Origin of the sequence: Altererythrobacter sp. (assembly GCF_050299635.1) — a bacterium.
Classification (GTDB): Bacteria; Pseudomonadota; Alphaproteobacteria; order Sphingomonadales; family Sphingomonadaceae; genus Erythrobacter.
On record NZ_JBNKWF010000010.1, the window covers coordinates 1 to 56,490 of the forward strand.

At 60.9% G+C, this 56,490-nt stretch carries 54 protein-coding genes and 1 tRNA gene (1 of these 55 only partly in view); 35 read left to right on the forward strand and 20 right to left on the reverse strand.

The window, feature by feature from the left end; all coding sequences use genetic code 11:
- The 11 genes from ACQY6C_RS07035 to ACQY6C_RS07085 form a co-directional block, all read left to right on the forward strand.
- On the forward strand, window positions 1-878 hold an 878-nt coding region (locus ACQY6C_RS07035; protein ID WP_427966715.1), incomplete at its 5' end, for a complex I subunit 1/NuoH family protein.
- The gene (nuoI, locus tag ACQY6C_RS07040; RefSeq protein ID WP_427966718.1) at window positions 875-1,360 is read left to right on the forward strand and encodes an NADH-quinone oxidoreductase subunit NuoI; all 486 of its coding nucleotides are present in this window, start codon (window positions 875-877) and stop codon (window positions 1,358-1,360) included. The genes ACQY6C_RS07035 and nuoI, both read left to right, overlap by 4 nt.
- A 12-nt stretch (window positions 1,361-1,372) precedes the next feature.
- Window positions 1,373-1,996, forward strand: coding sequence for an NADH-quinone oxidoreductase subunit J (locus tag ACQY6C_RS07045; protein WP_427966720.1), 624 nt, complete (start codon window positions 1,373-1,375; stop codon window positions 1,994-1,996).
- Window positions 1,993-2,298, forward strand: a complete 306-nt coding sequence (gene nuoK, locus ACQY6C_RS07050) for an NADH-quinone oxidoreductase subunit NuoK (RefSeq protein WP_427966723.1) — start codon at window positions 1,993-1,995, stop codon at window positions 2,296-2,298. Before ACQY6C_RS07045 ends, nuoK begins: the two co-directional genes overlap by 4 nt.
- A gap of 6 nt (window positions 2,299-2,304) precedes the next feature.
- A complete protein-coding gene (nuoL, locus tag ACQY6C_RS07055) occupies window positions 2,305-4,296 on the forward strand; it encodes an NADH-quinone oxidoreductase subunit L (protein WP_427966726.1) in 1,992 nt (663 codons plus the stop codon).
- The gene (locus ACQY6C_RS07060) at window positions 4,296-5,882 is read left to right on the forward strand and encodes an NADH-quinone oxidoreductase subunit M (RefSeq protein WP_427966985.1); all 1,587 of its coding nucleotides are present in this window, start codon (window positions 4,296-4,298) and stop codon (window positions 5,880-5,882) included. Before nuoL ends, ACQY6C_RS07060 begins: the two co-directional genes overlap by 1 nt.
- On the forward strand, window positions 5,882-7,345 hold the full coding sequence (gene nuoN, locus ACQY6C_RS07065; protein WP_427966729.1) for an NADH-quinone oxidoreductase subunit NuoN: 1,464 nt from the start codon (window positions 5,882-5,884) through the stop codon (window positions 7,343-7,345). The genes ACQY6C_RS07060 and nuoN overlap by 1 nt, the downstream gene beginning before the upstream one ends.
- 25 nt (window positions 7,346-7,370) lie before the next feature.
- The gene (locus ACQY6C_RS07070) at window positions 7,371-8,081 is read left to right on the forward strand and encodes a biotin--[acetyl-CoA-carboxylase] ligase (protein ID WP_427966731.1); all 711 of its coding nucleotides are present in this window, start codon (window positions 7,371-7,373) and stop codon (window positions 8,079-8,081) included.
- 10 nt (window positions 8,082-8,091) lie between these two features.
- Entirely contained in the window at window positions 8,092-8,868 is a 777-nt protein-coding gene (locus ACQY6C_RS07075; RefSeq protein WP_427966733.1) for a type III pantothenate kinase, read from the forward strand.
- Between the two features lie 14 nt (window positions 8,869-8,882).
- Entirely contained in the window at window positions 8,883-10,538 is a 1,656-nt protein-coding gene (locus ACQY6C_RS07080) for a ribonuclease J (protein ID WP_427966736.1), read from the forward strand.
- Complete coding sequence (locus ACQY6C_RS07085; RefSeq protein WP_427966739.1) at window positions 10,538-10,822, forward strand: DUF1467 family protein; 285 nt, start codon at window positions 10,538-10,540, stop codon at window positions 10,820-10,822. The genes ACQY6C_RS07080 and ACQY6C_RS07085 overlap by 1 nt, the downstream gene beginning before the upstream one ends.
- Here the strand turns inward: ACQY6C_RS07085 and ACQY6C_RS07090 are convergent.
- Window positions 10,819-13,440 carry an ATPase gene (locus ACQY6C_RS07090; protein WP_427966742.1) on the reverse strand — a complete coding sequence of 874 codons (2,622 nt, stop codon included), beginning with the start codon at window positions 13,438-13,440 and terminating at the stop codon, window positions 10,819-10,821. The two genes, ACQY6C_RS07085 and ACQY6C_RS07090, sit on opposite strands and share 4 nt — an antisense overlap.
- A 70-nt stretch (window positions 13,441-13,510) precedes the next feature.
- On the opposite strand from ACQY6C_RS07090, the gene ACQY6C_RS07095 reads away from it, so the two are divergent.
- The 4 genes from ACQY6C_RS07095 to ACQY6C_RS07110 all read left to right on the forward strand — a co-directional run bounded on the left by ACQY6C_RS07095 (window position 13,511) and on the right by ACQY6C_RS07110 (window position 17,456).
- Complete coding sequence (locus ACQY6C_RS07095; protein WP_427966745.1) at window positions 13,511-13,813, forward strand: Hpt domain-containing protein; 303 nt, start codon at window positions 13,511-13,513, stop codon at window positions 13,811-13,813.
- Between the two features lie 93 nt (window positions 13,814-13,906).
- Entirely contained in the window at window positions 13,907-15,079 is a 1,173-nt protein-coding gene (locus ACQY6C_RS07100) for a hypothetical protein (RefSeq protein WP_427966748.1), read from the forward strand.
- Window positions 15,080-15,102: 23 nt separating this feature from the next.
- Window positions 15,103-16,065: a hypothetical protein gene (locus ACQY6C_RS07105; RefSeq protein ID WP_427966751.1), complete on the forward strand. Its 963-nt coding sequence runs from the start codon at window positions 15,103-15,105 to the stop codon at window positions 16,063-16,065.
- A gap of 5 nt (window positions 16,066-16,070) precedes the next feature.
- Entirely contained in the window at window positions 16,071-17,456 is a 1,386-nt protein-coding gene (locus ACQY6C_RS07110) for a sensor histidine kinase (RefSeq protein WP_427966754.1), read from the forward strand.
- A gap of 29 nt (window positions 17,457-17,485) precedes the next feature.
- Here ACQY6C_RS07110 and ACQY6C_RS07115 read toward each other — a convergent pair whose 3' ends face one another.
- The 3 genes from ACQY6C_RS07115 to gltX are packed head-to-tail and all read right to left on the reverse strand — an operon-like array spanning window position 17,486 to window position 20,461.
- Window positions 17,486-17,695, reverse strand: coding sequence for a hypothetical protein (locus tag ACQY6C_RS07115; RefSeq protein WP_427966757.1), 210 nt, complete (start codon window positions 17,693-17,695; stop codon window positions 17,486-17,488).
- 15 nt (window positions 17,696-17,710) lie between these two features.
- Window positions 17,711-18,997, reverse strand: a complete 1,287-nt coding sequence (locus tag ACQY6C_RS07120; protein WP_427966760.1) for a citrate synthase — start codon at window positions 18,995-18,997, stop codon at window positions 17,711-17,713.
- A gap of 30 nt (window positions 18,998-19,027) precedes the next feature.
- Window positions 19,028-20,461: a glutamate--tRNA ligase gene (gltX, locus tag ACQY6C_RS07125; RefSeq protein ID WP_427966763.1), complete on the reverse strand. Its 1,434-nt coding sequence runs from the start codon at window positions 20,459-20,461 to the stop codon at window positions 19,028-19,030.
- 28 nt (window positions 20,462-20,489) lie between these two features.
- On the opposite strand from gltX, the gene ACQY6C_RS07130 reads away from it, so the two are divergent.
- On the forward strand, window positions 20,490-22,670 hold the full coding sequence (locus tag ACQY6C_RS07130; protein ID WP_427966766.1) for a ComEC/Rec2 family competence protein: 2,181 nt from the start codon (window positions 20,490-20,492) through the stop codon (window positions 22,668-22,670).
- Between the two features lie 19 nt (window positions 22,671-22,689).
- Here the strand turns inward: ACQY6C_RS07130 and lexA are convergent, their stop codons facing one another.
- The 8 genes from lexA to ACQY6C_RS07170 all read right to left on the reverse strand — a co-directional run bounded on the left by lexA (window position 22,690) and on the right by ACQY6C_RS07170 (window position 30,888).
- On the reverse strand, window positions 22,690-23,376 hold the full coding sequence (gene lexA / locus ACQY6C_RS07135) for a transcriptional repressor LexA (protein WP_427966988.1): 687 nt from the start codon (window positions 23,374-23,376) through the stop codon (window positions 22,690-22,692).
- Between the two features lie 176 nt (window positions 23,377-23,552).
- Window positions 23,553-24,041: a cyclic pyranopterin monophosphate synthase MoaC gene (moaC, locus tag ACQY6C_RS07140; RefSeq protein ID WP_427966769.1), complete on the reverse strand. Its 489-nt coding sequence runs from the start codon at window positions 24,039-24,041 to the stop codon at window positions 23,553-23,555.
- A 172-nt stretch (window positions 24,042-24,213) separates the two neighbouring features.
- Entirely contained in the window at window positions 24,214-24,999 is a 786-nt protein-coding gene (gene trpC / locus ACQY6C_RS07145; RefSeq protein ID WP_427966772.1) for an indole-3-glycerol phosphate synthase TrpC, read from the reverse strand.
- A gap of 10 nt (window positions 25,000-25,009) precedes the next feature.
- Window positions 25,010-26,002: an anthranilate phosphoribosyltransferase gene (gene trpD, locus ACQY6C_RS07150; protein WP_427966775.1), complete on the reverse strand. Its 993-nt coding sequence runs from the start codon at window positions 26,000-26,002 to the stop codon at window positions 25,010-25,012.
- The gene (locus ACQY6C_RS07155; protein ID WP_427966778.1) at window positions 25,999-26,583 is read right to left on the reverse strand and encodes an anthranilate synthase component II; all 585 of its coding nucleotides are present in this window, start codon (window positions 26,581-26,583) and stop codon (window positions 25,999-26,001) included. Before ACQY6C_RS07155 ends, trpD begins: the two co-directional genes overlap by 4 nt.
- Window positions 26,580-27,404 carry a phosphodiester glycosidase family protein gene (locus ACQY6C_RS07160; RefSeq protein WP_427966781.1) on the reverse strand — a complete coding sequence of 275 codons (825 nt, stop codon included), beginning with the start codon at window positions 27,402-27,404 and terminating at the stop codon, window positions 26,580-26,582. The genes ACQY6C_RS07155 and ACQY6C_RS07160 overlap by 4 nt, the downstream gene beginning before the upstream one ends.
- The gene (gene trpE / locus ACQY6C_RS07165) at window positions 27,401-28,930 is read right to left on the reverse strand and encodes an anthranilate synthase component I (protein WP_427966991.1); all 1,530 of its coding nucleotides are present in this window, start codon (window positions 28,928-28,930) and stop codon (window positions 27,401-27,403) included. Before trpE ends, ACQY6C_RS07160 begins: the two co-directional genes overlap by 4 nt.
- An 11-nt stretch (window positions 28,931-28,941) precedes the next feature.
- Entirely contained in the window at window positions 28,942-30,888 is a 1,947-nt protein-coding gene (locus ACQY6C_RS07170; protein WP_427966784.1) for a SurA N-terminal domain-containing protein, read from the reverse strand.
- 195 nt (window positions 30,889-31,083) lie between these two features.
- Between ACQY6C_RS07170 and tpiA the strand changes: the two genes are divergently transcribed.
- From tpiA to ACQY6C_RS07185, 3 genes are all read left to right on the forward strand, one after another.
- Entirely contained in the window at window positions 31,084-31,845 is a 762-nt protein-coding gene (gene tpiA / locus ACQY6C_RS07175; protein ID WP_427966786.1) for a triose-phosphate isomerase, read from the forward strand.
- Window positions 31,846-31,933: 88 nt separating this feature from the next.
- Entirely contained in the window at window positions 31,934-32,317 is a 384-nt protein-coding gene (gene secG, locus ACQY6C_RS07180) for a preprotein translocase subunit SecG (protein WP_427966789.1), read from the forward strand.
- A 91-nt stretch (window positions 32,318-32,408) separates the two neighbouring features.
- Window positions 32,409-34,043 carry a CTP synthase gene (locus ACQY6C_RS07185; RefSeq protein WP_427966792.1) on the forward strand — a complete coding sequence of 545 codons (1,635 nt, stop codon included), beginning with the start codon at window positions 32,409-32,411 and terminating at the stop codon, window positions 34,041-34,043.
- 443 nt (window positions 34,044-34,486) lie between these two features.
- Here ACQY6C_RS07185 and ACQY6C_RS07190 read toward each other — a convergent pair whose 3' ends face one another.
- Window positions 34,487-34,963 (reverse strand): Hsp20 family protein, encoded by a 477-nt coding sequence (locus ACQY6C_RS07190; protein WP_427966795.1) that lies wholly within the window; start codon window positions 34,961-34,963, stop codon window positions 34,487-34,489.
- Between the two features lie 183 nt (window positions 34,964-35,146).
- On the opposite strand from ACQY6C_RS07190, the gene grxC reads away from it, so the two are divergent.
- From grxC to ACQY6C_RS07210, 4 genes are all read left to right on the forward strand, one after another.
- The gene (gene grxC / locus ACQY6C_RS07195; RefSeq protein ID WP_427966798.1) at window positions 35,147-35,410 is read left to right on the forward strand and encodes a glutaredoxin 3; all 264 of its coding nucleotides are present in this window, start codon (window positions 35,147-35,149) and stop codon (window positions 35,408-35,410) included.
- A 9-nt stretch (window positions 35,411-35,419) separates the two neighbouring features.
- Window positions 35,420-36,238, forward strand: a complete 819-nt coding sequence (locus ACQY6C_RS07200; RefSeq protein ID WP_427966801.1) for a carbon-nitrogen hydrolase family protein — start codon at window positions 35,420-35,422, stop codon at window positions 36,236-36,238.
- Window positions 36,239-36,247: 9 nt separating this feature from the next.
- Window positions 36,248-36,724, forward strand: a complete 477-nt coding sequence (locus tag ACQY6C_RS07205) for a DUF1178 family protein (protein ID WP_427966804.1) — start codon at window positions 36,248-36,250, stop codon at window positions 36,722-36,724.
- A 210-nt stretch (window positions 36,725-36,934) separates the two neighbouring features.
- Window positions 36,935-37,011, forward strand: a tRNA-Arg gene (locus ACQY6C_RS07210).
- A gap of 78 nt (window positions 37,012-37,089) precedes the next feature.
- Here the strand turns inward: ACQY6C_RS07210 and ACQY6C_RS07215 are convergent.
- Window positions 37,090-37,941: a mechanosensitive ion channel family protein gene (locus tag ACQY6C_RS07215; RefSeq protein ID WP_427966807.1), complete on the reverse strand. Its 852-nt coding sequence runs from the start codon at window positions 37,939-37,941 to the stop codon at window positions 37,090-37,092.
- A 237-nt stretch (window positions 37,942-38,178) separates the two neighbouring features.
- Here ACQY6C_RS07215 and ACQY6C_RS07220 point away from each other — a divergent pair, with 237 nt between their 5' ends.
- The 5 genes from ACQY6C_RS07220 (at window position 38,179) to ACQY6C_RS07240 (ending at window position 42,199) form a co-directional block, all read left to right on the forward strand.
- Complete coding sequence (locus ACQY6C_RS07220; RefSeq protein ID WP_427966809.1) at window positions 38,179-38,454, forward strand: FtsB family cell division protein; 276 nt, start codon at window positions 38,179-38,181, stop codon at window positions 38,452-38,454.
- Window positions 38,455-38,586: 132 nt separating this feature from the next.
- Window positions 38,587-39,666: a pyruvate dehydrogenase (acetyl-transferring) E1 component subunit alpha gene (gene pdhA / locus ACQY6C_RS07225; protein WP_427966812.1), complete on the forward strand. Its 1,080-nt coding sequence runs from the start codon at window positions 38,587-38,589 to the stop codon at window positions 39,664-39,666.
- Window positions 39,666-41,048 carry a pyruvate dehydrogenase complex E1 component subunit beta gene (locus ACQY6C_RS07230; protein ID WP_427966815.1) on the forward strand — a complete coding sequence of 461 codons (1,383 nt, stop codon included), beginning with the start codon at window positions 39,666-39,668 and terminating at the stop codon, window positions 41,046-41,048. Before pdhA ends, ACQY6C_RS07230 begins: the two co-directional genes overlap by 1 nt.
- Before the next feature lies 1 nt (window position 41,049).
- A complete protein-coding gene (locus ACQY6C_RS07235) occupies window positions 41,050-41,703 on the forward strand; it encodes a squalene/phytoene synthase family protein (RefSeq protein ID WP_427966818.1) in 654 nt (217 codons plus the stop codon).
- Between the two features lie 37 nt (window positions 41,704-41,740).
- Window positions 41,741-42,199: a hypothetical protein gene (locus tag ACQY6C_RS07240; RefSeq protein WP_427966821.1), complete on the forward strand. Its 459-nt coding sequence runs from the start codon at window positions 41,741-41,743 to the stop codon at window positions 42,197-42,199.
- Between the two features lie 3 nt (window positions 42,200-42,202).
- Here the strand turns inward: ACQY6C_RS07240 and trmFO are convergent, their stop codons facing one another.
- Window positions 42,203-43,570, reverse strand: a complete 1,368-nt coding sequence (gene trmFO / locus ACQY6C_RS07245) for a methylenetetrahydrofolate--tRNA-(uracil(54)-C(5))-methyltransferase (FADH(2)-oxidizing) TrmFO (RefSeq protein ID WP_427966823.1) — start codon at window positions 43,568-43,570, stop codon at window positions 42,203-42,205.
- Window positions 43,571-43,636: 66 nt separating this feature from the next.
- Between trmFO and ACQY6C_RS07250 the strand changes: the two genes are divergently transcribed.
- Complete coding sequence (locus ACQY6C_RS07250) at window positions 43,637-44,293, forward strand: lysoplasmalogenase family protein (protein WP_427966826.1); 657 nt, start codon at window positions 43,637-43,639, stop codon at window positions 44,291-44,293.
- Window positions 44,294-44,323: 30 nt separating this feature from the next.
- On the opposite strand, the gene gyrA is transcribed toward ACQY6C_RS07250, so the two are convergent.
- Window positions 44,324-47,158 carry a DNA gyrase subunit A gene (gene gyrA, locus ACQY6C_RS07255; RefSeq protein WP_427966829.1) on the reverse strand — a complete coding sequence of 945 codons (2,835 nt, stop codon included), beginning with the start codon at window positions 47,156-47,158 and terminating at the stop codon, window positions 44,324-44,326.
- 297 nt (window positions 47,159-47,455) lie between these two features.
- Here gyrA and ACQY6C_RS07260 point away from each other — a divergent pair, with 297 nt between their 5' ends.
- A complete protein-coding gene (locus tag ACQY6C_RS07260) occupies window positions 47,456-48,793 on the forward strand; it encodes a hypothetical protein (RefSeq protein ID WP_427966832.1) in 1,338 nt (445 codons plus the stop codon).
- An 89-nt stretch (window positions 48,794-48,882) separates the two neighbouring features.
- Here ACQY6C_RS07260 and ACQY6C_RS07265 read toward each other — a convergent pair whose 3' ends face one another.
- Window positions 48,883-49,590: an NYN domain-containing protein gene (locus ACQY6C_RS07265; protein WP_427966835.1), complete on the reverse strand. Its 708-nt coding sequence runs from the start codon at window positions 49,588-49,590 to the stop codon at window positions 48,883-48,885.
- Window positions 49,591-49,629: 39 nt separating this feature from the next.
- Window positions 49,630-50,268, reverse strand: coding sequence for a carbonic anhydrase (locus ACQY6C_RS07270; protein ID WP_427966838.1), 639 nt, complete (start codon window positions 50,266-50,268; stop codon window positions 49,630-49,632).
- A 97-nt stretch (window positions 50,269-50,365) separates the two neighbouring features.
- On the opposite strand from ACQY6C_RS07270, the gene lipA reads away from it, so the two are divergent.
- Together lipA and ACQY6C_RS07280 are read left to right on the forward strand one after the other, a co-directional pair.
- Window positions 50,366-51,310 carry a lipoyl synthase gene (lipA, locus tag ACQY6C_RS07275; protein WP_427966844.1) on the forward strand — a complete coding sequence of 315 codons (945 nt, stop codon included), beginning with the start codon at window positions 50,366-50,368 and terminating at the stop codon, window positions 51,308-51,310.
- Window positions 51,310-51,771, forward strand: a complete 462-nt coding sequence (locus tag ACQY6C_RS07280; protein ID WP_427966847.1) for a type II toxin-antitoxin system RatA family toxin — start codon at window positions 51,310-51,312, stop codon at window positions 51,769-51,771. The genes lipA and ACQY6C_RS07280 overlap by 1 nt, the downstream gene beginning before the upstream one ends.
- Here the strand turns inward: ACQY6C_RS07280 and ACQY6C_RS07285 are convergent.
- Both ACQY6C_RS07285 and ACQY6C_RS07290 read right to left on the reverse strand, forming a co-directional pair.
- Complete coding sequence (locus ACQY6C_RS07285; RefSeq protein WP_427966850.1) at window positions 51,732-52,235, reverse strand: CinA family protein; 504 nt, start codon at window positions 52,233-52,235, stop codon at window positions 51,732-51,734. The genes ACQY6C_RS07280 and ACQY6C_RS07285 overlap by 40 nt on opposite strands.
- Before the next feature lie 14 nt (window positions 52,236-52,249).
- Window positions 52,250-53,398, reverse strand: coding sequence for a bifunctional 2-C-methyl-D-erythritol 4-phosphate cytidylyltransferase/2-C-methyl-D-erythritol 2,4-cyclodiphosphate synthase (locus tag ACQY6C_RS07290; RefSeq protein WP_427966853.1), 1,149 nt, complete (start codon window positions 53,396-53,398; stop codon window positions 52,250-52,252).
- Between the two features lie 92 nt (window positions 53,399-53,490).
- Here ACQY6C_RS07290 and dusB point away from each other — a divergent pair, with 92 nt between their 5' ends.
- The 3 genes in view from dusB to ACQY6C_RS07305 are tightly spaced (at most 10 nt apart) and all read left to right on the forward strand, a layout consistent with a single transcriptional unit that may run on beyond the window.
- Entirely contained in the window at window positions 53,491-54,507 is a 1,017-nt protein-coding gene (gene dusB, locus ACQY6C_RS07295) for a tRNA dihydrouridine synthase DusB (RefSeq protein WP_427966856.1), read from the forward strand.
- Window positions 54,504-55,580: a two-component system sensor histidine kinase NtrB gene (locus ACQY6C_RS07300; RefSeq protein WP_427966859.1), complete on the forward strand. Its 1,077-nt coding sequence runs from the start codon at window positions 54,504-54,506 to the stop codon at window positions 55,578-55,580. Before dusB ends, ACQY6C_RS07300 begins: the two co-directional genes overlap by 4 nt.
- A 10-nt stretch (window positions 55,581-55,590) precedes the next feature.
- Window positions 55,591-56,490, forward strand: the 5' portion of a protein-coding gene (locus tag ACQY6C_RS07305) for a sigma-54-dependent transcriptional regulator (protein ID WP_427966862.1). Its footprint extends 513 nt past the window's final position; only the first 900 of its 1,413 coding nucleotides appear in the window; its start codon is at window positions 55,591-55,593; its stop codon lies beyond the right edge, outside the window.

The window sequence follows — 56,490 nt, forward strand, 5'->3', positions numbered from 1 at the left end:
CGTTCGGCCTGCTGCAGAGCTTTGCGGACGGTCTCAAGGTCTTCCTGCAGGAAACCATCATTCCCAGCGCGGCAAACAAGGGCATCTTCCTGCTTGCGCCGATCGTGACCTTCACCGTGGCGCTGGCTGCGTGGGCGGTGATCCCCTTCGATGCGGGCGTGGTGCTGGCGGATATCAATGTTGGCCTGCTCTACATCCTCGCGATCAGCTCGCTCTCGGTTTACGGCGTGGTGATGAGCGGGTGGGCGAGTAACTCGAAATACCCGTTCTTCTCCGCCATGCGCGCCGCCGCGCAGATGATCAGCTACGAAGTCTCGATCGGCTTCATCCTGATCTGCGTGGTGCTGTGGGCGGGGACGTTCAACCTCTCAGACATCGTCGAGGCGCAGCGCGGCCATGGGCTGGGCGTAGTCAACGGATACTGGTTCAATGTGCTGCTGTTCCCGATGTGGGTGGTGTTCTTCATCAGCTCGCTGGCGGAGACGCAGCGCGTCCCGTTCGACCTGACCGAGGCTGAAAGCGAACTCGTTGCCGGCTACCAGACCGAATATAGCTCGATGAGCTTCGCGCTGTTCTGGCTCGGCGAATATGCCAACATCCTGCTGATGTGCACGCTCAACGCGCTGCTGTTCTGGGGTGGCTGGCTGCCGCCCGTGGATTGGGCGCCGCTTTACTACGTGCCGGGCATCATCTGGCTCTTCGCCAAGATCGTGTTCTTCTTCTTCATGTTCAGCTGGGTCATGGCGACCGTGCCGCGCTATCGCTACGACCAGCTGATGCGGCTCGGCTGGAAGGTGTTCCTGCCGATGAGCCTGATCTTCGTCTGCGTCATTTCCGGCTACCTGATGGCCACCGGACACTTTGGAGCGACCGCATGACCGTCGCGCACCTGATCAAATCGTTCACCCTGTGGGAGTTCGTGAAGGCGCATGCCCTCACGCTGAAGTATTTCTTCAAGCCCAAGGTGACGATCAACTATCCGTTCGAGAAGAACCCGCTCAGCCCGCGTTTCCGCGGCGAACATGCCTTGCGCCGCTATCCCAATGGCGAGGAGCGCTGCATCGCCTGCAAGCTGTGCGAGGCGGTCTGCCCGGCGCAGGCAATCACCATCGAGGCGGAACCGCGCGAGGACGGCAGCCGCCGCACCACGCGCTATGACATAGACATGACCAAATGCATCTATTGCGGCTTCTGCCAGGAAGCCTGCCCGGTGGATGCAATCGTCGAAGGGCCGAACTTCGAATATGCGACCGAAACGCGCGAAGAACTGCTTTACGACAAGGCGAAGCTACTGGCGAACGGGGACAAGTGGGAGCGGGCAATCGCTGCGAACCTTGAAGCCGATGCGCCGTATCGATAGGGGGCCGCGACAATGATCCAGGCAATCGCCTTCTATCTGTTTGCAATTCTGCTGATCGCCAGCGCCGTGATGGTCATCATGTCGCGCAATCCGGTGCATTCGGTGCTGTGGCTGATCCTCGCTTTTTTCAACGCAGCGGGGTTGATGGTGCTACTCGGCGCAGAGTTCATTGCGATGCTGCTGGTGATCGTTTACGTCGGCGCAGTCGCGGTGCTGTTCCTGTTCGTGGTGATGATGCTGGACATCGATTTCGCAGAACTGCGCGCCGGATTCGTGAAGAACTTCCCGCTCGGCCTGGCGGTTGCGCTGGTGCTGCTGGCGGAAATGCTGATGGGTATCCTCGCCTGGAACGCGGGCGGGCTTAAGCTCGGCACGCCGGATGGCACCTCGGCCACCCCGATGGGTGAAAGCAATCTCGAAGCCATCGGCGCGCTGCTTTACGGCAAATATGTGCTGCTGTTCGAAGTCGCCGGCATCATACTGCTGGTCGCGATGATCGGCGCCATCGTGCTGACGCATCGCCGTAGGCCAGGCGGCGCGCGCGGACACCAGAAGATCAGCAAGCAAGTCAGCCGTCGTCCTGAAGAGGCAACCGTGATGAAGCAGCCGGAAGTCGGTAAGGGGGTCGAGCTGTGATTGGCATCGAACATTACGTCATCGTCAGCGCGGCCCTGTTCGTGCTGGGCGTGCTCGGCATTTTCCTCAACCGCAAGAATGTGATCGTGATCCTGATGGCGATCGAGCTGATCCTGCTGGCGGTGAACATCAATCTGGTCGCTTTCAGTGCCTTTATGGGCGATCTGGTGGGGCAGGTCTTCGCCATGCTGGTGCTGACAGTTGCCGCAGGTGAGGCTGCGATCGGGCTTGCGATCCTGGTGATCTACTTCCGCAACCGCGGCACTATCGCGGTTGACGATGCGCATCGGATGAAGGGGTAAGCACCAGTGCAGTGGATCCTCTTCATCGTCTTCCTGCCCCTGCTCGCGGCTATTGTCGGCGGGCTCGGCAATCGAGCGCTTGGCAACACGGTGGTCAAATCGATGACGACCGGCGCGCTGTTCATCTCCTGCGGGCTGAGCTGGCCTATCTTCCTGAGTTTTATCGGCGGCAATGCCGAAGCGAGCGTTGTGCCGGTGCTGCAATGGGTCCATTCGGGCACGCTGACATTCGACTGGGCCCTGCGTGTCGATGCGCTGACGGCTGTCATGCTGGTGGTGATCACCACCGTTTCCGCGCTCGTACACCTATATAGCTGGGGCTATATGGAGGAAGACCCGGATCAGCCGCGCTTCTTCGCCTATCTCAGCCTGTTCACCTTCGCCATGCTGATGCTGGTGACAGCCGACAATCTCGTCCAGATGTTCTTCGGTTGGGAAGGCGTCGGCCTCGCATCATATCTGCTGATCGGTTTCTGGTTCAGGAAGCCGAGCGCCAATGCCGCTGCGATCAAGGCCTTCGAGGTCAACCGCGTGGGCGACCTTGGCTTCATGCTCGGTATCTTCGGCACCTATCTGGTTTTCCAGACGACTTCGATCCCCGAGATTCTGGCTGCCGCACCCGGCATGACCGGCGCGACCATCGGCTTCCTGGGATACCGCCTGCCGACAATGGATGTTCTCTGCATCCTGCTGTTCATCGGCGCGATGGGCAAGTCAGCTCAGCTGGGGCTCCATACCTGGCTGCCGGACGCGATGGAGGGCCCGACGCCCGTTTCCGCGCTGATCCACGCCGCGACCATGGTGACCGCAGGCGTGTTCATGGTCTGCCGCCTGTCGCCCATGTTCGAAACGGCACCGATTGCGCTGGGCGTGGTGACCTTCGTGGGGGCCGCAACCTGCTTCTTCGCCGCGACGATCGGAACCACGCAGTGGGACATCAAGCGGGTGATTGCCTATTCGACCTGTTCGCAGCTCGGCTACATGTTCTTCGCGGCGGGCGTCGGTGCCTATGGCGCGGCCATGTTCCACCTCTTCACGCACGCCTTCTTCAAGGCGCTGCTGTTCCTCGGCGCAGGTTCGGTCATCCATGCGATGCATCACGAACAGGACATGCGCTATTACGGCGGCCTGCGTAAGCATATCCCGCTGACCTTCTGGGCGATGACGGCGGGTACGCTGGCGATCACCGGTCTTGGTATTTACGACCTACATGCTGGCTTTGCCGGTTTCTGGTCAAAAGACGCGATAATCGAAGCCGCATTTGCGCGTGGCACAGACATGGCAACATTCGCCTTCTGGATGGGCGTATTCGCTGCATTGCTGACCAGCTTTTACAGCTGGCGACTTGTCTTCCTGACCTTCTTTGGCAAGCCGCGCTGGATCGAAAGCGAGCATATCCAGCATTCGGTACACAAGACCCCGGCCCAGGCAGGCGAGGACACCACCGGCGGCTACCATCCGCATGAAAGCCCCTATTCGATGCTGATCCCGCTGGGCGTGCTGTCGCTGGGTGCGATCGCGGCGGGGCAGATCTTTGCGCCGTCCTTCCTGGACGACGCGAGCTTCTGGGCCGGGTCGATCTTCTACAACGAAGCATTGATCCACAAGATGCACGCTGTCCCGGTCCTTGTGAAATATGCTGCCTTCATCGTCATGGCCCTGGGCTTCGTGACCGCGTGGTGGGCCTACATCAAGAACACCTCGATCCCGGCCAAGTTCGTTGCGCAGTTCAGCGCAGTCCACCGCTTCGTTTACAACAAGTGGTATTTCGACGAACTCTACAACATCGTCTTCGTAAAGCCTGCCTTCTGGCTCGGCCGCCAGTTCTGGCAGCGCGGGGACGTGGGCATCATCGACCGCTTCGGCCCCAACGGCGCGGCCTGGGTGGTCGCACAGGGCGCCGTTGCCGCGAAGAAGGTCCAGTCCGGATATCTCTATAGCTATGCGCTGATCATGCTCATCGGGCTTGTCGCAGCGATAACATGGGTGCTTTTCTGATGGACGGGTTTCCCATCCTTTCGCTGATGCTTGCCGTCCCGCTCTTCGCGGGCATTGCATGTTTCTTCCTCGATGCAAGCGCCGCGCGCATTGCGGCTTTGGCGGCAACGCTGGTCAATCTGGCGCTCGGCATTGTGCTCTGGGCCAATTACGAGATCGGCGGGCCGCAATGGCAGTTCGTCGAGCGGGCGGAACTGTTTTCGGGCTTCAGCTATGCGCTGGGCATCGACGGTATTGCTTTGATGCTGATCGCGCTGTCGGTCTTCCTGATGCCGATCTGCATCCTCGCCAGCCTGGACTCGATCAAGCATCGCGTCGGTGAGTACATGGCCGCGTTCCTGATCATGGAAACGCTGATGATCGGCGTGTTTGCAGCGCAGGACCTCTACCTGTTCTACATCTTCTTCGAAGCCGGCTTGATCCCGATGTATCTGATCATCGGTGTGTGGGGCGGGGCAAACCGCATTTACGCGAGCTATAAATTCTTCCTCTACACACTGCTCGGCTCGGTGCTGATGCTGATCGCCATGTTCTGGATGGTCGGAACTGCGGGCACGACCGACATACCCACGCTGATGCAGTATGATTTCCCGGTCGGAGCGCAGAAATGGCTGTGGCTGGCCTTCTTCGCCAGCTTCGCGGTGAAAATGCCGATGTGGCCGGTTCACACCTGGCTGCCCGATGCCCACGTGCAGGCACCCACGGCAGGTTCGGTTATCCTGGCCGGCGTGTTGTTGAAGATGGGCGGCTATGGCTTCATCCGTTTCAGCCTGCCGATGTTCCCCGAAGCTTCCGCAGATTTCACCTGGCTGATCTTCGCGCTGTCCATGCTGGCGGTGGTGCTCACCAGCCTGATCGCTCTGGTCCAGCACGACATGAAGAAGCTGATCGCCTATTCCTCGGTCGCGCATATGGCGATCGTGACGGCGGGCCTGTTTGCCTTCAACGTACAGGGCCTTGAAGGTGCGATGATGATGATGCTGAGCCACGGGCTTGTCTCGGGCGCGCTGTTCCTCTGCGTGGGCGTGATCTACGACCGGCTGCATACGCGGGAGATCGACCGTTACGGCGGCCTCTCGATCAACATGCCCAAATATGCGCTGTTCTTCATGCTCTTCACAATGGCGAGCATCGGCCTGCCTGGTACCAGCGGCTTCGTCGCCGAGTTCCTCAGCCTTGCCGGGGCATATCAGGTCTCGACCTTCACGACTCTGATCCTCACCACCGGTATCATTCTGGGCGCTGCCTACATGCTTTATCTCTATCGCCGCGTGGCATTTGGCGAGCAAAAGCACGCCGACGCCGCCGCCATGCCTGACCTCAATGCGCGCGAATGGGCGATGCTCGCTCCGATCGCGGCGGCTGTGCTTTGGATGGGCGTCTATCCGGAGAGCTTCCTCGCCCCGATGCGGGCCGATATCGCCGCGCTGGATGCGCGCGTGGCACGCGCCGCTCCTGCTGGAGACAGTCAGCTCGCAATAGGCGAGCCGACCGGCCACTTTGCCAATGAGATCGCTCATGGCGAAGAGGCTGGAGAAGGCCAAGGAGAAACTCCCGGCCACGGTGAAGCGGAGGGAGGTCACTAATGGACTACGCAACCTCCCTTGCTCTGATTGCGCCGGAAATCACGCTTGGCCTGGCCGGCCTGATGCTCGTACTGGTCGCGGCATGGGGTGGCGACAAGCTCGCTCGCCCGATCAGCATTCTGGCCGCGACGGCATTGTTCGGGGCTGGGCTGCAGATCATCCCGGCACTTCATAGCGGCACAATGGGTGCCGATGCAGCGGCTTTCGGCGATCTCTTCCGGGCCGATGCCTTTGCTGCATTCGCCAAGGCGTTAATCTATCTCGCTTCGATCGGTGCGCTGATGGTCTCGCCCGCCTATTTCACACGCCTGAACGCGATGCGTGCGGAATATCCGGTCCTGGTACTGTTTGCGGCGCTTGGCATGAGCATCATGGTATCGGCAGGCGACTTCCTGACGCTCTATGTCGGGCTGGAGCTCAACAGTCTGGCGTCATATGTCCTCGCGGCATTCCTGCGCAACGATCGCAAATCGGCCGAAGCGGGCCTCAAATATTTCGTCCTCGGCGCACTGGCGTCGGGCATCCTGCTCTACGGCATCAGCCTGCTTTACGGTTTCACCGGCACCACCGGTTTTGCCGCGATGCAGGGCGCGCTGAGCGGCGATCTGGGCATGGGCGCACTGTTCGGGATCGTCTTCGTGCTCGCCGGTCTGGCATTCAAGATTTCCGCCGCTCCGTTCCACATGTGGACGCCGGACGTCTATCAGGGCGCGCCAACGCCGGTGACGACGCTGTTCTCCACCGCACCCAAGGTTGCAGCGATGGCGCTCACCGCGCGCGTTGCGCTGGAAGTGTTTGGCGGCCAGGCGGACGCCTGGCGCCAGATTGTGATCGCCGCATCGCTGCTCTCGATCATCATCGGTGCGCTTGGCGCCATTGGGCAAGAGAACCTCAAGCGGCTGCTTGCCTATAGCTCGATCAACAATGTCGGCTTCATTCTGCTCGGCCTGGCGGTTGCCACTGCTGACGGCGCAAGCGCGATGCTGGTCTATCTGTTCATCTATGTCGCAATGTCGCTGGGTAGCTTCACTGCACTGCTGATGCTGCGTGACGATGAAGGCAATCTCTACGAGACGTTTGCGGATATCAGCGGCCTTTCGATGACCCGTCCACTGCTCGCGTGGTGCCTGCTGCTGCTGATGTTCAGCCTGGCGGGTATCCCGCCGCTGCTGGGCTTCTACGGCAAGTTCGTGGTGTTCCAGGCGACCGTCGATGCAGGGCTCGTCGCGCTGGGCGCGATCGCCATTGCCGCCAGTGTGATCGGTGCGTTCTATTACATCAAGTTCGTGAAAGTGATGTTCTTTGACGAGCCTGCGAATGTCGTGACGGGCAAGAGCGAAGCCGGACATTGGGCCGTACTGCTGATCTGCGCCGCGATCGTATCGCCGCTCGGTTACCTGCTCACGCCTTCGCTGGTCGATCTGGCAGACAAGGCGGCCAGCACACTGTTCCTGGGCATGTGATGCGACAGCGGGCCGTGGGCGAACCTTGATCGAGACCGTCTCAACAACCGGCTCCACCAATGCAGACCTGCTTGCGCGCCTCAGGGCGGGCGAGCGTGTGCCAGAATTGCACTGGCTCGTCGCACAGCGTCAGACGGCCGGGAAAGGGCGCCAGGGCCGCGAGTGGTTTGACGGCGCCGGCAATTTCATGGGCTCGACCGTCATCCACCGTGTCGAGAGCGATCCCCCGGCACCGACGCTGGCTCTGGTTGCGGGACTCGCAGTTTATGAAGCGGTGCTGCCGTTCTGCCCGGACCCCTCTGCCTTGCGCCTCAAATGGCCCAACGATGTGCTGCTGGGCGGAGCAAAGCTGTGCGGGATCCTGCTGGAGGCGGAGCAGAACGCGATTGTGATCGGAATCGGTGTGAACCTCGCCATTGCGCCGGACCTGCCTGATCGCGAGACCGTGGCCCTGAGCGATGTCACGGCAAGCCCGAATGCCGAGGATTTCGCGCAGCGCCTTGTCACGTCCTTCGACCGCGAAGTCGAACGCTGGCGCACGTTCGGCCTCGAACCGCTCATCCGCCGCTGGACAGCAGCGGGAACGCCCGAAGGGACAAGGGTGAGCGTCCACGAGCCCGATGGGACCGTTTCCTCAGGCGGGTTCGCAGGGCTGGATGCACACGGAAATATGCGCCTGCGCTTGGAAGATGGCTCTGTCCGTGCCATCCACGCGGGCGACGTAGTGCTCGCCTGAAGGATCAGCCATGCTGCTTGCCGCCGATGTCGGAAACACCAATGTGGTCTTCGCTCTGTTTGAAGGGCGCGAAATCAAGGCGCGCTGGCGCATCGCCACAGATCCACGCAGGACGGGCGACGAATACGCCGTCTGGCTAATCCACCTTCTCGATATCGAAGGCTTCGCCAAGAAAGACATTACCCAGATCATCGTCGGATCGGTGGTCCCGCGCGCGATCCACAATCTGACTGTTCTGGCCGAGAAATATTTCAGAGTGACCCCGCTGATCGCAGGGCAGGCACCGGCAGACTGGGGCATTGCGGTGGATGTGGAAGAACCGAATTCGCTCGGCGCGGATCGTGCGCTCAACACCATCGCCGCGCACGAGAAATACGAAGGCGATTTGATCGTGGTCGATTTCGGCACGGCCACAACCTTCGATTCGGTCGATTTCAACGGCGCTTACAAAGGTGGGATCATCGCTCCCGGTATCAATCTTTCGCTCGATGCGCTGGTCAACAACACCGCCAAGCTGCCTCGGATCGCGATCAAGCACCCGGCGAATGACAGCGTGATCGGCCGCAATACGGAAGACCAGATGCTGATCGGCGTCTATTGGGGCTATGTCGCGATGATCGAAGGGCTGATTGCACGCATGAAGGCGGAGATCGGGCGCCCGGCAAAGGTGATCGCGACCGGCGGCCTGGCGATCATGTTCGATGAACACACCGACATGTTCGACGCGGTCGATGCAGATCTGACGCTGGAAGGCCTGGCCATCCTGGCGGAAAACGTGTCAGCCTGACCGAGAACAACTGAATGAAAAAAGACTTCACTCCCGAAGACGAATTGCTGTTCCTGGCGCTAGGTGGCTCGGGCGAAATCGGCATGAACGTCAATCTCTACGGCTGTAACGGCAAATGGTTGATGGTCGATCTGGGGATGACTTTCTCAGGCAATGAGTATCCCGGCGTCGACCTGGTTTTCGCCGATCTCGATTTCATAGAAGAACGCGCTGACGATCTGCTCGGAATCGTGCTGACCCATGCGCATGAGGATCATATCGGCGCGGTACCCTATTTCGCGGCGGAACTGGGCGTGCCGCTCTATGCCACACCGTTCACCGCCGATCTGGTCCTGCGCAAGCTGGAAGAAGCCGAGCTGACCAGCGAGATCGTACTCAATGTGATCGAGGAAGATCACGGCAAGATCGAGCTCGGACCCTTCACGGTGACATATATCCCGTTGGCGCACTCGATTGCCGAAGGAAATGCGCTGCTGATCGACACGCCGCATGGACGCGTGTTCCACACGGGCGACTGGAAGCTCGACGAAGAACCGATCATTGGCGAGCCGACCACGGAAGAAGAGCTGGTTGCGATCGGCGATGAGGGCGTTCTGGCGCTGGTCTGCGACAGCACCAATGTATTCAATCCCAATCCCAGCGGCTCCGAAGGCGCTGTCCATCGCGGGCTGATGGAGGAAGTTGCCAAGCACAGCGGCAAGCGTGTGCTGGTCACTACCTTCGCATCCAATGTGGCCCGGCTGCAGACATTAGGCGATGTGGCACGCGAGACCGGGCGCAAGCTATGCGTTGCGGGGCGCTCGCTCGAACGGATCATCGCCGTTGCGCAGGACACCGGCTATCTCGCCGATTTCCCCGATCCGGTAGACTTCGACACGGCCATGGCGCTGCCACGCGGCGAGGTACTGGTCGTTGCCACCGGCGGACAGGGCGAACCGCGCGCCGCGCTGGCTCGCATTGCCGACAGTTCGCACCCGATCGATCTGGTCAGCGGCGACGTCGTCCTGTTTTCCAGCCGCCAGATTCCCGGTAACGAGATTTCGATAGGCCGGGTCCAGAACCAGCTTGCGGCGCGAGGCATCACAATGGTGACCGACCGTCAGAGCGAGATTCACGTTTCCGGTCACCCCGGTCGACCTGAGCTTGAAGCACTCTATGGATGGCTCCGCCCGCAGCTACTCGTTCCTGTTCATGGCGAGATGCGGCACATGCAGGAGCAGGGCCGTTTGGGCCGCAGCCGTGACATTCCCCGTACCGTCGTACAGGCAAATGGCGACATCGTTCGCATAGCGCCCGGCGAACCCGGCAAGCTGGCGGAGGTGAGGGCAGGGCGCCTTGTACTTGATGGCGATATCATCGCTCCGGCCGATGGCGAAGCGATCACCATGCGGCGCAGGCTGGCGCGTGACGGCGTTATTTTCGTGGTGCTCGACGAGAAACTGCGCCCGACGATTGAAGCAATTGGCATCCCGCTCGATGAAGACATGCCCGAGTTCCTGGAAGAGGCCGCGGGTGACGTCGTAGCTGCGGTAAAAGCACTCAAGGGCAGGGCTGCGCGCGATCGTGACGATATCGAGGAGGCAGCGCGCCTGGCCGCACGCCGTGCCGCTCAACGCTGGTGCGGCAAGCGACCGCAGGTGCGCGTAATCTCGCTTGCGGGGGGAAGCTGATGCAATGGACCTCGATCCTGGCAATCTATTTCCTGATCTGGGTGCTGGTTGCCTTCGTATCTTTGCCATTCGGGGTGCGGACACATGAAGAGATGGGTGTCGAAAAGACTCCCGGTCAGGCCGATAGTGCGCCCGCCAATTTTCGTCCCGGGCGGCTGGCCCTTCGCGCGAGTGTGATTGCGGCGGTCATCACCGCACTCTTCGTCCTCAATTACAACAATGGTTGGGTCGAAGTTGACGACTTCGATTTCATTGGAACATTGCCCTCGCGGCGCGGAAGCTAATTCCGGAAGCGCTCGATCGCCTGAGCCAGCGCGACATAGAGCTTGCCCATGTCCGAACCGAGTACCGTAACGCTGAGCGCATTGCCATCACGCGTGGATAACAGCGAGCGCAGCATTCCCTCGAAATCGTGAATATAACGGCTGACATGTTCGCGGAAAATGTCATCGGTCTCGTAAAGTTCCGCAATCTCGCGCGCTTCGGCATTGTCGATCAGCCGCACGGCCCGGCGAGTGAATATCCCGCGATCGCCTTTTAGATAAGAGGCCCAGGCAGTGTCGGTAATCTCTTGCGAAAACGCCTTGGCGATATCGATCGCGTTTGAGTTCAGACTATCAGTGATGAGTCCCATGCGGCGTGAGAAGTCATTGTCGACCTGTTCTTCAGCAAGTTCGCGGGCGCGATTGACGCGCAGCTCAAGGTTCCCCGCCAGCTCGTTGACCTTGGCAAGTTGGTCACGCAATTGAATAGCTGCATCGCGCCCGACGCCGGAGGCATTGGCAGCGGCCTGCTCCAACCTTCCGATAGCTTCGTCGCCTTCGGATCGGATCGAGCGCTCGATCGCTTCGCCGGCAAGCCCACCGATGCGTTCGGCTGCCTTGCCCACTGCCTCTTCGGCTCCGCTATCGATCATGTCGAAGGCGTGACGTGCCGCTGAGACAAGATCTTCGATTGCCTTCTGCAATTCTTCACGCGAATGGATCGCCAACCTCTCGCTTTCCTGTCCCAGGCGGTTGAGGCTCTCGCGGATGGTTTCAATTCGTGCCAGGCTGCCTTCGGTGTGCTGATCGAGACGCGCGGACAATTGTTCGATCGAATTGCCCGCGGCATCGATCCGTCCCTGCGTTTCAAGCACATAGTCGGATAGTGCGGAACCGTGCTGGCCGGTTTCCTCCATCGAACTGCGCAACATCATCGCCCGGTTCTCTACACCGCTGAGCGCGGCAGACGCGGTTTCGATGGCCTGAGGCAGGTCTTCGCGGCTCTGGCGCGCGCCCGATTGAATGATCTCCAGCAGTCGAATGCTTGCTTCGGTCAGGGAAGCGATCGTCGCGCCAGTGGCCTCAAGCGTGCTGTAGCTTTCATTGGCCTTGCCGGAAAGCCCGCTCAATCCGTTGGCAATGCGCTGCTCTGCACTTTCTGCCTGCGCTGAAATGTTTTCGAACAGCGAGCTTAGTTCCTGCACCTTACCCGCCAGCGCTTCACCATGCGCAACCAGGCTTTCGGTTTCGGCCAATTGTGCTTCGCGGCGTTCCGCAAGGTTCTCGTCCAGTTCAGCCAGGCGCTGTGCCAACACTTCGGTTGCCTGCGATTCGCGCGTGTCGAAGGCATCCTGCCTGCGCGCGATCTCTTCGTTGAACTTGACGTCTCGCGCCTCGAGCAAGCCATCGAACCGGCCCGCCTCTTCCTTGAGCGCCGCAATTCGTTGCTGCGCAGTCTCGAAGGCCTTCGCATCGAGCTCGTCCAGATTGGCAACGACTTCGCCGATCTCACGGTGCAGTCGATCCTTCGCCGCACCCATCGCTGCAAAGGCAGCCTGGTCGGCTTCGCGCAGCTTGGCTGAAAGCGCATCACTATCCGCGCTCAAGTTCGCAATCCGCGCCTGCAATGCTTCGAAATTACGTTCCTCTTCCTGCGCCAATTCGCTGCGCATGGCGGCAATGCCGGCGCGCAGCTCATCCGCACGGTGGCGCATGGCGGCCAGCGCATCGACTTCGCGGCTGTTCAGATCGGCGCGGAACTCCTCGCTCTTCTCCTTGAGCGTCTCAAAACGTTGGCTAGCCAGTCCGTCGAGTCCATCAAGCTGGTTCTCGAACGTATCGAGCGACGCCTTGATTCTGCCCGAAAGCGACTGGACCTGCTTTTCGCTGGCCTGTCCGAATTCATTGAGGCGCTGGAAGCCCGCGATCAGCTTGCCCAATTGGTCATGCGCCGTCCGCCCGGCATTGCCGACCTGGTTGGAAACGTCGCGGGCCGAATTGGCAATGACCGGCAGGTCGTCACGCAATTTCTGCATATTGATGAGCGCAGTATCACTGACACTTGCGATCGAATCGATCTGCGATCCATTACTGAAGATGAGACCGCTCAGTTCTTCGGCATGGTTCGAAAGACGTTCACTGGCAACGCGCCCGAGCGATTCAAGCTCGCGCGATTGGGAGCCGAGGAACTCACGCGCGAGGCTCAGTTCACGATTGACCACACCAAGCCTGGTTTCAAGCTCCGCCGCCTCTCGCGAGAGCAGAGCTGCAGTATCGGCGAATCGCGATGCTTCTCGACGGCTGTTGCGCATAGCCAGCAGCCACAGGCTGGCGATCAGCAACAGCGGCACGGTCCAGTTGACGATCCAGCCCGTCCATTGCTGCAGCGTTCCGCCTGCCAGAATTTCGCCCCGGAATGCCCAAACATAGAAGGCGGTCCACCCCGCAGCCGCAAGAAGGGCCATTGACGGCAACAACCATTGCCAGCGCGCCCGAGGCTGAAGATCTTCACCTTCCCAATCCTCGGCCCATTCCTCGCCCAGAGTGAGCGAATCATCTTCCGGACTATCAGTTGGTTGAGAGGGCGCATCCTGCGCGGCTTCGGGGCCGACAGCCCGAATATGAGATCCTCCGGTCATCGAGCGATTCTAGCGCATTTCTCGTTAGGTTAAACCCCGCTTTAACCTTGTGTGGCATATTGCCACCGTTATGGCTTTTGAAAGTGGCGCTCTCGACATGACTCTGGCAGCCGCAGCAGGCGACGATGCCGCGCTGATGGCCGAGTTGCGCCTTGCCTTCGTCGAAAGCGCCCGGCGTCAACTCGACCTGCTCAAGCGAGCCCGTTGCGACGGCAATTGGGTGGTCGCTGCGATGCGTTTGAAGGGTCTTGCAGCCAGCTTCCATGCGGGTGAGTTGAGTGATCTGGCCGAGGAAGCACTGGTTTGCGCACCCGGTGAACCCACCGTGGTCCGCAAGATCGAAGCCGTAATCGACAAATTCGCGGCAAATTGACACTCCAGGCGCGTTCGCCGCTTGGCAGCGCCCCCTGCTTCATCCTAGAAAATCCCCCACCAACAGCGGGGATACGCCGTTTTGCGGACTGCATTGCTATCAGCGACAGAGCGAACGCCGACTGGCGAAGTCCAGGCGTTCCAGAATCTCGGCGGACGGCAGGTGATCGCCTGGCAGTTCGATCTGGCGCGCGAGCTGGGTTGCGAGAGGATCATCTGCATCTGTGAAGGCACAGGCCCTGAGCTGATCGATCTGCAGCGCAGTGCAGAAGCGGACGGTCTTCAATTCAACCTCATTCGTGGCCCCTTGCAATTGGTAGGGCTCGTTTCGGCCGATCAGGAACTGGTCGCCATTGCAGATGGGCTGGTGATCGACAGGGCATTGGCCACGTCGAGCTTCGCCGATCGAAGAGGTGTGGCGGCACTGCCCGCACAGGCTGGAATCGCAGCCGGCTTCGAGCGGATCGACGCGGAATATGCCTGGGCAGGCCTTCTTATAACCCGTGCCAATATCGCCGAGAAACTGGCTGAAATGCCTCCCGATAGTGATACGATCGCTCTGCTGCTGCGTCTCGCGTTGCAAGCCGGGACGCCGGTCATCCCCATCGACAAGGAGCGGTTGGATAGCGCAGACCTGATGCTGGCGGATGCACCGGAAAAGCTGGTTGCGCGCGAGAATGCACTGCTCAATCGCGGCGCAAGCTCTGCTCCCTGGATCGGCCCCGGGAATGCATTGGCCCAGCGGCTGTCACGCAAGCTTGCGCCGGGCGCGCTTGAGAAAGGGCCGATGGCCGCGCTGGGCCTCAGCGCATTGGCGAGCACTGCAGCGATAGGGCTGGCAGCATTCGAGCAATCCTTCTGGGCGATCCTGTTGCTGGGATTGGGCGCCTTTTCGCTCGCTTGCGGGCAGGGCTTGCGTGACATTCGCTCGCGCTTATTCGGTAAGCCGGCCCAGCGCCGTTTCACGCAAATATCCAATGGTTTGTTCGATATTTCTGCCATCGCAACGCTGACCCTGCCTGCTGTTCCTTTCACACTCGCTGAGCGGCTGTTCCTGCCGCTGGTGATGGTGGGAATGCTTAGACTGTCCGAAAGGCTCGTATCGGGTTCCTTGCGCGCGCTGTGGAACGACAGAATCATGCTCGCCGCATTGCTCGCTCCGGCGGCATGGTTCGGCGTGACGTCGCAGGCCATGGCGCTGATTGTGCTGATTGCCCTCGGTTTTTGTCTGATCTGGCGCGATAGAACGCCAATAACGCGCAATTAACCACGCTGCGCTATGTGCGTACGATGAGCGAAAGTGTGATGGACAAGACAGGCGATACGCAGGCCGGGGCGCAATTGCGCCGCGAGCTGGCGCGGGGCGATCGGGCCCTGGGATCGATTCCGCCTGTTCTTGGTCATCTGCTAGCCGGATCGGGGCATTCGTTGATAAGCGACAGCATCGTCGCACATCTTCGCGGAATGCTGAGCGATTGTGCCGGCCAGCTACTCGACGCCCAAGGGCGCGCATCCTCCCTTCAACCGGACCCAGTGGAGAGCGACGAAGCCTGCGAAAGGCTCGCCATTGGCCTTGCCGCAAACAGTGCGGTCTTGAGCCATTGCTTTGCGGCTGCGATCGAAGGTGCGCTGTCAGAAGAACTCGAGCGACGCGGTGTGTCAGACCAGGTGCTCTCGCCTCTGATGCAGGAACTGATTGCTTCGGATGACGAGAGTGTAGCGGAGCTGGCCATGGCTGCGATGACCGCACAGGCACGCTGGATCCAGGCGCATCGCCGGATGGGACTGCCATTGGCCGAACTGCCTGCGGAAATATTTCACGAGGCGCTCAAGGCCTGGAAGGCGATCTCCCGTAATGCAGACGCCGCAGCAATGGCGCAGGCAGAAGCCTTGCTACGCGCCGAATATGACGAGAGCGCGGGCAGATTGGGCCTGCTCACTCGCCTTGTCGCCAAGCTCAAGAGCGGCGCACATGCGGGTTTGCTGGTCGAACATGCCGGGCTCGCGCTGTTTGCCAGCGCGCTCGCGAGCCTGTCGAAGCAGCCGCGCGAGCTGGTAGTCCTGTCATGCCATCCCAGCCAGCTAACGCGGCTGGCGCTTGGCCTTCGCGCTGCAGGAGCAAAGCCCGAAGAAATTGCGCAGCAATTGCTGCTGATCCAACCTGACTTTCCCTTTCCCGAGGGTTTTGACCAGATCGGCCAGGCCGAAGCGGCAGATTTGCTGGGCTGCTCATCCTTCGGTCCGGAGCAATAGGCCAAATGGCGAGCCAAGATTCCATCCTGGCCGCGCGCGGGCTCACCGATGCGCAGGATCATTTGCTTAGCGCCGATCAACCATTGGCGGAGCTGCAAGAGCGCTGCGGGGGAGAAATTCCCGGCCTGATCGCCATTCCCGAACTGCTCGAGCTGGTGCGCCAAGGCCGCCAGATGGGCCTGCGCATGGCGCGCGAGTTTTCCGCCTTCGACGGGCAAGGCAATGTCACCGCATTCGTGCGAATCAATCCGTTGAGCGGTGAAGAAGACGGTGCCGTCTGCGAATTGCTGATCGATAATTGGCAGCGCGAATCCGCGTCAGGAATGGACGAACGCGAAGCTCTTGCGAGGATCGACGCGATTGACCGCAGCACTGCCGAACTTGTGGCCAGGCTAGACTCCAGCCAACACGTCAAGGCGGTCGAAAGCGCGGCAGAAGACCTGCAATTGCTTTTCCGGAAAATCCGCTCTGATCCGGGCAAGATCTGGACCGATTATGTCGAACTGATTGGTATCGAGCACCGACAACCGCTCCATTGGCGCCTGCTCGATGGGGCGCATTGCCGGATCGCCGGCTCGGAGCGCAACTGGACCGTCCGCCTGCTTCCGACAGGAAGCGACACAAGCGGCAATCCACCTGGTTTCGAGCTCCTGTTTGTCGCCGATCGACCGCTGCCCATCAGTTCAGGCCAAGAAGACGATGCTGACGATGCAACCCATGCCAGGCTGATCGGGGAGGCCCTGACACCGGCCCTTCGCCAGCCGATCAAGCGGATCATCGCCAATGCCGAAACGATCCGCGCACGGCTTGCCGGCCCATTGCGCAAGGAATACAGCGAATACGCCGGAGACATAGCGAGCGCCGGCGAGCACCTCTCGGCACTGCTGGACGATCTGGCCGATCTCGAAGTTGTGGAAGCAGACGACTTCTCGGTCGCGAAGGAACGGATCGATCTGGGTGACGCCGCCCGGCGCGCTGCGGGCATTCTAGGGGTCAAGGCGCAGGACAAGTCTATCACGTTGAACCTGCCCGAAAGTGGCGGAGGAACCGTGGCCATCGGCGAGTTTCGCCGTGTCCTGCAAATCCTGCTGAACCTGATAGGAAATGCGATCAATTATTCGCCATCCGGCAGCGAGGTTTCGATCGAACTGGTCCATGGCGGCAAGGATGAGGCTGGACTGGTCATTCGCGACCAGGGTCCCGGCATGACTGCAGAACAGCAGGAACGCGTATTCGCCAAATTCGAACGACTTGGCCGTGCCGGTGACGGCGGCTCCGGGCTGGGGCTCTATATTTCGCGCCGCCTTGCGGAAGCGATGCGGGGCACGCTCACGCTCGAAAGCGAGCCGGATAAGGGCGCGAGCTTCACGCTTACCTTACCCGCTGCCTGATTGGGGCGGGGCCGCATGGCCCCATTCCCCTAATTCGTGATTTTGCGTGCTAGCCAGAAAAGCAGCGCGCCGATTGCCGCGGTAATGGAACCGTAAACCGCCCATGACCTGTCTGCCAGCATGAAGCTTTCAGCCGGCCACATGACGATGCCCAAACCCTGCAGCGCCCAAAGTCCACCCGAGAGGACCAATGCGACCCCGACGACCTGCATCGCAAATCTCAGGATCTTGCGTCCCATCGGGAAATCCTCCGCCTAGCGCTTGTCGACCGGCACGTAATCGCGCTGCGTCGGGCCGGTGTAAAGCTGGCGCGGGCGACCGATGACCTGGCCGGGATCGGAGATCATCTCATTCCACTGCGCAACCCAGCCCACGGTGCGGGCAAGGGCGAACAGCGCGGTGAACATGGTGGTCGGGAAACCGATCGCGGAAAGAATGATGCCGGAATAGAAATCGACATTCGGGAACAGCTTCTTTTCCTTGAAGTAGTCGTCGTTGAGAGCGATTTCCTCAAGCTGCAGGGCAGTCTCGAACACCGGATCCTTGACCTTCAGCGCCTCGAACACTTCGCGCACGGTCTTTTGCATAACCGTCGCACGAGGATCGTAGTTCTTGTAGACGCGATGTCCGAAGCCCATCAGGCGGAACGGATCGTTCTTGTCCTTCGCGCGCTCGATATAGTGCGGAATCTTGTCGGGCGTACCGATCTCGCGCAGCATGTTGAGCGCAGCTTCATTGGCACCGCCGTGCGCCGGGCCCCACAGGCAGGCGATACCCGCCGACATGCAGGCGAAAGGATTGGCACCTGACGACCCGGCCAGGCGTACCGTGCTGGTGGACGCGTTCTGTTCGTGGTCGGCGTGAAGGATGAAGATGCGATCAAGCGCCCGCTCGACCTCGGGTACGATCTCATATTCCTCGGCCGGCACACCGAAAGTCATGCGCAGGAAATTGCCGGTGTAGCTAAGGGAGTTATCCGGCTGCATGAAAGGCTGCCCGATCGCATATTTGTAAGCCCAGGCCGCGATGGTCGGCATCTTGGCAATCAGTCGGTGACTGGAAATCTTGCGATGATGCGGATCGGAAATATCGGTGCTGTCATGGTAGAAAGCGGAAAGCGCGCCAACCACGCCGCACATCACCGCCATCGGGTGGGCATCGCGGCGGAAACCCTGATAGAACTGCCGCATCTGGTCATGCAGCATGGTGTGCCGTGTGATCGTATAGGTGAAGTCGTCCAGCTCGTCCTTTGAAGGCAGCTCGCCGTTCAGCAGCAGATAGCTGACTTCCATGAAGCTTGAATGCTCCGCCAGCTGCCCGATCGGATAGCCGCGGTGCAACAGGACACCTTCGTTTCCGTCGATATAGGTCAGCGCGCTTTCGCAGGAGGCGGTGGATTTGTAACCCGGATCGAAGGTGAAAGCGCCAGTCTGGCCGTACAGCTTCCGGATATCGACCACATCGGGGCCGGTGCTGCCTTCAAGGATTGGGAAATCATAGGACTGACCGCCCAGTTCCAGCTTCGCCTGCTTATCCGCCAAAGTTCGTCTCCTTAAACCTGTTGCTTGCGCTCAGCCCGCAGTCGCAGCTTGCGCGTCTAGCCGAGCAAGCGCCTCATCTCGTCCCAGCAGGACCAGAACATCGAAAATACCAGGCGAGGTCGTCGTCCCGGTAAGGGCTGCGCGCATGGGTTGCGCGAGCTTACCGAGGCCCAGTTCCAGTTCCTCGGCGATTGCTTTCGTAGTGGCTTCGAGTGCCTCGATTGTCCAGTGATTTTCGGCCTTCAAGCGCGCCGAAATCACCCCGAGCAGCTGCCTCGCATCGTCTGTCAGAAGATTTGCAGCCTTCTCGGTCAGTTCCAGCGGCCTTTGCTTGAACAGGAAGGCCGCTCCTTCCGCCAATTCGTCCATGTTGCGGGCACGCGTCTTGAGCACAGGCATGGCCTGAGCCAGCAAGCCGACATCCACTTCGCCTGCCATGCGCGGGGCGACAAGCCCTGCCAGGCGGGCATCGTCCGCTTCGCGGATGTAATGACCGTTGAGGTTTTCGAGCTTCTTCAGGTCGAAGCGCGAAGGGCTCTTTCCGACATGGTCGAGACCGAACAACGCAATTGCCTCATCGCGAGTAATTTCCTCTCGGTCGCCATGTCCCCAACCAAGCCTGAGCAAATAGTTGAACAGCGCCTCTGGAAGGATGCCCATTTCGTCGCGATAGGCTTCCACTCCAAGTGCGCCATGTCGCTTCGATAGCTTGGCGCCATCGCTGCCGTGAATCAGCGGGATATGGGCATAGATCGGATCGGGCCAATTGCCTTCGATCTGGTCCATTGCGCGGTAGATCGGAAGTTGCCGGAAGGCATTGTTCAAGTGATCGTCGCCGCGGATCACATGTGTCACACCCATGTCGTGATCGTCGACCACAACCGCCAACATGTATGTTGGCGTGCCATCCGCGCGCAGGATGATGTAATCGTCGAGTTCCGCATTGCGAACGGTGACCTTGCCCTGAACCTGATCCTCAATCGTGGTTTCACCATCATCGGGCGCCTTGAGCCGGACGACGAAGGGCGCACCCAGCGGCGCTTCCGAAGGATCGCGGTGCCGCCAACGACCGTCATAGCGCAGCGGCTGTTTGGCAGCGCGCTGTGCGGCGCGCATTTCCTCGAGTTCCTCGGGCGTGGCGAAGCACTTATAGGCATGTCCGGCCGCGAGAAGCTTCTCCGCCACCTCGACGTGGCGCGAACCGCGTTCCGTCTGGAAGACAGGATCCTCGTCAAAATCGAGGCCAAGCCAGTCGAGCCCGTCGATGATTGCGTCGATCGCTTCCTGAGTCGACCGTTTGCGGTCCGTATCTTCGATTCTCAGCAGGGCTTTGCCGCCGTTATGGCGCGCAAACAGCCAGTTGAACAGCGCGGTACGCGCGCCGCCAATGTGCAGGAATCCGGTAGGCGAGGGCGCAAATCGGGTGACGATTGTGCCACCGATTGGGCCGCTTTCGCTTGCCATAAGTCCTTCAATCCTTTCCAATAACCCCATGGCGACACGTCACGCGCCAGTGGGACCCGCAGGGGGCAACGCCGGGACCGGCGATGCTGCAGTGCAGCGCACTTGGCGCACTGGCGCTCGCTTGTCCAGTGCGGCGAGCGCAATCGAACAATTCCTCGACCAGGCGGGATTCGACCGTGCACCGTGGATGGTGGTGGGATTTGCCCTGGGAATTGCCGCCTGGTTCGTGCTTGCCGCACCCTGGCAATGGGGCATGGCGATCGGTGCAGGCTTGCTCGTCGCGCTTGCAGGCGCTTCATTGGGGAGCAGTGGATTCGCGCAAAACCATCTGCGCATGGCAGCCGTATCAGCAGGGCTGCTGTTTGCAGCAGGTGTCGCGGTCATATGGCTGAGATCCGAAACGGTCGGCGCAGAACCGATCGAGCGGCCCATGGTGGTTCCACTCCAGGGTTACGTCCTCGACCGTGACGACCAGCCTGCTCTCGACCGGATCCGCCTGACGCTTGCGATTCGAGATGCCGAGGCAGGCAAGGCACAAAAGGTCCGCGTCAACGTGCCCTTGGAGCATGCGAACGATGCGATCGCCGAAGGAGCCATCATCCGGTTGCGCGCGCGATTGATGCCCCCGGCGCCACCAATGCTGCCGGGAGCCTATAATTTTGCCCGTGCAGCATGGTTCCAGGGTCTTTCCGCCACTGGAGGTATGATCGGCGATATCGAAGTCGTGCGCCCGGCAGAACACAGGCAGGGGTGGCTTGCTAAAGTGCAACGGGCGCTTTCGCTCCACGTCCGCAACAAGTTGAGCGGGTCGCCCGGTACCATTGCGGCAGCCTTCGCCAGCGGCGATCGCGGCGGGATCAGCGAGGCGGACGATGACGCAATGCGCGATGCAGGGCTGACCCACCTGCTTTCAATCAGTGGGCTGCATGTGAGCGCCGTTATCGCCGCTGCCTATCTGCTCTCGCTCAAGCTGCTGGCGCTGTGGCCGGCACTTGCCCTGCGCGTCAGACTGCCGGTGGTGGCGGCAGTTGGCGGGGCGCTGGCGGGGATCGGATACACGCTGCTGACCGGATCGGAAGTGCCGACTGTGCGAAGTTGCATCGCTGCGCTGCTGGTCCTGGGAGCGCTGGCGCTCGGACGCGAGGCATTATCGCTGCGAATGGTGGCAGTTGCTGCCTTCTGTGTGCTGCTGCTGTGGCCCGAATCGCTCATCGGGCCGAGCTTCCAGATGAGCTTCGCTGCCGTTCTCGCTATCGTCGCCTTGCACAATTCGGGGCCTGTTCGCACCTTTCTGGAGCCGCATGACGAGGGCTGGGCAGGCTGGCTTGTAAGGCGCGGGACAATGCTGCTCGTCACGGGATTGGTGATCGAAATCGCGCTGATGCCGATTGTGCTGTTCCACTTCCACCGGGCAGGTGTCTACGGCGCGCTGGCGAATGTCGTCGCGATCCCGCTCGTCACATTCGTTTCCATGCCACTGGTCGCTCTGGCGCTACTGCTCGACACTGTCGGAATCGGAGCGCCAATATGGTGGCTGGTGGGCAAGTCGCTCGAACTGCTGCTGGCCATCGCGCATTTCACTGCCGCACAGCCTGGCGCGGTCAAGCTGATGCCGCAGATGAGCGGGCTCACCTTCGCCTTGTTCATCGGAAGCGGTTTGTGGCTCGCTCTGTGGCGGGGGCGGCGCAGGCTGTTGAGCCTGGTTCCTGCCGCTATTGCCACAATTATGCTGCTGATGACGCCAGTTCCGGATGTCCTCATTTCCGGCGATGGGCGGCATGTGGGCATCACCATGGATGGAGAGCGTCTGGTATCACTTCGCGAAAGCCGTTCGAACTACGCCAGCGAGAATCTGCTCGAATTGGCAGGTGTCGAGGGTGATCCGATCATGATCGAGGATTGGCCCGGCGCGCATTGCAGCCCTGAATTTTGCATTCTGGGAATAGAGCGTGGTGGACGCAGATGGACCGTTTTGATGGCACGCAACAAGATCAGGGTCGAAGAGCGCGCCCTGGCCGCTGCATGCGAACGGTCCGACATCGTGATTGCCGACCGCTGGCTGCCATCCTCATGCCGTCCGCGATGGCTCAAGGCAGACAGGGATTTGCTGGAACGCACCGGCGGACTCGCCATCGTGCTGGAGAAGCATGAAATCCATACGGTCGCGTCGGCACAGGGTGAGCATGGCTGGTGGCGCGGGGAAGACTAGTGCTTACGCCCGAGACCGCTCAGTGATAGCGGCGCAACAGCCCAGCCAGCTTACCCTGAACCACAACTTCATGCGGATCGTAGATCTGTGGATCATACATACCGTTTGCCGGGTCGAGCCGAACCTTGCCGTTTTCACGGCGCAGATATTTGAGCGTGGCTTCCTCGTTCCGCACCAGCGCAACGACAATCTCCCCGTCACGCGCGGTATCGGTGCGACGGACCAGCGCGTAATCGCCATCGAAAATACCCGCTTCGATCATCGAATCGCCCGAAACTTCCAACGCATAGTGATCCCCGGGGCCGAGCAGAGCCGCAGGAACCGGCATCGATGTTTGCCCTTCGAGCGCTTCGATCGGCGCACCGGCAGCGATCCGGCCATGGAGCGGTATCTCGATCACGTCGTTGGCCGGTTCGGGAGCTGCAGGGGCAGGCGAGACCGCCCGGGCAACCGCATCATTGGTTGGCAGGCTACGTCCCGCAGGAGTCACATCTTCCGGTTGCTTGATGACTTCAAGCGCGCGAGCGCGATTGGGCAGGCGGCGGATGAAACCACGTTCCTCCAGAGCGGAAATGAGGCGATGAACGCCCGACTTGCTCTTGAGATCCAGCGCTTCCTTCATCTCTTCGAACGAGGGGGAAATGCCCGTTTCCTCCAGACGTTGCTGGATAAAGCGGATCAATTCGTGCTGCTTTGCCGTCAGCATGGCGAAAACCTCCTCTGGTCGCCCCAGGTCGCTGTTCCATTCGCCCATAATTAAGGTGAACGAATGCGGAACAATTAGGCAACAAGAATCGCCAAGTCAAGCAATTCCGCCATTTTTGAACAGCTATCGAACTTTGGGCCTGGCAGGGGTGTGATGTTCAATCCGGGGCAGCCGGCTTACGCTGCAGGGTCGGCCTCTGCGTGCCAATGGCCCGATTTGCCGCCCAATTTCTCGAGCAGGCGCACCTCTTCGATCACCATGCCCTTATCGAGCGCCTTGGCCATGTCATAGACGGTGAGGAGCGCGGTTGAAGCGGCAACCATCGCTTCCATCTCAACCCCGGTCTTGCCAGTCAGCGATGCCGTGGCGGTCACGCGGACGCCTGTATCCTCGAAGGCGAAGTCGATATCCACCGCATCGAGGCCGAGCGGGTGGCATAGTGGGATAAGTTCGGCGGTTCTTTTCGCCGCCATGATCGCGGCGATACGCGCGGTGCCGAGCACATCGCCCTTGGGCGCATCGCCCGCCTTGATCGCGGCGAGCGCATCATCGCTCATCCGGATGAAACCGCCCGCAATCGCCTTGCGCAAGGTTTCCGGCTTGCCGCCGACATCGACCATATGGGCGGCACCGGTTTCGTCGAGGTGGGTAAGTCGCTTGCTCATAGGTTTTTCAGTACCTTACGCGAATCAATTCCTACAGGATGGAACACATGGAACACTGTTCTAAGACCAAAAAGTCTGCCGCTTGGAGATAGACTGCAATTGGCGGATCGGGCAGGAAAAACCGGGCAGATCATGCAACATGCTATGCCGCAAAGTTGCGTGGTAGGACAGACTATCCTTCAAGCAGTGCCCGGGTCGCCGCCTCGACGTCATCCTGCCGCATCAGGCTCTCACCGACAAGGAATGTCCGCACGCCGCAGCGCGAGAGCCGCTGGCAATCGCCATGGCTGTTGATCCCGCTCTCGCCGACCAGCAGCGCACCCTCGGGCGCCAGCGGCGCAAGCCGCTCGGTCGTCGCAAGATCGGTCCTGAAGGTCTTGAGATCGCGATTGTTGACCCCGATCAGGCGCGAGCGAAGCTGTGTAGCGCACTCCATCTCGGCTTCGTCATGCACTTCGACCAGCACATCCATGCCCAGTTCGCGCGCCGCAGCCTCGATTTCCAGCATCGCGCCATCGTCCAGTGCGGCGACGATGATCAGGATCGCGTCCGCTCCCATCGCGCGCGCCTCCGCGCATTGCCATGGATCGACCATGAAATCCTTGCGCAAAGCGGGCAGCGTGCAGGCCGCGCGCGCCGCAACCAGATAATCGGCATGGCCCTGAAAATAGGGCTCGTCGGTCAGCACAGATAGGCAACTCGCGCCGCCCGCCTGATAGGCGCGAGCATGGTCTGCCGGTTTGAAATCGGCGCGAATCAGACCCTTCGAAGGGGAAGCCTTCTTGATCTCGGCAATCAGGCCGAAGCCGGTTTCGCTTGCCTTGCGCAGGGCAGCTTCGAACCCGCGCGGCACGCTCTGTTCGCTGGCCCTGGCGACCAGATCAGCAAAGGAAGCTGCTGACTTGCGCGCAGCAACCTCTTCGCGCTTTGCGGCGCAGATTTCGTCCAGCTTGTTCATGGCAGCAAGCTCACTTCGCCAGCTCGATCCAGCGTTGCAGCAGATCAGCCGCATTGCCGCTGTCGAGCGCTTCGGCGGCCATCGCCGCGCCTTCGTGCCAATCTTCGGTCCTGCCTGCGACGATCAATGCAGCCGCCGCATTGAACTTGACCGTTTCGCGATAGGCGCCCGGTTCGCCCGCCAGAAGGGCGGCCAGCGCCTTTGCATTATGCGCCGGATCGCCGCCACGGATTGCTTCGAGCGGTGCGTGCTCCAGCCCGGCCATGGTTGCATCCACGCGCTGCATGGCGAACTCGTGCCCCGTCACATTGGCCAGTTCGTTACCGCCTGCCAGGCTTAGCTCGTCCAGCCCCTCGTCGCCCGATACGATGAAGGTGCGATCAGTTCCAAGCCGCGCTGCCGCATCGCCATAGATCGAGACGTAGCCGGGGCGGGCTATACCAATCAGCTGACGGCGTACTCCCACCGGATTCGAGAGCGGACCCATCAGGTTGAAGATCGTCCGGCGACCGAGTTTCTTGCGGATTGGCTGTATCCGTACCATCGCCGGGTGGTGGTTGGGTGCAAACAGGAAGCAGATGCCGATTTCGGCCAGTGTCTTTTCCGCAGTGCGCCCGGCTGCGGCCATGTCGAGCCCAAGCACTTCCAGCGTGTCTGCCACGCCTGAAAGCGATGAAATCGCCCTGTTGCCGTGGCGGGCGACCGGCACGCCGCATGCCGCGACAACCAGCCCCACCGCGGTCGATACGTTCAGCGTGTGGTGCCCATCGCCGCCAGTGCCGCATACGTCGATCGCATTGGCAGGCCCCGCCACAGGGATATAGCGAGCACGCAGCGCGCGGGCGGCCCCGGCTATTTCGTCCGCCGTTTCGCTACGCTCGGTCATTTCGACCAGGAAGCGCGCGATCTCGTCTTCGCTGGTTTCGCCATCGAGTATCCAGCCGAAAACCTCCTCGGCCTCAGCCTCGGTCAGGTGCACACGAGCGTCAGGCAGCGTCTTCATACCTGTTCGACAGCCTCCATGCCGCACATCCTGAGGAAATTCGCCAGCAGCGCATGTCCATGTTCGGTCGCAATGCTTTCCGGATGGAACTGTACGCCGTGGATTGGCAAGTCGCGGTGGCGGAAGCCCATGGTGTAGCCATCGTCCGAAGTCGCATTGACGAGTAGCTCATCGGGCTGATTCTGTACCACCAGGCTGTGATAGCGCGTGGCAATGAAGGGGGAGGGCAGGCCAGCAAACACGCCCGTCCCATCATGCGTGACCGGCGAAGTCTTGCCATGCATCAGCCCGCCACGCTCGACTGTTCCGCCAAAATGCTGGCCAATCGATTGATGACCCAGACACACGCCCAGCAGCGGTTTTTCCGCATCGGCGCAGGCGGCCACCAGATCCAGGCTCACGCCCGCTTCATTGGGCGTACAGGGGCCGGGCGAGATGAGGAAACCGGCGGCATTGGTCGCCAGTGCCTCGTTTGCCGTCAGCGCATCGTTGCGCTCGACACGCACCTCGGCACCCAGCTCCATCAGATAATGGACCAGGTTGAAGGTGAAGCTGTCATAATTGTCGATGACGAGGATCATTCTGCTTCCACTTCCTCGCGGTTGGTTACCACCAGCAAGGGACCGATCGATACTCCCGTATCGAGCCGTTCAGCCAGCGGGTCCCACAGTTCCGAGACATTACCATCGAGGAACAGCGCATTGGGTGTCTCGAGTTCGTCGCGGAAATAGCGCGCGAGCTGGCCGAAGCTCAATGGCGCATCCGAAATGACGAAATGCGCGCGGCCCTGCTTGTCGACGCCAACCCCGTTGCGAATCGCTTTGGACGGGCCGTCATCCTGGATTTCCGGGTGGAGCTTGCCATCGATCACAAGCATCGGGCCCGATTGCGTACCGAATTGGGGGCGGTCGCCGACCGAGTGATAGAAATTGTCAGCCGTCCTGATCTCCCACTTGCCATCTGTGCCATAGAACACACCGTTGGGCTTGAGATGGAAGTTGCCCGGTCCGTCATTGCGGTTGAGCTCCTGCAAGCGCTCGCTGTCTTCGACGTAATATCCGATCGGCTCACCAGCCCCGTCATACATGCCGCCATTCATGGCGAAAGCTATGTTGACCGCATCGTCGCCGAGAGATTTCGCATAGGCACTAAGCGAACGGTAAGGCTGCCCCTCGGCACCGTTCAGTGCCGTGTGGATGCGATGCTTTTCGGGATCGGCCACGCAATGGGTCAGCGGCACATCCTCAAACTTGACATGTTCGCAGGGAGAGAGCGCCTTGCGAGCCGCTGCCATCTCCTCCGAACCCTTGCCGATTTCGGTGCGGATCACCGGCTCGCCGGCTTTCGGATCGCCGCAAGCAGACAGGGCGGCCAGAAGTGTGAGTGCAGCCAATCGCTTCATTGTCCAAATCCCGGTTCGCCCGCGACACGCACCGCCTCGCGTGCGGCGGCGATCAACGCACCAGCCTTGGCCTTGCATTCGTTGAGCTCGTAATCGGGATCGCTGTCGGCCACGATGCCGGCGCCTGCCTGAACATGCATCATGCCGTCCTTCACCACGGCGGTGCGCAGCACGATGCAGCTATCGACCGATCCGTCCGGTGCGAAATAGCCGACGCCCCCGGCATAGGCCCCGCGCGTTTCAGGCTCCAGTTCGGCGATGATCTCGCAAGCCCTGATCTTGGGCGCGCCGCTGACCGTACCTGCGGGAAATCCGGCGAACAGAGCATCGAGCGCGTCGTGCTCGGGAGCCAGTTCGCCCACTACATTGCTGACGATATGCATGACGTGGCTGTAGCGTTCGATGGTGAAGCTGTCAGTTACCCGCACGCTGCCCCGTGCCGAAACCCGGCCGACATCGTTACGCCCGAGGTCGAGCAACATGAGGTGTTCGGCGCATTCCTTGGGGTCGACCAGCAAGCCTTGCTCATTCGCCCGGTCCTCTTCGGGGGAGGCCCCACGCGGGCGGGTTCCAGCAATCGGACGGATGGTGATTTCCGCACGCCCTTCGCTATCCGGGCGCACCCGCACCAGAATCTCGGGGCTCGAGCCGACCACGGCGAAACCAGGCAGGTCGAGGAAATAGAGGAAAGGCGAAGGGTTCACGCGCCGCAGCGCGCGATAGAGCGAGATGGGCGCGAGCGGGAAGGGGCAGGTGAAACGCTGAGCCAGCACGACCTGGAAGATATCGCCCGCCGTGATGTAGTCCTTCGCGCGCGCCACCATCGCCTTATAGTCGTCGCCTGCCATTACCGGGGCGAGCGCGAGATCCGGCAGCGACGCATCGCGCTCCGGTTCGACCAGCCGCGTCGAAAGGTCGCGCAGTGTTTCGTCGATACGCTCGCCCGCGCGCTCGATCGCTGCATCTGGATCGCCCGATCCCGCCCAGACAGGCGCAATGCAGAAGAGCTCGTCGCTCAAACCATCGAACACCAGAATCAGGCGCGGACGGACAAACAGCATGTCGGGCAGTGCGAGTTCGCTTTCGGGCGCACGCGGTAGCTTCTCGACCAGGCCAATCGTCTCATAGCCGAAATAGCCCACCAGACAGGCGAGGGCCGGTGGCAGCTCGGAAGGCGTGTCGATCCGGCACTCGGCCACTAGCGCACGCAGCTCTTCCAGACTGTCGCCCGCACAGGGATCGAATGCGTCGCGGTCAAGCTTCCACTGGCGGTTGATCTCGGCGGAATGGGCAGAAGCGCGAAACACCAGATCGGGATCCAGCCCAAGCAGGCTGTAACGCCCGCGCACTTCGCCGCCTTCGACCGATTCGAGCAAGAAGTCGCCGCGGCCCGGCTCGATCAGCTTGGCTGCGGCGCCGACAGGGGTTTCCGTATCGGCCACGACCCGGCGCCAGACAAGCGCGGGCTTGCCGTCACGCAGAAGGCGCGCGGCCGCATCCGCATTTTCAGGAGCAAGCGTAGTCAGCTCAGGCCCCCTCAATTCTCACCGGTCAACTGTTTGCGAACGGCCTGGATTGCGCTGTCATTGCGCTCGACGCCCAGCTCATCGCGCATGGCAGCGACCAACTGGTCCGAATATTCCTGCGTCGCGGTCGCTTCGAGCTGGCGCTTGGCAGATGCAACAATGGGATCGTCGTCCGCCAGTTCCCCCACGGAGATTTCGTCAAGATCGACCAGGAACCAACCAAGATCATTGGGGGCTTCAAGGCGCTTGGACGTTCCTTCGGCCATGCTGAACAGCAGCGCGAGAGGCGCGGGCACTTGTCCGTTTTGGGCCGCGGCAAGCTGCTCACGGGTCAGGTCCACATTTTCGGCGGGAGGAAGTGGCTTCTCTTCCTGCCTCACCGACGCAGCCAGAGTGGCAACAGGCTCGTCACCGCCAAGCCGGCCAATGATACGGTCGGCTGCCTCGCGCGCCAGTCGCGATCCTTCCGAAAGCCGCCATGCCGCTATCACCTGATCCTTGATGTCACTGAGCGGCGCGGAGGCCGAGGGCGTGATCTCACCAACTTCGAATATCAGGAAGGTCTGTCCGCGCACGACTTCGGCCAGCTGCGGCTCACCTTCGCGCATCTGGAACGCGGTTTCCACCGTGCCGCTCAATTCCGGAGGTACACCCTGGCCAGGCTGACCATAAACCCGGCCATCCGCAGTCAGCGCAGGCGTAGTAGAGACCTTGACACCCAATTGCTCGGCGACTTCGCTCATGGGAGCGCCTTCGTCGATCTGTTCCTCGACCCGCGCGCTGAGATCGGCGAGGGCAGCAATGCGCTTCTCCTCCAACAGGGCAGTGCGGATATCACCGCTCACCTGCGCCAAGGTCTTGGCCGGGGTCCGATCGATCTTGTCGATGCGCACGATATGCCAGCCAAGTCCGCTGCGGGCAGGGGCGGCGATTGCGCCACGCTCTGCCTCGAACACGGATTTGGCCACCGCAGCGCTCGACGAATCTTCATAATCCGATTGCGAGACCGGACCGATCGAAGTGGTGCTGAAACCGGCTTCGCGGGCGACGGTTTCCATCGAGGCGCCTGCGGCAATTCTGTCCCGCAGGGTATTGGCAGCGTCCTGAGTCGGTACGATCAGCTGCGTCAGCGTGCGGGTTTCCTTGGCCGCATATTCGCTGGCATCGCGCTTGAAGCGCGCCGCGATTTCGGCTTCGGTCGGCTCGACGCTTTCGTCCAGGCTTCCGATTCCAAAGCTCGCATAGCGGATCGTGCGCCGCTCGGGCCGGATGTAGCGCGCACGATTCTCATCGTAAAACGCCTTGAGCTGTTCGTCTGTCGGATCATCCTTGGGAGCAAAGGCCGCGCTCGGAACCAGGGCGATCGCGCCCTTGCGGCGTTCGCGCAGGAGAGCGGCATAATGCTTCGCGATCTTGGTCGGAAGGCGAACACCCGAAACCGCAGGATCGATCATCTGCTGTTGCAGCAACGAATCGCGCAGGTCGCCGCGCACCATGGCGTCCGTTAAACCTTGTTGCGCAAGCACCTGGCGATAGGCGTCCTGGCTGAAGTTGCCATCTGCCCCCAGGAACGCAGAAATCTTCAGGATCTCGCTATTCACCAGATTGTCGCCGGCACGCAGGCCATGTTCTTGCGCATAGTTGCCCACGGCATAGCGGCTGATCAACTGGTCGAGCACTTCCTCGAGGCCACCCTGCTCGACAAAAGCCTTCATCGACAGAGTAGGGTCATCCTGACGCAAACGGTCAAGCGCCGAAGTTGTGCGATTGGCGAGGTCCGCCGTGCCGACCTTCTGATCCCCGACGACAGCCACGCGGTCACCCCCTGAAACTCCACCGAAAGTGGCGTTTCCGGAGATATCCATGCTGGCAAATGCCAGCGCGATCAGCCCGAGGAAAGCCAAAGTGATGGCGAGGCCCAGCTTGGACGAGAAAAACCTGCGAAAAATTTGGATCATGGATTGGCCGAACTTCCGAATTTGCGCCGGACAAGCGCGAAAAGGCGAATTTGTGCGTGCGCTTTATCGGCCCTGCGACCTCGCGGCAACAGGTCACATACGGTTTTGACTGTAAGCCCAAGGTCGGCTAGCGGACCCAGCCCCTCACGCCCTATATCCAAGGGCAAGATTCGTTTTCACGTCAGGAATAGATGCATGGCCCAGCGGCCCTACATTGTCGGAAACTGGAAAATGCACGGTACACGTGCGATGCTTTCTGAAGCGCGCGCTATCGATCGTGCCGCACAACGCAACATGAAGGTCGAGGTTGCGATTGCCCCGCCTTTCACGCTGATCCACGCCGCCCATCGTGAGGCCGAGCAGATCGGTATCGGGGCGCAGGATTGCCATCACTCGGAAGATGGCGCTTTCACCGGCGATATCTCGGCCTCGATGCTGGCCGATGCCGGCGCTAAATTTACCATCCTTGGCCATAGCGAGCGCCGCGAAGGCCATGGCGAGAGCAACGAGCTGGTCAAGGCCAAGGCCGAATCCGCTCTGGCTGCCGGCCTGCGCGTAATCATGTGTTGCGGTGAAAGCGATGCGACCCGCCAGAAGGGCAAGGCCGAAAAGTTCGTGACCGACCAGTTGCGCGCTTCCTTGCCGCAATTCACCAATGCAGCTGAACAGCTCACCATCGCTTACGAGCCAATCTGGGCTATCGGGACCGGCAACACCGCAACTGCGGAAGACGTCTCGGCCATGCACAAGGCCATCCGTGCGCTGCTGGTCGAATTGTTCGGCGAAGAGCAGGGCAGCGAGGTTCGCATCCTTTATGGTGGCTCGGTCAAGCCCGAGAACGCCCGCGAACTGCTGGGCGCCGAGGAAGTGGGCGGTGCGCTTGTGGGAGGGGCAAGCCTTACCGCAGACAGCTTCATGGGAATCGCCCTGGCCGCCGCAGAGGCGGGCGAAGTCTGATCCTGCGGACTCAGGGAAGGCATCGCCCCTTGTCCTGAACCCGCGCCGCGCCTACATGCGCGTCACCAATTTGCTCGAGTAACAAACCATGTCGCTTTTCCTCTTTCTCACCGTTGTCCAGGCGATCGTCGCCGCCGCGCTGGTCGGGGTCATCCTGATGCAGCGTTCGGAAGGTGGTGGTCTCGGTATCGGTGGAAGCCCCGGCGGCTTGATGGGCGCACGCGGAGCGGCCGATTTTCTCACCCGCACGACCAAGTGGCTGGCTGTGGCGTTCGTCGCACTGTCGATCCTTCTTGCCGCCGTGGCGGTGGAGACGACCGGCGCTGACGAAATCAGCTCGACACTCGATCGCGAAGTGGCACCGGCCGATCCGCTGGGCGGCGCAGTCGAGCCACAGCCAGGACAAGCCCCGGCACCGGATGCGCCTGCGCCAGCCACCAGCGACGATCCGCTCGCCGGGCAGACCGAATAGGTCCAATTCCATCTTCGCTGTGGATTGCGGACATGCCGCGATCCCAATTTGCTTGCACCGAATCCAATTCAAGGCTTAAGGCCCGACTCCCATGGCGCGGTATATTTTCATCACCGGCGGCGTGGTCTCCTCGCTCGGCAAAGGTCTCATGGCGGCATCGCTTGCTGCCCTCCTGCAGGCGCGTGGCTACAAGGTCCGCATCCGTAAGTTCGATCCCTATCTGAATGTCGATCCGGGCACGATGAGCCCGTATCAGCATGGCGAGGTCTATGTGACCGACGACGGGGCCGAAACCGATCTCGATCTCGGCCATTACGAGCGCTTTACCGGCGTATCGGCGCGGCAGAGCGACAACATTACCTCGGGCCGAGTCTATCGCGACATTATCGCGAAGGAACGGCGCGGCGATTATCTCGGTGCGACGGTCCAGGTGATTCCGCATGTGACCGACGCGATCAAGCAGTTCGCGCTCGACGACCAGGACGATCACGATTTCATCCTGTGCGAGATTGGCGGCACGGTGGGCGACATCGAATCGCTGCCCTTCATGGAAGCGATTCGGCAGCTCAGGAACGAGCTTGAGCCTGATCAGACGGTATCCGTCCATGTCACGCTGGTGCCCTATATCGCCGCCGCAGGCGAGTTGAAGACCAAGCCCACGCAGCACTCCGTGCGCGAGCTGGCGAGCCTGGGCATCAAGCCCGATGTCCTGCTGTGCCGCTGCGAGCATCCGCTGCCCGATGGCGAGCGGCGCAAGATTGCACAGTTCTGCAACGTGCGTGCCGAATCGGTCATTCCCGCACTCGATGCGCCCTCGATCTATTCGGTGCCGCAGCAATATCATGCCGAGGGTCTGGACGCGGAGGTTCTGCGTGCATTCGGCATCAAGGATGCTCCGAAACCCGATCTTGCCGCATGGGAAGACGTGACCGACCGCTACTTCCACCCAGAAGGTGAAGTGACAATCGGCGTGGTTGGCAAATATGTCGGGCTGCCCGATGCCTACAAGTCGCTCAACGAAGCGCTGATCCATGGTGGCCTGGCGAACCGGGTGAAGGTCAACATTCGCTGGATCGATGCGGAGATTTTCGAAGAGGACGATTCGGACATCGCCGCCAAGCTTGAACCGATGCACGGCATCCTGGTGCCGGGCGGGTTCGGCGAACGTGGCAGCGAAGGCAAGATTGCAAGCGTACGATTCGCCCGCGAGCGCAAGGTGCCCTTCTTCGGCATTTGCCTGGGAATGCAGATGGCCTGCATCGAAGGGGCGAGGGAGGCCGGGTACGAAAAGGCTTCTTCCACCGAGTTCGGTGAAACGAGCGAGCCGGTGGTCGGCATCATCACCGAATGGATGAGTGAAGAGGGATTGCAGCAGCGCGAAGCGGGCGGCGATCTGGGCGGCACGATGCGGCTTGGGGCCTACGAAGCCAGGCTCTCGCCCAATAGCCATGTCTCGCAGATCTACGGTGGAGAAACTGCGATCTCCGAACGGCATCGCCACCGCTATGAAGTCAACGGCGCCTATATCGATCCATTGGAGAAGCAGGGCCTCGTATTCTCGGGCATGTCGCCCGATGGCCTCCTCCCGGAAATCGTCGAGCGGCCCGACCATCCCTGGTTCGTCGGCGTTCAGTTCCACCCGGAGCTGAAGTCGAAGCCATTTGATCCACATCCGCTGTTTGCCGGGTTTATTGCCGCAGCGCTGGAGCAGTCGCGGCTGTTCTAAGGTCAAGGCCCAAGCGCGGATAGGAGTGAGCAAGCGCAGCTAGCCCGCTCGTCCGGCTGCGTTTTTGCGGATTCGCGGTGCGCTGGCGAAGGTAATTCTCCGTCGCTGGATCGCCGCTCACCGTCACATAATTGCGATTTGCGCAATATTGTGGCGCGTTTTTACAAGTTTCGCGTTTTTTCCTTGCGCCTACAGGCGTTTTCCCCGTAACTCTCTGCATCGCCCTTAGGTTTTCCTAAAGGGCTGGTGGGGCAGCAGAGTTGCATTACATTATTATGGACGGCGCCATTGGCGCGTCCGATCGAGCTCGCACCGGAATCCTCCGTCTTCAGCGACCCGGACGGAGGCTTCCGGTCGAGGCGACTTAAAGGTCGCGGGGGCGGACCTAGATCCGCCCCCAATTTGATTCAGCTTAATTCGGAAAATCGGCGGGCCGGAAGATTTCAGGCCGCGTCGGCTTCGTCCGCATCGTCTCCGGCGGGTACGGCCTTGAGCGTGCTTTGCCCGTTCACGGCGATTTTCTTCGGCTTCATCGCCTCCGGCACTTCGCGTACCAGATCGATCACCAGCAGACCGTCCGCCAGATCGGCACCTTCGACGCGCACATAGTCAGCCAGTTCGAAGCGGCGTTCGAAGCCTCGATTGGCGATGCCGACATGCAGCATTTCGCCATCCTGCACCTCGTCGCGCTTGCGACCCTGAACGACCAGCAGGTTTTGCTGGGCAGTGATGTCGATATCCGCCGGGCGGAATCCGGCAACGGCCAGCGTGATGCGATAATTGTCATCACCGCGCCGTTCGATGTTAAAGGGAGGGTAATTGTCGCCGCCATTGTTGCGGACCTGGCTTTCGAGCAGATCGAACAGATGGTCGAAACCAACGGTCGTGCGGCGATAGGGGGTAAAATCAAGTCTTGGCATCGAAACAAATCCTCTGTTGAGCAATTTGAACATTTCCGGGAACCTGCGTAACGCAGCATTCCCGTCTCTCCGAATGGCCAATCCCGTTTTCGGCGAATGGCCACAATCAGAAGATAGGGATGAATTTTCGTCGTTCAAGATAGCAGATGCGACACAGAACCTATTATATTTCAAGGAGTTGAAATGAGTACGCCTCAAGTGCACATCTATACCAAGTTCGGTTGTGGCTATTGCTATCGTGCCAAGCGGCTGCTCGACCAAAAGGGAGTTGAGTTCAGCGAGTTCGACATCACCCTGGGTGGTCCGAAACGCGATGAGATGTTGCAGCGGGCGCCCGACGCGCGCACGGTTCCCCAGATCTTCATTGGCGAAACCCATATTGGCGGATCGGATGAGCTCCACGCGCTTGAACGCGACGGCAAGCTCGATACCCTGCTGGCGGGTTAAGGCCATCAAATGACCCGCATCGCCATTCTCCAGATGACCAGTGGGATCGACCCGCACGCCAATGCGCGGGCCATCTGCGATGCCATCAGTGCAGCACGTGAGGGCGGGGCGCAAATGCTGTTCACGCCGGAAATGTGCGGTTTGCTCGATCGTGATCGCAGCCGCGCGTCTCCAAAGATAGTGCAAGAGGAGGACAACGAGGTCCTCGATGCGGCCGTCAAGGCGGCTCGCCAGCACGGCCTTATGGTGGCGCTGGGCTCACTTGCGGTAGCCAGGGGTGACGGGCGCTGGGCCAACCGCAGCTTCGTGATCGATGCGGATGGTCGCATCGCGGCCCGCTATGACAAGATCCACATGTTCGACGTCGAACTGGCGAGCGGCGAGAGCTGGCGCGAAAGCGCCGCATACGCAGCCGGCGAGGAAGTCGTCACCGTCGAAGATACTCCGCTCGGCCGCTTGGGGCTGACCATTTGCTATGACATTCGCTTCCCGGCGCTGTTCGATGCGCTCGGCCAGGAACGCTGTGATGCAATCGCCGTTCCCGCCGCCTTCACCGTGCCAACCGGGCGCGACCATTGGCATGTGCTGCAACGCGCCCGCGCGATCGAGGCGAGCGCCTTCGTGATCGCCGCTGCGCAAGTGGGTGAACACGAAGATGGCAGGCGCACATATGGACATAGTTTGGTGGTGGACCCGTGGGGCGAGGTTCTGCTCGACATGGGTGGCGACAAGCCGGGACTGGGCTTCGCCGATCTCGATCTGGGCCGCATCGCTGAAGTCCGCAATCAGCTGCCAAGCCTTGCCAACCGTCGCGCAATCGCCAAATAGGCTGGCACGATGATAGTTTTCGATCTCATTTGTGACGAGGGCCACCGGTTCGAAGGCTGGTTCGGCTCGTCAAGCGACTTCTCCGACCAGCAGGCGAGCGGCCTGTTGTGCTGCCCGCAATGCGGCACGCCCGCCGTCGGCAAGGCGCCGATGGCGCCCGCTGTACCTGCCAAGGCCAATACGCAGGACACCTCAACCGCTCCCCGCGCGATGGAAGAACAGCACCCTGTTTCCAACAAGCCGATGCCGGCCGAAGTCCAGAAAGCCCTCGCGGCTTTAGCCAAGGCGCAGGAGAAAGCGCTGAAGAACAGCACCTGGGTTGGAGACAAGTTCGCCGAACATTCGCGCGCGATGCATTATGGCGAGCAGGACGAAAAGCCGATCCATGGCCGCGCCAGCAGCGAGGAGGCGCAGAACCTTCTGGATGAAGGTATTTCGGTCGCACCGCTGCCGTTTCCCATCGCGCCGCCCGAAGAACTCAACTGATTGCTTTCGTTTCCACGCACACCTGAACGGCGCTCGAATGTCCCCATCGCTCAGCAGGATAGAGCATCAGATTGTTCTTTGGACAGCTGCGCTTCCCTAATCTGGGGGCCACAGGTTCGGAGTCGGAGCAAAGCGTAGACGTCCGTAGCGAAGCGAAGGACAATCCTGTCGTTGCGCGACCGTGCTTACCCAAGTAAAGGCCCGCCTTGGGCGCCCGTAGCTCAGCAGGATAGAGCACCAGATTCCTAATCTGGGGGCCACAGGTTCGAATCCTGTCGGGCGCACCATGTTTTCCGCCTATCGCTTCGCTACTTGAGGCGATTCTTTTCCGCCTATCGCTTCGCTACTTGAGGCGGGAAACCCCCTCAATCCACATTTCCCAGCGGCACCTTATCCTTGAAGGTATGCGTGATGTAGGGGAATGGGATCTCAATCCCGGCTTCGTCCAGCCCGCGCTTGATACCACGCACGATGCGGTCGCGGCTTTCATGGCCTGCGCGCGGAGTGGAGCCCGCCCACCACCGCACCAGAAAATCGATCGAGCTGGAATTGAACTCATGGGCGAAGACGTCGATCCCCTTTGCCGCATCGACTCCTTCAGCGGATTCGACAGCCTTGCGGATCACTTCCGACGCCTTGTCGAGATCGCTGTCATAGGCGACGCCGACCACAACGGTATGGCAGCGCTGCTCAACGTCAGTGAGAATTTCGACCGGGTTCTTGAACAGGATCGAATTGGGCACGACCGTCAATTCTCCCGAAGCGGAGCGAATGTGCGTTTCGCGCAAGGTTATGTGCTCGACCTTGCCCGTGATCCCTTCGCATTCGATGATGTCGCCGATGCGCATCTTTTCGCGCAGCATGATGAGCACACCGGCGAGGAAATTCTCGAAGATGTCCTGAAACGCGAACCCGATCGCGACCGCACCGATGCCAAGGCCGGCAATCAGGCTTCCAAACGTCAGGTCGGGGAAGACCACGATTGCAGCGATGAACCATCCCAGCAGCCACACGCCCAGCTTGACCAGCGTCTCGATCAGGTTGCGCAATGAAGGGCGCAATTCGGTCTTGCCGATCAGCCTGTCGGCGATCTTGACCGCGAAACTGGCGATGATCCCCGTGACCATCAGCAGGATCAGTGCAATGGACAGGCTCGGAATGGACTCTGCAAAACCGTACCACATCGTGCTGAGCTGGTTATTGATGGTCTGGGCCATGATCCCGAACTATCCCTTTCGTTTCCTGAACTAACGGCAGATTCTTGCCTTCATAGTTCAGGCTTCGCATCCGCACGCACCTTTGTCCATCGTGCACGAAGGGGAGGGCAGGATGCATTCGGCTCGTCGCATTGCGGCTGATTGCGGGCACAAAGCCCTTGAATCCACCGGTTAACTATGATTCTGTGGTCTATGAAGAGGTGCAAGGGATCGATGCGCAAGCCACCGAATGAACAAGTGAGACAAGCGCTGGCCTTGGCCGGCCTGCTTGTGCTGACCGGATTCGCGGTGGCCGGGCCCACCGGATTGCTTGCGTGGAACGAGAGTGCGACCGTGCTGGAGCAACGCGAAGCGCAGATCGCGGCGCTAACGGAGAAGCGCGACGAGCTGCGCAATAGGGTCGACATGCTCGATCCCGATGCGGCGGACCCTGACTTGGTCGGGGAACTGCTTCGCTCAAATCTCAATGTCGTCCATCCGGACGAAGTGGTCATCACGCTCGACGAGCAATAAGTTTAAGCTGATCGCCGCTTGATTTCGTATGCAGGGACCGGAGATTCCGTTGCGTAAAGCGATGCCTTGCGCCTATAGCTGGCCTCGGCCCGTCACTCCCCGGGGGCCTTGTCACGAAGCAAGGAAATGACTTTGGCAAGATCCGCGAAAGCGCGAAAAACACCGGCCAAGAAGGCCGCCGCAGATAACCCGGATTTCATCCTTCACTCACTCCAGGAAGCGCATGAGAAGAAGCCGCGCTACGATGCGAGTGCGGAAGAAATGCTCAGGTTCTATGAGCAAATGCTGCTTATCCGGCGGTTCGAGGAAAAAGCGGGCCAGCTCTACGGATTGGGGCTGATCGGCGGATTCTGTCACCTCTATATCGGGCAGGAAGCGGTCGCCGTCGGCTTGCAGTCGGCGCTTACCGGTGGGCTCGATAGCGTCATTACCGGCTATCGCGACCATGGCCACATGCTCGCCTATGGCATTGATCCCAATGTCATCATGGCAGAGCTGACCGGCAGACAGGCCGGCATTTCCAAGGGCAAGGGCGGGTCGATGCACATGTTCTCGACCGAGCACAAATTCTATGGCGGGCACGGTATCGTCGGCGCGCAGGTGTCGCTCGGCGGGGGCCTCGCGCTGGCCCACAAATACAATGAAGACGGCGGTCTCTGCCTCGCCTATTTCGGAGACGGTGCGGCCAACCAGGGCCAGGTCTACGAGACATTCAACATGGCGGCACTCTGGAACCTGCCGATCGTGTTTGTGATCGAAAACAACCAGTATGCGATGGGCACTGCGGTCGGCCGGTCGAGCGCCGAGACCGAGTTCCACCGCCGCGGCACCGCATTCCGCATCCCGGGCATGGATGTGAATGGCATGGATGTGCTGGAGGTTCGCCAGGCGGCGGAGATCGCCTTCAAGCATGTGCGCGATGGTGGCGGCCCCGTGCTGATGGAGTGCAACACCTATCGCTATCGCGGGCATTCGATGTCCGATCCCGCCAAATACCGCACCCGCGAGGAAGTGCAGGACGTGCGCGAGCACAAGGATCCGATCGAAGGGCTCAAGAAGGTGCTGCTCGAAAACGGCAAGACCGAAGAGGAACTCAAGGCAATCGACAAGGCGATCCGTGCGCGCGTAGCCGAGGCGGCCGACTTTGCGGAAAGCTCGCCCGAGCCGGAACCAAACGAACTCTACACTGACGTTCTGGTGGAGAGCTACTGATGGCGATTGAACTGAAGATGCCTGCGCTCTCCCCGACTATGGAAGAGGGTACGCTCGCCCGCTGGCTCAAGCAGGAAGGCGATGAGATCGTCTCTGGCGACATCATTGCCGAAATCGAAACCGACAAGGCGACGATGGAATTCGAAGCGGTCGACGAAGGCACGCTGGCGAAGATCATGGTGCCCGAGGGCACGGAGAATGTCGCGGTCGGTACTGTTATCGCCACGCTTGCAGGCGAGGGCGAGGACGTATCCGAAGCCGCTGCCGCACCGGCTCCTGCTGTGGCCGAAGCGCCGAACGAACCTGCTCCGGCACCGGCACCTGCCGAAACGGCGCCAGCGCCCGCCAAGCCGGTGGCGCAATCCGTCAGTGATCCAGCCATTCCCGAAGGCACGAACTTCACCAGCGTGACCGTTCGCGAAGCGTTGCGCGATGCCATGGCCGAGGAAATGCGGTCTGACGAGCGTGTCTTCGTGATGGGCGAAGAAGTCGCCGAGTATCAGGGCGCCTACAAGGTAACGCAAGGCCTGCTGGATGAGTTCGGGCCCAAGCGCGTCATCGACACGCCGATCACCGAATATGGTTTTGCCGGGATCGGAACAGGCGCGGCGATGGGCGGATTGCGTCCGATCGTCGAGTTCATGACCTTCAACTTCGCCATGCAGGCGATCGACCACATCATCAATTCGGCGGCCAAGACGAACTATATGTCGGGCGGCCAGATGCGCTGCCCGATCGTGTTCCGCGGGCCGAACGGCGCGGCCAGCCGCGTTGCCGCACAGCACAGCCAGAACTACGGCCCTTGGTACGCCGCCGTTCCCGGCCTGATCGTGATCGCGCCCTATGACTCAGCCGATGCCAAGGGGCTGATGAAGGCTGCAATCCGTAGCGAGGACCCGGTGGTATTCCTCGAAAACGAGCTGGTCTATGGGCGCAGCTTCGATGTGCCCGACCTCGACGATTACGTGCTGCCGATCGGCAAGGCGCGCGTCGTGCGCGAAGGCAATGACGTTACCATCGTCAGCTATTCGATCGGCGTCGGCTATTCGCTCCAGGCGGCTGAGCAGCTCGCGGAAGAGGGCATCGATGCCGAAGTTATCGACCTTCGCACGCTGCGCCCACTCGATCACCAGACCATCCTCGAAAGCCTGGCCAAGACCAACCGGCTGGTGATCGCGGAGGAAGGCTGGCCGACCTGCTCGATCGCATCCGAAGTGACGGCAGTCTGCATGGAGGAAGGCTTTGACTACCTCGATGCTCCGGTCATGCGTGTCTGCAACGAGGATGTGCCGCTGCCCTATGCAGCCAATCTCGAGAAGATCGCGCTGATCGACGTGCCGCGTATCGTCGAAGCGGTGAAAAAGGTCTGTTATCGCGACTGACGTGGAAGCGCTGGAAGCAGAGGGCCTTGCGCCCGAACTGCGGCTTGCGCTGGCCTATACTCCGGCAACGATGCGCGCGCCGCTGGCGACGTTCTTCGCGCTCGACCAGAGGCTGGCGCGAATCGTCAGCGCGGCGACCGAACCAATGCTGGCGCAGATGCGGCTTGCATGGTGGCGCGACATGCTTGCCAAGCCGGTGGAGGAGCGACCCACAGGCGATGCCGTTCTCGATGCGATCGGTGAGCACTGGCAAGGCCGCGAACATGCGCTGACACGGCTGGTGGAGGGTTGGGAACATCTGCTTGCCGAGCCGCCATTGCCGCGCGAAGCCGCGTTGGCCTTTGCCGCTGCACGCGCAGAGCCTTTCCTTGTGCTGCCTGGCGATGAGGGTGAGGCAGGCGACATCGCCATATCCGCACAGCGTTGGGCGCTGGTGGATGCAGCGGCGAACCTTTCCGATCAGGACGAGCGCGCGATGATGCTCGATCTCGCAAGCAAATTGGCAACACGAAGAACTGCCCTTCCGCGCGCATTGCGCGGACTTGCAGTACTCGATGCACTGGCGCTGCGTTCGCTCAGGCGCGGGGGCCGTCCACTGATGGAGGGAAGGGGGGCTGCGCTTACCGCTCTCAGAGCCGGTTTGCTGGGCCGCTGAGAACGGCTATCCTTCGCTAATTGCAGGGAGATTCGCGATGGGCCGTATGGTGCTCGGCTTGTTTCTGGGACTGATCCTCTCCAGCGTCGGCCTCTATTGGTGGCAGGGCAGGGCGCAGGTCGAAGAGAAGGCGCCTCCGCCGCCCGAGGTGGAGGAAGCCTTGTCTCCCGAAGATCTGCCGATAACCGACCCCGCCGATATGACGGGCCCGCAGCCGCCTGAAGCGAGCGAATTGACGCGTGAGCAGATTCGCTTCTTCCGTTACGACCGCAATCGCGACCTCACCATCACCCGCAACGAAATGCTTTCGACCCGCAGCGACGGCTTCCGCAAGCTGGATGTCGATGGGAACAATCTACTGACATTCGAGGAATGGGCAGTGACCACGGCTGAACGTTTCGATGGGGCCGATAGCGATGGCGACGGCAGGCTCACACCGCAGGAGTTCGCCACCACTGCGCCAAAGCGGGTTGCAAAACCCAAATGCCGTTGCTGACACTCAGGCGGGAACGCTCTCGAACCCGGCCAGCCATTCGCCAAGATCGGCCTTGGCGCGTGCGGTATAGGCTTCCTTGCGCTGCTTCTTCTTCACGTCGTGTAGCGGTGGGAAAAGCCCGAAATTGACGTTCATCGGTTGATAGGTGTCCGCCTCGGCGTCGCCTGTAATGTGACTGAGCAATGCACCCAGCGCGGTAGTGCGGGGTAGGGGGGGCCACTCGCGGCCCGCCAGTTCGCACGCCGCCATCATCCCGGCCATCAGCCCAACCGCAGAGCTTTCGACATATCCCTCGCAGCCCGTAACCTGTCCGGCAAAGCGGATATGCGGCGCGTTCCTCAGTCGCAATTGCCGGTCAAGCAGCATAGGCGAATTGAGGAAAGTGTTGCGATGCAACCCGCCCAGCCGCGCGAACTCGGCATTCTCCAGCCCTGGAATGGTGCGGAACAGTTCGACCTGCGCGGCGTATTTCAGCTTGGTCTGGAAACCGACCATGTTCCATAGCGTGCCGAGCTTATTGTCCTGCCTTAGTTGAACCACCGCATAGGGCCAGCGGCCTTGCGGAAACTCCGGCGTGCAGTCGCGCGGATTGTCGAGGCCGACGGGCTTCATCGGTCCAAATCGCAAAGTGTCTACTCCGCGCGCCGCCATCACTTCAATCGGCATGCAGCCATCGAAATAGGGCGTATCCTTTTCCCACTCGCGGAACTCAGTCTTCTCGCCATCGAGCAATCCCTGATGAAAGGCGAGGTACTGCTCCCTTGTCATCGGGCAATTGATGTAGTCGCCGTCTTCGTTGGAAACTTCGGTGCGTTTGTTCCAGCGCGACTGGATCCAGCAGATATCCATGTCGATGCTATCGCGATGGACGATCGGCGCGATCGCATCGAAGAAGGCAAGCCGTTCCTGTCCGGTCGCTGCGACGATGCTGCCTGCCAGCGCCTGCGCAGTCAGCGGTCCGGTCGCCACGATGGTCATGCCCGATTCGGGCAAGGCGTCGATACGCTCACGCACCACGGTGACATTGGGATGTTCTTCAAGTGCGCGCTGGACATTGGCCGAAAACACATCCCGATCGACTGCCATCGCGCTGCCAGCCGGCACGCGCGCATCTTCGCCCGCGCGCATGATGAGCGAATCGAGCTGCCGCATCTCGTGATGGAGCAAGCCAACCGCATTCTTGTCGCTATCGTCGCTGCGGAAGCTGTTGGAACAGACCAGTTCGGCGAGGCCATCGGTCTGGTGTGCCGGAGTGGTTTCTCCGCTGCCCCGCATTTCCGACAGGCGCACGCTGAAGCCGCGCCGCGCAAGTTGCCAGGCGGCCTCGCTCCCGGCGAGCCCGCCGCCAATGATGTGGACATCGTGTGTCATGCGCGGCCCCTAGAACTTGCGGGGTGGCTCCTGCAAGTCCACACACGCTGACAGGAAGGATCGCCCATGCCCAAACGCGCGCTGGTCAATCATCGCCCCTGGTTGCTGGCTGCGCTTATCGCGGCGGTCGCATTCTATTTTCTGCGGGATGCCCCCTTTCCCGAAGCCTGGCTGATTCTTGTGAAGGGCGCCGCCGTGGCGGCGCTGGCGGCCTATGCCTATCGCCGCGGGGTCGGAAATGATTCGCTGATCCTTACGCTCGTCATGGCGCTATCCGCAGCGGGCGACATGGCGATCGAACTCTCGCTCGAAGCAGGAGGATTCGCTTTCTTCCTGTCCCATCTGGCCGCCATCTCGCTTTATCTGCGCCATCCGCGACATCATGTGACCGGTAGCCAGAAGGCGCTCGCAGTCGCGCTCCTGCTTGGCACGCCGTTGATCTGCTGGTTCCTCGCGCGCGACTATGGCGTTGCGCTGTATGGCCTGTCGTTGGGCGGAATGGCCTCGACCGCCTGGATGAGCCGTTTTCCGCGTTATCGCGTGGGGCTGGGCGCTGTGATGTTCGTTATTTCCGACTTCCTGATCTTCAGCCGATTGGGTCCGATCGATCTGGGAGATCTTCCGCATTATCTGATCTGGCCGCTCTATTTTATCGGGCAGTTCCTGATCGCGACAGGCGTGACGCAGGTCCTGCGCCACGAGCTTGCCGAAGAGGACGAATAGGGCGCGACCGAGGCAGCACCCTAAGTCATCCTAATTCTCCGGCTCGCCGTCGATGTCCTTGTCCGAATGCGGAGTTGTCTGCTGTTCGCTCAGGTCATCGCCACCACGACGGTTCATCATTTCTTCCGCAACCGCTTCCTCGGCTTCGTCTTCCGGAGCCTCTGTTTCGTCAATCCGAACCGCGCTGACGATGGTTTCGCCTTCCGAAACGTTAAACAGCCGCACACCGGCAGAGCTTCGCCCGATAATCCGGAATGCCTTGTCGGCACGCTCCTCGTCTTCGACAAGATGCCGCAGATCGAGCGGCAAGCGAATCAGCTTGGCCTGGTCCGTCACCAGCATGAGCTGCTGGCCATGGCTGACCGGGAAGCTCGCCACGACCGGGCCGTTGCGCTTGATATTGTCGATATTGACGATGCCCTGACCGCCGCGGCCGATGCGCCGGTATTCATAGGCGGTGGAGACCTTGCCATAACCGTTGGCGCAGACCGTCAGGATGAACTGCTCGTTCTCCTGCAATTCGGCAAAGCGATCCGCAGTCAGATCGGGCTCGCCTTCCTTCTCCGCTTTCCACGGCGCGAACTTGACATATTGCTCGCGCTCTTCGGGATCGGTGCCGACCCGGTGAAGGATCGAGAGCGAAACCACTTCGTCATCGGGTTTCAGCTTCATACCGCGGACACCGGTTGAAGTACGCGAAGTGAACTCGCGCACATCGTCGCCTGCAAAGCGGATCGCCTTGCCCATCCGGCTCGCAAGCAGGACATCGTCGGTCGATTCAAGCAAGGCAACGCCGATCAGCCGGTCGTTGCTGTCCTCATCGAATTTCATGGCATATTTGCCGTTCGAGGGGATATTGGCGAAGGCGTCCATGCTGTTGCGGCGGACGTTACCCTTGGCCGTCGCGAAGACGACTGAGAGTGCGCCCCAGCTATCCTCATCTTCAGGCAAAGGTAGAACCGTGCGGATCGTTTCGCCGTCGTCGAGCGCGGGAAGCATGTTCACGATCGGGCGGCCGCGCGTGGCCGGCCCGCCTTCGGGCAGTTTCCAGACCTTGAGACGATAGACCTTGCCCGCGGTGGAGAAGAACAGCACGGGATTGTGCGTCGATGTGACGAACATCTCCGATACGGCGTCCTCCTCCTTGGTCGACATGCCTGCGCGGCCCTTGCCGCCGCGTGCTTGCGCCCTGAAGGTCGAGAGCGGGGTACGCTTGATGTAGCCATCGAGCGTCACCGTCACGACCATCTCGTCGCGCTCGATCAGATCTTCATCTTCCAACCCGTCCCAGGCCGGAGCGATTTCCGACACGCGGGGCGTGGCGTAGGTTGCCTTAACTTCCTCCAGCTCCTCGCGCATGACGCGATAGAGCTTCACGCGGTCAGCCAGAATCGAGAGATATTCCTCGATTGCCGCCGCCAGTTCCTTGAGCTCGTCGCCGATCTCGTCTCGGCCCAGCGCTGTCAGGCGATGCAGCCGCAGATCCAGGATCGCTTTCACCTGGCGTTCCGATAGGCGGTAGGTGCCGCCTTCCTGCTCGGCATTGGGTTCGATCGCTTCGACCAGGCGAATATATTGCGCAATGTCCCCGATCGGCCAATCCCGCGTAAGCAGTTTGGCGCGCGCGTCCGCCGGATTGGACGAACCGCGAATGATCGCGACAACCTCGTCCAGGTTGGATACCGCGACGACCAACCCCAGCAAGATATGCGCCCTGTCACGCGCCTTGTTGAGTTCAAACTTGGTGCGACGGGTGATGACTTCCTCGCGGAAGCCGATGAAGCTCTGCACGATGTCGCGCAGCGTCAGCGTTTCCGGCCGACCGCCACGGATTGCCAGCATATTGGCCGGGAAACTCGCCTGCGCCGGTGTATGTCGCCAAAGCTGGTTGAGCACCACGTCAGGCGTCGCATCGCGTTTGAGGTCGATCACCACACGCACACCTTCGCGCGAGCTTTCGTCGCGGATGTCGGAGATGCCTTCGATCCGCTTGTCCTTGGCCGCTTCGGCGATCTTCTCGACCAGGCCCGATTTGCCGACCTGATAGGGGATCGAACTGAGTACGATCGCGCGCTTGTCGCCACGGCTTTCCTCAATCTCATGGCGGCAGCGCATGAGGATCGATCCGCGCCCGGTGGTATAAGCCGCCTTGGCGCCAGACTTCCCCAAGATCAGCGGGGCAGTGGGAAAATCGGGGCCGGGAATGATCTCGATCAATTCTTCATTGCTGATGGCCGGGTCTTCAATGAAGGCGAGACAGCCGTCGATGACTTCGCCCAGATTGTGCGGCGGGACATTGGTGGCCATACCCACCGCAATGCCGCCGGCTCCATTGACCAGCAGGTTGGGAAAGCGGGCGGGCAGAACTGTCGGTTCGCTGCGCGACCCGTCATAGTTGTCGGCAAAATCGACAGTGTCCTTGTCGAGATCGTCAAGCAGGCTGTTGGCGACCCGCGCCAGCCGCGCTTCCGTGTAACGCATCGAGGCCGGCGGATCCGGATCCATCGAACCGAAATTGCCTTGCCCGTCAATCAGCGGGACGCGCAGCGACCAATCCTGCGTCATGCGCGCCAGCGCATCGTAGATCGCGCTATCGCCGTGCGGGTGGTAGTTACCCATCACGTCGCCGACGATCTTGGCGCTCTTGCGATAGGGCCGGCCGGCGACAAATCCGCCTTCCTGGCTGGCATAGAGGATACGCCGGTGGACCGGCTTCAAACCGTCGCGCACATCGGGCAGTGCGCGACTGACGATCACGCTCATCGCGTAATCGAGATAGCTGGTTTTCATCTCATCGACGATGTCGATGCGTTCGAATTCACCCATCGGTGCGGGCGGGGCAATGGTGTCGGTTTCGTCGCTCAAAACGGGCCCGTTTCTTGTCTTTTTCCTGAGTAGAGTTATCCGCTCCAATGTAGGGAGCGCACCCCGAATTCACCACCAATTGCCGGAACAAAACTGGCTCAACTGCGTCGTTTTCCACATAAAGTGCAGCACGAAGGAAACTTATCGCCGAAGTCGGGCGGATTGCCGCATTCAATGCGCGTTCAGCCGCATCCTTCTACGAGGATTTGCAAATTGAAAGTAGGCGGTCCATTGGAGCCGCGAGAGTGTGTCCAGCGCCTGTGAGGGGCGCCAAGTTTATCCCAGGAGAGTACCAAAATGACGCCTTTTGACCGTAAGCCACGTGCCCGGAAGAAGCCAGCTTCGCACATTGCGCTCGCTATCGCACTTGCTACCGGAACTGCGCTGATCGGAACGGTCGCAGCTCAGCCCGCCTACGCGAAGAAGAAAGAGAAGAAGGCTGCGCCCTATTCGAAGGAATTCGTGGCCGCGTTCACGCCGGTTCAGGAAGCTCTGAATACCGAAGGAGCCGACATGAACGCCACGGCTGCACAGATCCCGGCCCTGGTTGCGCTTGCCAACACACCTGACGAAAAGAACGCCGCTGGCAGCATGGCCTACAATGTCGGGCTCAAGGCCCAGAATCAGGACCTGCAGCTCCAGGGCATCGGCCTGATGCTGGAGAGCGGCAAGATCGACGAAGCCAATCTCGGCAAGTTCAACTTCCTCGGCTACCAGCTTGCGACGGTCGCTGGGAAACATACCCAGGCGCGCGCCTATCTCGAGCAGGCGATTCAGCACAACTTTTCGACCGCCGAGGTCACCCCTGCCGCTCTGCGAATTGCAATGGCGGAAAGCTATTTCAATGAAAATCGGATCGATGAAGGCCTGGACTATCTCAGCACCGCCATTGCCGAGCAGAAGGCTGCTGGGCAGCCAGTCGACGTGCAATGGTATCGGCGCGGTCTTTCGGTGGCTTACAACGCCTCGAACCCCAAGGTTTACAAGTTCGTGACCGGCTGGATCGGCGATTATCCTTCCGAATCCAACTGGCGTGACGCGATCAATATTGCGCGCAACCTGAACGAATATGCCGGGGCTGAAATGCTCGACCTGATGCGGCTGAATTACCGCAAGGGGACGATCAAGAACAAGCAGGAGTATATCGACTATGTCGAGGCCGCCGATGCGCGCCGCCTGCCGAAGGAAGTCCAGACCGTAATCAACCAGGGTTACGCGTCCGGCCATGTGAGCAAGGACGACATCTATATTGCCGACGCGCTCAAGATGGCATCGGGCCGCATTGCGGCGGACCGTTCGGAACTCCCCGCACTGGAACGCGATGCGCGGGCAGCAAATGCCGGCATTCGGACCGTCGTTGCGGCGGGCGACGCCTTCCTGAGTTATGGCGAAGCGGGCAAGGCCGCGGAATTCTATTCCAAGGCGCTCAACATGCCCGGCGTCGATCGCAATCTCGTTTTGACGCGTCTCGGCATCGCGCAGTCTGACGCTGGTGATTTTGCGGACGCCAAGGCCAATTTCGATCAGGTCACCGGCAAGCGCGCGCCGATCGCCATGCTATGGGCAGCCTATATGGCAGAGAAGACCGGAGCCGCCGCACCCGCGGCGACAACCGTGGCCAGCACTGAAGGCTGATAGCTGACAATTTGTGCTGATTGGACGGCGCGGACTCTCAAGAAGGGTTCGCGCCGTTCGCCTATCCGGCTACCTTGATCCTGACTTCGTCAGCGAAGGCGCTTGACGTAAATCTGCCCGTCGTCCCCTCGCTTGAGTTCGAACCGGTCGAGTGAGCGGATCAGTTCGCTCAGTCTCTTGAAGCCATAGTTGCGAACATCGAAGCTCGAACGATTGCCGGCAATCTGGCCGACTTCCTGTAACTTGGCGAACCCATCGTCATCCCGGCTCGAAGCTTTCCACGCTCCGCCAAGCAGTTCGATAAGTTCCTCGTCGACGGCATTGCTCGCTTTCTCCTCGCCATAGCGCTCGTCGCCGCTCATCAGCTTGCCGACGTCGATGAAGCGCGTGCACGCAGTGCGTAGCGCTTCGGGCGTTTTCGTGTCGCCAAAGCAATAGACAGGCAGGCCGTCCTGCCTCAGCCGGGTAACAAGAGGCGTGAAATCGCTGTCCGAACTCATGATCCCGAACCCGTCAACCTTGCCCTGATAGAGCAGGTCAACCGCGTCGATTGTCATCGCCATATCGGTGGCGTTCTTGCCCCGCGTCAGGTCGAACTGCTGGTGCGGCCTGATGCCGTAGTGATTGGTAATTGTGCCCCAGCGCTTGAGCGCATCCTTCGCCCAATTTCCGTAAGCCCTGCGGATATTGACCTGTCCCAGCTCTGCCAGGACGGTCAGCACGGCGTCGATCCCGCGCGGGTCGACATTATCGGCGTCGATCAGGAGGGCAATATTGCCTGCGTTGATTTCTGACATGGCGATTAAATGGGCATCATTGTGTCACGCGGCAAGCGATTATTCCGCCGCGCGAAATTGCCCCGTTGCCTGATCAAGAACGTGCAGGATCCCATCTGAAATAGCGAAATAGGCGCCGTGCAGCGTCAAGGACCCGCGCTCCTCCTTCTCCTGAATGCAAGGGAAAGTGCGCAGATTCGCGAGGCTCACCTTGACTGCCGCCTGCTCCATCGCCCGTTCCGCCGGGCGTCCACTGGTTCCCAGCTCTGCCGCGATCGGATCACGAACCGGATCGAGCATTTCGATCCAGTCAGCGACGAAACCGCCTTCGCCCAATTCATTGCCGCGTAGCTCTTGGGTGAGGGCCGCAAGGCACCCGCCGCACATGCCGTGCCCCATCACCACGATCTCGCGGACCTTGAGAAACTGGACTGCAAACTCGAGCGCTGCCGACACACCATGACGCCCCGGCGAAGTCTCGAATGGAGGAACCAGTGCAGCGACATTGCGGACCACGAATATCTCGCCCGGATTGACATCGAAGATCTGCGTCGGATCGACCCGGCTATCCGAGCAAGCAATCACCATGACCTTCGGGTGCTGCCCCTTCTTGAGCTGATCCCAACGACTGTGCTGCTGCCGCCAGTCTCCGCTGCGAAAACGGCGATATCCTTCGATCATCTGGTCAAAGTTCTTCATGAGCTGACTGCTGCAACGAAATCGCCCACGCGGCAAGGCCGAAAGGAATAGCTATGCCCTGCTTGCGAGCGCAGACCGACGCGCCTAGATGGGCGCCATGAACGATCTTTCCTCTACGCCGCCCAATAATGACGCGCCGCGTGAGCCGCGCCTGCGAAAGCCCGACTGGATTAGGGTGAAAGCGCCCACCAGCAAGGGCTACCAGGAAACGCGCAGGCTGATGCGCGATCTCAACCTGCATACCGTGTGCGAAGAGGCCGCTTGCCCGAATATCGGCGAATGCTGGACCAAGAAGCATGCCACGGTGATGATCCTGGGCGACACCTGCACCCGTGCGTGCCGCTTCTGCAATATCAAGACGGGCATGCCGATGCCGGTCGATCCGCTTGAGCCCGAACATACTGCTGCTGCCGCCGCCGCAATGGGGCTGGAGCATATCGTCATCACCAGCGTCGACCGCGACGATTTGCCCGATCGCGGGGCAGGGCAGTTCGTGAAAGTCATCAAGGCACTGCGCCGAGAGACCCCGGAAACGACGATCGAAATCCTCACGCCCGACTTCAAGGGCCGCATGCGCCAGTCGGTCGAGGAGATTTGCGAGGCGGGTCCCGATGTCTTCAACCACAATCTTGAAACGGTGCCGCGGCTCTATCCCACGATCCGGCCGGGTGCGCGCTACTATGCCTCACTGCGCCTGCTGGAAGAGGTGAAACATCACGACCCGCTGATCTTCACCAAATCGGGCATCATGCTGGGGCTGAGCGAACAGCGGCTCGAAGTGCATCAGGTGATGGACGACATGCGCAGCGCCGGAGTCGATTTCATCACCATGGGGCAGTATCTCCAGCCTACGCCCAAACACGCCAAGGTCGAGGAGTTCGTCAATCCGCAGGCATTCAAGGCCTATGGCTCTATCGCGCGCGCAAAGGGCTTCCTGCAGGTCGCAGCGACTCCGCTGACACGCTCGAGCTATCATGCGGGCGACGATTTCGCCGAAATGCGGGCAGCGCGTGCCGCAAAACTGGCGAAGCAAGCCACCTGATGCCAGGCATCCGCGAAAAGCGGCACTTACCCTATAGCTGCGAGCAGATGTTCGATCTGGTCGCCGATGTCGGTCGTTATGCCGAATTCCTGCCCTGGGTCGTCGCCACGCGTATTAGGTCCGACAGCGAGAGCGAAATGATCGCCGACATGGTGGTGGGGTTCAAATCGCTGCGCGAGAAGTTCACATCCAAGGTGCACAAGCACCGTCCGGGCTTGATCGATGTGCATTATGTCGACGGCCCGCTACGCGATCTCGACAACAAGTGGGAGTTCACTCCCGCGCCGGATGGTGGATGCGAAGTCGACTTCACCGTCGAATTCACATTCAAGAGCAGGGTGTTCGAGGCCATGGCCGGCCAGTATTTCGACCGCGCGTTCCGGCGTATGGTCCAGGCCTTCGAAGCGCGCGCGGCGGAGCTCTACGGCAACAGCAGTTCGAGCGCGCAGACCGTCGCCTGACGCCTGATCTCGGCGCGATCATTGCCGTCGAAATGTTTGAGCTCGCCTTCCGGCTCATCTTCCGAATCGCGCAGGGCGCGGGCGAAAACGACCGTGCCCACTGGCTTGAGATCGGTACCGCCATCGGGGCCTGCCACACCGCTGATCGCGACGGCAACATCGGCATTGCTGCGCTCGAGCGCGCCCTTGGCCATGGCCCAGACGCAGGCGATCGAGACCGCGCCAAAGGTTTCGATGATCTCGCTCGAGACGCCCAACCCGTCGATCTTCGATTCGTTTGAGTAGGTCACGAAGCCGCGATCGAGCACGGCGGATGAGCCGGGAATCTCGGTCAACGCGGCAGCGACCAGCCCGCCGGTGCAGCTTTCAGCCAGCACGACCTTGCGGCCCTGACGCGCGTTTTCCTCGACAACGCGCTCGGCCAGATCGTCGATATCGCTCGGCAGGAGGTTGCCCTGATCCATACGAGTCTCCAGTTTCAGGTTCGAAACAGGCTTACCATGGCCTGAGCGGCGATTCCCTCACCACGACCGGTAAACCCCAGCATCTCGGTCGTGGTTGCCTTCACGCTAACGCAAGTCAGGTCAAGTCCAAGCAGCTCGCCCAGCCTTGTTCGCATGCTGTCCCGATGCGGGCCAATCTTGGGCGCCTCGCAGATCAGGGTCAGATCGACATTGCCAATGGCATAGCCTGCATCCGCGACAAGCTTCGCGGCATGTTCGACGAAGAGGGGCGAGGGCGCGCCTTTCCATTGCGGTTCGCTGGGCGGAAAATGGGTGCCAATGTCCCCATCACCGATCGCGCCGAGCAGCGCATCGACCACCGCGTGCAAAGCTACATCGGCATCCGAATGGCCTGCAAGACCCTTGTCGTAGTCGATCTTCACGCCGCACAGCCACAATTCCTCGCCCGCAACCAGACGGTGAACGTCGAAACCCTGACCGACACGCATTGCGGGCTGTTCGCTCATGAAATCCTCCGCAAAGGTAATTTTCCCAAGACGCTCGTCCCCGTCGACCAGCGCCACTTCGCCACCGGCGGCCCGCAACACCTGTGCGTCGTCACCGGCATCGGCAGCGCCCTGCCAGCCCCGATGGGCCGCAAGAATTTCGTCGAAACGGAAGGCCTGAGGGGTCTGTACCCTGCGCAGCGTCTCACGATCCGCCTTGCCTGCCATCAGCGCACCGTCGGCAATGGCGATGCTGTCGACCAGTGGCAGCGCCGGGATGGCGCCGGCGTGTTCGCCCAGAGCCGTGAGCAACCGCGCAATCACAGCGTCAGGCAGGTCTGGGCGTGCCGCATCGTGGATTAGCACGCGCTCGCAACCAGTCCCCTCTATCGATTCGAGCCCATTGCGCACCGATTGCTGGCGTGTCTCGCCGCCCGTGACGAAAGACACACCGTCAATCTCGCCAATCGATTGGCGCGCCAGATCTTCTCCTCCAGCCGGAATCACAAGCACGATCGGATTAGCACCGGCACCGCGCAGGACTTCAATCGAATGGCACACCAATGGCTTACCGCGCCAGTTACGGAATTGCTTGGGCACATCGCCGCCCACGCGCAGACCCTTGCCTGCGGCGACAACTATGGCTGCGAAGGGGGGGAGGGGTGTGGCATCCGCCATGGCGCGCTCGCTTAGGCACTGGACGCCGAATGCGCAATCCACTATGCGCTGCCTAATTTTTAGGCATTGCCGCAATAGACAGCAAAAGCAAGATGAGTTCGCTCCCAAATCCTCCGGCGCTCAAGCCGATCGAGATCGGCGAGATCCGGATCGACACGCCCGTCGTGCTCGCGCCGATGACCGGCGTGACCGATCTGCCGTTCCGCTCGCTGGTGCGGCGCTATGGGTCCGGCCTCAACGTGACCGAGATGATCGCCAGCCAGGCGGCTATCCGCGACACGCGCCAGTCGATCCAGAAGGCCGCGTGGAATCCGATCGAAGAGCCGGTTTCCATGCAGCTCGTGGGCTGCGATCCGGAAAGCATGGGCGAAGCGGCCAAGCTCAACGAGGATCGCGGCGCCGCAATCATCGACATCAATTTCGGTTGTCCGGTGCGCAAGGTCACCAATGGCATGGCTGGCAGCGCGCTGATGCGCGAAGTCCCGCTCGCAACAAAGCTGATGGAAGCGACGGTGAACGCGGTCGACGTGCCGGTGACCGTCAAGATGCGCATGGGCTGGGACCACGCCAGCCTCAATGCACCCGAACTTGCACGGATCGCCGAGGATCTGGGCGTCAAGATGATCACCGTGCACTGCCGCACGCGCAACCAGATGTACAAGGGCAGCGCCGACTGGGCTTTTATTCGCAAGGTGAAGGATGCGGTCTCGATCCCTGTCATCGTCAATGGCGATATCTGCGGGATAGAAGACGCGGCGAAAGCGCTTGAGCAATCGGGTGCGGATGGTGTGATGATTGGGCGCGGGGCCTATGGCAAGCCGTGGCTGCTGGGCCAGGTGATGCATTGGTGGCGCACCGGCGAAATACTGGAAAGCCCCAGCTTCGGTGAACAGTACGAGGTGCTGGTAGAACACTACAAGGCGATGCTTGAGCATTACGGGCGCAGCGTCGGGACCAAGGTCGCGCGTAAGCATCTGGGCTGGTACACCAAGGGAATGCATGGCTCGGCAGAGTTCCGCAATCACGCGAACTTCATCGACGATCCTGAGCAGGTTCTTGGCGAAATCGAGCGATTCTACGAGCCATTCATCAGGCGCAAGGCCGCGTGAACGCCCATTCGCACAGACTGGGCGAACGGCCGGGACCGGCGGCCCAGATCGGCGGATTGATCTTCGCCATGATCCTTGTCGATGGCGATACGAGGATCGTTGAGGCCAACCAGGCGGCTGAAATCATGCTTGGCAAGAGCGCCAAGCGGATGATCGGCAGCTACCTGAGCGAAGTCCTCAAGATGATGGACCCACGGGTCATCGAACGGATGGCTGACAATGAGGCTGCATTGGTCGCGCGCGATGTCGGCATGATGGCTTCGGGGATCACGCGGCGGGTCAATCTTACGCTTTCGCCGCTTGGATCGCATCCTGGCTGGCGGGTCGTGACAATCTCGGAAACCGGGCGCGACGATGTCGGCAACGAAGATCAGGCTGATGCCACCTCGCTCGGCGCGCCCTCGATCCTCGCGCATGAAATAAAGAACCCGCTGGCCGCAATCCGCGGCGCAGGCCAGCTCGCCGCACGCAAGCTGAGGCCTGAGGACCGGCCGCTCGCCCGCATGATTACCGACGAGGTTGATAGGATCGCGCGACTGATCGACCGGATGCAGCAGCTCGGCAGCACGATGGCGGGCACCGTGGGCCCATGCAATCTGCACGAGGCGATTCGTTCTGCCATCGCGACCGTGGGCGCGGCAGGCAATGATGGCGTGGATATTCGCGAAGAGTTCGATCCTTCATTGCCGCCTGTGCTGGCGAACCAGGATGCTCTCGAGCAGGTGCTTATCAACCTGATCTCGAATGCGCGCGATGCAGCCGCCGGATCGGAGGAGCCGTGCGTCACGGTGAAGACACGCTTCGTCAGCGGTTTCGCCTTCAGCGCGATCCGCCTGGGCCGCGCCATCAAGCTGCCGATCGAGGTTACCGTGACCGACAACGGCCCCGGCATCGACGAAGCGCTGGGTGACCACGTGTTCGAACCATTCGTCACCTCTAAGAAGTCGGGCCAGGGCCTCGGGCTGGCTTTGGTTCGCAAGCTGGTGCGGGACATGGCCGGGCGGATCAGTCACGAAAGGGATGCGAAGGCAGGGCTGACGCATTTCCGTATCCACCTGCAGATCGCAAAGTGATGGAAGTGCAATGAGCAGCAAGATCCTGTTGGTTGAAGACGATGCGGCAATCGCGACCGTGATTGTCGCTGCGCTCGAAGACGAAGGATATGACGTCTTGCGCTGCGACAGCATTGCGGGCCGCGACCGGCTGTTGGAGCAACACCGGTTCGACGCCATGCTGACCGACGTGATGCTCACCGATGGCGATGGCATCGCTTCACTGGACCGGGTTCGGGGGCAGGATTCAGACTTGCCGGTAATTGTCCTGTCCGCTCAGAACACGCTCGATACGGCGGTGCGTGCGAGCGAAACGCAGGCTTTCGAATACTTCCCCAAACCCTTCGACCTCGACGAATTGGTCCGCGCGGTAAACCAGGCCGCCGGGCACAAGCCGGGCGAGGGCGCTGCACCTTCGACGGAAGGCGACGGAATGCCGCTGGTCGGGCGCAGCCGCGCGATGCAGGGCGTATATCGCATGATTACGCGCGTCTTGCGAAACGACCTGACCGTGCTGGTAACCGGCGAGTCGGGGACCGGGAAGGAATTGGTCGCAGAAGCGATCCACCAGCTCGGTTCACGCAAGTCAGGCCCATTCGTCGCCGTCAACACCGCCGCCATCCCGCATGATCTGATCGAAAGCGAGCTTTTCGGCCATGAGAAGGGCGCCTTCACCGGCGCGGTCGCACAGACAATCGGCAAGTTCGAACAGGCCAATGGCGGAACGCTGTTCCTCGACGAGATTGGCGATATGCCTGCTGAAGCGCAAACCCGTTTGCTGCGTGCACTGCAGTCTGGCCGGATCAGGAGAGTTGGCGGGCGTCAGGAAATCGCCGTCAATGTCCGCATCATCGCCGCGACCAACCGCAATTTGATGCCGATGATTGCTCAGGGCACTTTTCGCGAAGACCTGTTCTACCGCCTCAACGTG

What these genes read in the sequence shown, in the direction of transcription:
- gltX (WP_427966763.1), bottom strand. Translation starts at nt 20,461, where the DNA reads ATGGCAAGCGAAAGCGGCCCAATCGGTGGCACAATCGTCACCCGATTT.
- ACQY6C_RS07130 (WP_427966766.1), top strand. Translation starts at nt 20,490, where the DNA reads ATGGCGACACGTCACGCGCCAGTGGGACCCGCAGGGGGCAACGCCGGG.
- ACQY6C_RS07230 (WP_427966815.1), top strand. Translation starts at nt 39,666, where the DNA reads ATGGCGATTGAACTGAAGATGCCTGCGCTCTCCCCGACTATGGAAGAG.
- ACQY6C_RS07075 (WP_427966733.1), top strand. Translation starts at nt 8,092, where the DNA reads ATGCTGCTTGCCGCCGATGTCGGAAACACCAATGTGGTCTTCGCTCTG.
- ACQY6C_RS07260 (WP_427966832.1), top strand. Translation starts at nt 47,456, where the DNA reads ATGACGCCTTTTGACCGTAAGCCACGTGCCCGGAAGAAGCCAGCTTCG.
- ACQY6C_RS07205 (WP_427966804.1), top strand. Translation starts at nt 36,248, where the DNA reads ATGATAGTTTTCGATCTCATTTGTGACGAGGGCCACCGGTTCGAAGGC.
- nuoN (WP_427966729.1), top strand. Translation starts at nt 5,882, where the DNA reads ATGGACTACGCAACCTCCCTTGCTCTGATTGCGCCGGAAATCACGCTT.
- ACQY6C_RS07270 (WP_427966838.1), bottom strand. Translation starts at nt 50,268, where the DNA reads ATGAAGAACTTTGACCAGATGATCGAAGGATATCGCCGTTTTCGCAGC.
- ACQY6C_RS07280 (WP_427966847.1), top strand. Translation starts at nt 51,310, where the DNA reads ATGCCAGGCATCCGCGAAAAGCGGCACTTACCCTATAGCTGCGAGCAG.
- ACQY6C_RS07215 (WP_427966807.1), bottom strand. Translation starts at nt 37,941, where the DNA reads ATGGCCCAGACCATCAATAACCAGCTCAGCACGATGTGGTACGGTTTT.
- ACQY6C_RS07250 (WP_427966826.1), top strand. Translation starts at nt 43,637, where the DNA reads ATGCCCAAACGCGCGCTGGTCAATCATCGCCCCTGGTTGCTGGCTGCG.
- ACQY6C_RS07185 (WP_427966792.1), top strand. Translation starts at nt 32,409, where the DNA reads ATGGCGCGGTATATTTTCATCACCGGCGGCGTGGTCTCCTCGCTCGGC.
- lexA (WP_427966988.1), bottom strand. Translation starts at nt 23,376, where the DNA reads ATGCTGACGGCAAAGCAGCACGAATTGATCCGCTTTATCCAGCAACGT.
- ACQY6C_RS07080 (WP_427966736.1), top strand. Translation starts at nt 8,883, where the DNA reads ATGAAAAAAGACTTCACTCCCGAAGACGAATTGCTGTTCCTGGCGCTA.
- ACQY6C_RS07240 (WP_427966821.1), top strand. Translation starts at nt 41,741, where the DNA reads ATGGGCCGTATGGTGCTCGGCTTGTTTCTGGGACTGATCCTCTCCAGC.
- ACQY6C_RS07110 (WP_427966754.1), top strand. Translation starts at nt 16,071, where the DNA reads ATGGCGAGCCAAGATTCCATCCTGGCCGCGCGCGGGCTCACCGATGCG.
- ACQY6C_RS07285 (WP_427966850.1), bottom strand. Translation starts at nt 52,235, where the DNA reads ATGGATCAGGGCAACCTCCTGCCGAGCGATATCGACGATCTGGCCGAG.
- ACQY6C_RS07155 (WP_427966778.1), bottom strand. Translation starts at nt 26,583, where the DNA reads ATGATCCTCGTCATCGACAATTATGACAGCTTCACCTTCAACCTGGTC.
- ACQY6C_RS07160 (WP_427966781.1), bottom strand. Translation starts at nt 27,404, where the DNA reads ATGAAGCGATTGGCTGCACTCACACTTCTGGCCGCCCTGTCTGCTTGC.
- grxC (WP_427966798.1), top strand. Translation starts at nt 35,147, where the DNA reads ATGAGTACGCCTCAAGTGCACATCTATACCAAGTTCGGTTGTGGCTAT.
- ACQY6C_RS07190 (WP_427966795.1), bottom strand. Translation starts at nt 34,963, where the DNA reads ATGCCAAGACTTGATTTTACCCCCTATCGCCGCACGACCGTTGGTTTC.
- ACQY6C_RS07105 (WP_427966751.1), top strand. Translation starts at nt 15,103, where the DNA reads ATGAGCGAAAGTGTGATGGACAAGACAGGCGATACGCAGGCCGGGGCG.
- ACQY6C_RS07200 (WP_427966801.1), top strand. Translation starts at nt 35,420, where the DNA reads ATGACCCGCATCGCCATTCTCCAGATGACCAGTGGGATCGACCCGCAC.
- trpD (WP_427966775.1), bottom strand. Translation starts at nt 26,002, where the DNA reads ATGAAGACGCTGCCTGACGCTCGTGTGCACCTGACCGAGGCTGAGGCC.
- moaC (WP_427966769.1), bottom strand. Translation starts at nt 24,041, where the DNA reads ATGAGCAAGCGACTTACCCACCTCGACGAAACCGGTGCCGCCCATATG.
- ACQY6C_RS07115 (WP_427966757.1), bottom strand. Translation starts at nt 17,695, where the DNA reads ATGGGACGCAAGATCCTGAGATTTGCGATGCAGGTCGTCGGGGTCGCA.
- ACQY6C_RS07095 (WP_427966745.1), top strand. Translation starts at nt 13,511, where the DNA reads ATGGCTTTTGAAAGTGGCGCTCTCGACATGACTCTGGCAGCCGCAGCA.
- ACQY6C_RS07090 (WP_427966742.1), bottom strand. Translation starts at nt 13,440, where the DNA reads ATGACCGGAGGATCTCATATTCGGGCTGTCGGCCCCGAAGCCGCGCAG.
- trmFO (WP_427966823.1), bottom strand. Translation starts at nt 43,570, where the DNA reads ATGACACACGATGTCCACATCATTGGCGGCGGGCTCGCCGGGAGCGAG.
- nuoI (WP_427966718.1), top strand. Translation starts at nt 875, where the DNA reads ATGACCGTCGCGCACCTGATCAAATCGTTCACCCTGTGGGAGTTCGTG.
- dusB (WP_427966856.1), top strand. Translation starts at nt 53,491, where the DNA reads ATGAGTTCGCTCCCAAATCCTCCGGCGCTCAAGCCGATCGAGATCGGC.
- tpiA (WP_427966786.1), top strand. Translation starts at nt 31,084, where the DNA reads ATGGCCCAGCGGCCCTACATTGTCGGAAACTGGAAAATGCACGGTACA.
- lipA (WP_427966844.1), top strand. Translation starts at nt 50,366, where the DNA reads ATGAACGATCTTTCCTCTACGCCGCCCAATAATGACGCGCCGCGTGAG.
- ACQY6C_RS07085 (WP_427966739.1), top strand. Translation starts at nt 10,538, where the DNA reads ATGCAATGGACCTCGATCCTGGCAATCTATTTCCTGATCTGGGTGCTG.
- ACQY6C_RS07045 (WP_427966720.1), top strand. Translation starts at nt 1,373, where the DNA reads ATGATCCAGGCAATCGCCTTCTATCTGTTTGCAATTCTGCTGATCGCC.
- ACQY6C_RS07060 (WP_427966985.1), top strand. Translation starts at nt 4,296, where the DNA reads ATGGACGGGTTTCCCATCCTTTCGCTGATGCTTGCCGTCCCGCTCTTC.
- ACQY6C_RS07290 (WP_427966853.1), bottom strand. Translation starts at nt 53,398, where the DNA reads ATGGCGGATGCCACACCCCTCCCCCCCTTCGCAGCCATAGTTGTCGCC.
- secG (WP_427966789.1), top strand. Translation starts at nt 31,934, where the DNA reads ATGTCGCTTTTCCTCTTTCTCACCGTTGTCCAGGCGATCGTCGCCGCC.
- ACQY6C_RS07265 (WP_427966835.1), bottom strand. Translation starts at nt 49,590, where the DNA reads ATGTCAGAAATCAACGCAGGCAATATTGCCCTCCTGATCGACGCCGAT.
- ACQY6C_RS07170 (WP_427966784.1), bottom strand. Translation starts at nt 30,888, where the DNA reads ATGATCCAAATTTTTCGCAGGTTTTTCTCGTCCAAGCTGGGCCTCGCC.
- trpC (WP_427966772.1), bottom strand. Translation starts at nt 24,999, where the DNA reads ATGAACAAGCTGGACGAAATCTGCGCCGCAAAGCGCGAAGAGGTTGCT.